Genomic DNA, 56,627 nt, shown 5'->3' with positions numbered 1-56,627 from the left:
CAACAGCGACAGGGGGCGGCTGCTTGCCGGATATTCCTCGGCGGCCTGCCCGAGCAGCTCCTGAAAGGCGCGCTGGTTGTAGAGCGTGGTTAAATTATCCCGGTAGGCCTGGTACTGGTAGCGGTTAAACATCTGGTTCACCTGCGTGAGATGGACAAACATATAAACCGCAATGGCCGTGCCCAAAAGAGAGGCGAAAGAATAAAAAAGAGCCGCAGCTGCCCATTTGTCGAAAGGCAGCAGCTGGGAAAGCAGCAGGGTCATGTACACATTGGTCACAAGCACCATCCAGCCCGCCCGCTGCCAGACGTTTTGAACAAGGGCGTGAATGAGAGCCCCTGAACCAACGCTCAGGCCGAGCAGCAGGATCGCGGGCACGGAAGACATGCTGAAATCCATCAGCAGCCGGCCGAACGCAAGAATACCTCCGGTAATCAGAGTCGGCATCCATCCGCCAAAAACCGCCATCAATGTGACCGGTACAAGGCGTAGATCAATGATGGTCGTTTCGTTCAGTGGAATTGTATATACGAGCAGGACAAGGCCAAGAAAGCCGCTGGCAATGCCGGCGGCCAATTTTTGTTTTACCGGGGAAGACGTGCTTAAAGGCGTCTTATACAATAAACGGTGAAACAAATAGATAAAGGATATGAGAATAGTAATATTTATAAAAAATCCCGATAGCATAAAATCCTCCACGACTTCATGTTTTCCTGCCCGCAGAAAGGAATGCATCTTTCCGCCTGCGTGCCTGTACAGGCTTTCTTCTCAATCATATCATCTTTATTGCACAAAACCGCTTTTATCAAAAGAAATAGCATAAATGAGTAAAAAGGACATTTTATCAAAAGCCTGCCAGCTGATTATTTAGTACTAACGTTTCCTGATAAATCCAGAACCGAAAATAAAAAAGCAGGTGTTATTTAAATGCGTTGACTTTCCAACCGATAAATAGTATAGGTTAATCAAGTCTAAATACCTAAAATATGTGGTGGATCACCAGAGGTGAACGTGATGGATATTACTTATGAATCGTACAGCCCCGGACTGGTTGTATTGTCTTTAATAATTGCCGCACTGGCCTCTTATACTGCTTTTCATGCGGCAGGGAGGCTGAAAACGTCGGGGACGAAGCATAAAGCCCTCTGGGCCATGAGCGGGGGCGTCTGTCTGGGCGGGGGCATCTGGTCGATGCATTTTATCGCCATGCTTGCCATCGACATGGGCATGCCTGTAACATACGACCCGCTTTTGCTCGCGCTGAGTATTGTATTTGCGGTAGCAGCAAGCTGGCTCGCTTTTCTGATTCTTCGATTTTTTCAGCCCCGTCTGCTCGTTCATCTTCTGGGAGCCATTTTAATTGGAAGCGGGATCGTATCGATGCACTATGTCGGCATGGCAGCCATGCAGATGGAAGCCGGGGTGACGTACAATTCATTTTTAGTGGCGCTATCTGTGGTGATTGCATTTCTTGCGTCGTTTACAGCTCTGCGTCTGCTTTCCCTCATCCCCCGGATCCGGAACCGCCTGCGCCAGGAGGCCGGTTTTATTGGCAGCTCACTGCTGATGGGGGCGGCTATTGCGGGCATGCATTACACCGGCATGGCTGCTGCTTCCTTTGAACACAGCAGCGCCGGCATGGCTGTGGCCGGCCCGGAGGCGGTAAATGCCGATCTGCTGTCCATTTTCATCGGCATCGGAATTATGGGCATTTTGATCATTACGACAATTGTTGCGGTTTTTGACCGGCAGATGGAATTTAAAAAAGAGCAGCTGCACTACATTGACAGCCTGTATCAGACTATTATTCATTCGGCGAACGACGCGATTATCACGTCGAATATGGATATGTTTATTATTTCCTGGAACCAGGCCGCCGAGCGGATTTTCGGGCACCGGGCAGCAGATATCGTCGGTCAATCGCTTTCGATTATTGTGCCGGATGCTTACCGTAAACGAGTGGAATACTTTCATGAAAACGGTGAAGAAGTACAAAGCGGTTCACTCGTGGAACTGGAGGGGGTTCACCGGGACGGCTACACGTTTCCGCTTGAGCTCTCTTTTTCCCGGCAGGAGAGCGGCGGCGAAAATATATATATTGGCATTATCCGGGACATTTCGGAGCGTGCCCGGCAGAATGAGCGTATCCAGGAGCTGATCTACCGGGATGATTTAACCCGGCTGCCGAACCGGCGCATGCTGAACGAGCAGCTGGCTGCCACCATTGACCGGCAGCCGGATAAGAAGCTTGCGGTGCTGTTTATTGACCTGGACCGATTTAAAAATGTCAACGACGTTTACGGACACCGCATCGGCGACGAACTGCTGGTTACCGCCTCTGCACGGATGGCTCAACTGCTGCGGGAGACTGATGTTCTTGCCCGCCAGAGCGGTGATGAGTTTGTTGTAGTGATGCCGGATGTAACAGGCTATCAGGCCGGGAACACGGCCCAGGCCATCCTGCAGACGCTGAACCAGGTGCTTTTGATCGAAGAAAACGAGCTGTTTATTTCCGGCTCCATCGGCATCAGTATGTATCCAGATGACGGGGAAACAGCCGAGGAACTGCTGAAGCACGCCGATACAGCCATGTATAAATCGAAAAATAACGGAGCAGGCCAGTACCGCTTTTTCACCTCGGATATGAACGACGAGGTATCCAAAAAGCTGATGCTCGAATCCGGTCTGCGCAAAGGCATGATCAGCGAAGAATTTCTGCTGTATTACCAGCCGCAGGTGGACGTGCTGACGGGGGAAGTGAAGGGATACGAAGCGCTGGTGCGGTGGGAGCACCCGGAGCTCGGCATGGTACCGCCGGCCGAATTCATCCCGCTTGCCGAGGAAACTGGACTGATCGTGCCGCTTGGGCGCTGGATTCTCCAGGAAGCGTGCCGGCAGATGGCGGCATGGAAAGGGGAGGGAAGCACCGTAACCCGGATGTCGGTGAATATTTCTACGCTGCAGTTCCAGCAGCCCGACTTTCTGAAAATGGTAACAGAGATTTTGGAAACCACCGGCCTGCCGCCAGAGTACCTGGAGCTTGAGCTGACCGAAAGCATCGTGCAGGATCTGGAGCATTCTGTTCCTTTAATGAAAAGCATCCGTGCCAAAGGCATTCGTATTTCTCTCGATGATTTTGGCACTGGCTACTCATCGCTCAGCTACCTGAAGGATTTTCCGATTAATACCCTGAAGATTGATAAAACCTTTATGGACAGCATCGAGGACGGCCAGCGCGAAGAAGCCATCGTGGAAAGCATTATCCATATGGCGCAGCGTCTCGGATTCAACGTGATCGCAGAAGGCATCGAAAAATGCTCGCAGCTGCGCCTGCTCTCAGAGAAAGCCTGCCAGGAGTACCAGGGGTACTATTTTAGCCCGCCGCTCCCGGCCGAAGCCATCCGTGTATATAAAGGACAAAAAGACGAAGAACGGACGTCTTAATGGATAAAATGACCTGTGCAGGTGTGATCTGCGCGGGTTTTTTTGGTTGGGAGAAGGAAAAAAGAAGAGATTTAAATGAATGCGGGAAACAGAAAATATATCTCACAGCATATAAATTAATTTTTTCTAATTTTTTTCAATTTATAGTAGGAAAATGTAAATTATTTTTCTATAATAGGTATATAAGACTAAGCTTAAAGGACCAATAAAATGTGGTTGTGAGCATTAAATACTTTTAAGGGGGAATCGTGTTGAGCGATGAAAACAACAAGAATCAGGAGAATGAAGGAACCCGGCGCACATCCGGAACAGAAAACAAGCAAGACGCTAATGTGAAAGCTCCGCCTCTTGAACCAAAGCATAAAGGGATTGGCGGCCTGCACTGGGTTTTTGCAACTACGGGTCTTGTGCTGGGGGCAGTAATTATGTTTTTTATTTCCGCTTCTACAGGTCTGGAAGCAAGCGGTGTTTCGGAAAAGGAAGCAGTGGCAGAGGCTCATGCTCTTTACGAAGATAATTTAATCAGTCCGTCTACGGCGGAGTGGGCCCCGTTGGAAGAAACGGAAACGGAGTATCTGGGAGACGATCGTTACTATACAAAATCATATGTGGACGCCCAGAATGAAAATGCTGTACAGGCACGGGAAGAATTTGAAATTTGGTATGAATACGATAAAGATGAAGAAGAATGGTTTATGGAAGATTGGATTGTAACGAACTAGCAGCATAACAGAGGAGGAACCAGCATGGGTGTTTCTGAAATTATGTTACTGGTCGTGATCGTCGTTGGAGCTATTCTTCTTGGCTTCAGTATGTTTTTATTTGTGAAACGAAAAGGAACAATCGGCGGACCGATGCTTTTAGCCGGGGTACTTGCTTTTGGTCTCGGTTCATTTTTCCTTTTTGCCTCGCAAAGTGACAATCCAGTGACGCCAAGCAGTGCGTCGAGTAAAGAAAAAAATAACGACACTGATTCAAACCAAAGCGCTTCGCAGGAAATGGGAGACATAGAAGCAAATGAAAATGCTGCGGAAAGCGGGAGCGACTCCAACTTAAAATCTTCAAGTGGTAGTGGTGCTTCTGCGAAAGCCTATGAAGAGCAGGCAATCACAGACATTACTGAGCTTCTAGTTCAAACAGAACAGCTATATGAAACGCTCGACACCTATTATTACGATGAAGGTTATAACTATAGTACGTACGAACAGGCACATAAAGAATTATTGGCTTTTGAGGAACTTATTGATGCTATTTACCCTGAGGAAGCAGGCTATGAGAATTATGAAGGATTCGAAGGAGCTTATAAAGCTTTTTTGGACGAATTATTGTTCTTAGCGAGTGATCTGTATCCAGCGATAGAGGATTATTACAATGGAGAAGACTACGAGGGGACTTTAGCTATTTTGGTGTATGAAGAACCTCAATATTTAGAAGAAGCAGCAGACGCTTTGGAAACGAGCGCCGAGGAAGCGTTCAAACACTATGATTTTGTGGAAGAAGTGGGTGGTGAAGGCTGGGAAGATTCTAATTACTATTAAAATCTGAGTTTAAAAATGCTCAAACAAAGGAGGAAATCTCTTGGAATGGATGTCTATATTGCCGCTTGCTGGCATTGTACTTGGAGCAATTTTTTTAGCCTTTAGTATTTTTCTGTTTATCATCAAAAAAGGAGGAGTGGCCGGTCCTATGTTAATGGGCGGTGTACTCGCTGCCGGCCTCGGTTCTTATTATTTTGTTACCGGGGAAGAAGCTGCTTCTGAAATCACTGCTTCACCGGAAGAGGAAACAAAGGGTGAGGGAGAACAGAATGAGGAAGCGAAAGAGGGGGAGACTTCAGAAGAATCTGTGGCGAGTGAAGACAAGCAAGAAGAATCTTCAGAAGAAGAGGCCGGAGAAAATGAAGAATCAGAGACGGAAGCAAGCGATGAAGAAAAGGAAGACTCGGAAGCAAACAGTGAGCAAAGTAAGGAAGAAGAGCCAGTAATAGGCGATGCCGGCGGGGGAGCAGAAGAATATGAATACACAGCTTTATATCATCTTAATGATGTATACGAAGAGCTTGCTTATGTAGCTGTTTCCTCGGAATCCTACTACAACAGCGCGGATATAGATAGTGAATATTATAATAGTGCCACCACCGATATTTATTCCATGGAGGAAGCGATTGAAGAGGCACGGGACCTTCAAAATCCCCCGGAAGGATACGGCAAGTTTCAAATGACCTATCAGGAATTTCTCGATGAAATGCAGGATTACTCTGACAAGCTGTACAACGCAATTGAAGAATATGAGTACAGCTATTATGAGGATGATACCCTGGAAGAGATAATTACAACTACCAACACACCGGTAGTGGATGCAGTCGAAGTCATGAATACTGAATCGGATGAGGTGTTTGAATACCTGGATCTTCGTTATGAAACGCAGAATGCTGATTGGGAAGAGGATTTTTATTACGATTGAAGATGAGAAGCCCGCGCATATAAATTGCACGGGCTCTTTTTGCATGGAATCACGTCAGCCGCTCAATTATTTCCTTATGTTCAGGGTAGGCCGCGGTGAGCTTGTCGCGAGCGGGCAGTTCGAAATCAGCAAACTCGAATCCAGGGACGACGACACAGCTGACCAAAGCGAACTGTTCGGGCTTGCGGACTTCGGCACCGAAAATGATGCCCTTTGGCACGAGGCCCTGAAGCACCTCGTCGTTGGCTGGATTCGGTCCAAGCGTCATTATTTCATGGCGGCCGCTCTCCGGGTGAATCATATGAACGTCGAGCGGAGTACCGGTATGAAAATACCACATTTCATCCGACTCCAGCCGGTGCAGCCGGGACGGTTCGCCGGAGCGGACGAGAAAATGAATGCTTGTGTACTGCGCGCGGGTCCTTCCATCAGCGGTAGTAATATTTTCCTCCGATTTCATCGTTTGCCGGAAAAAGCCGCCCTCCGGGTGCGGCTCCAGCCGCAGCTGCGTGATCCAATCTTCAGCGGTGGACATAAGCTGGCCTCCTTTAGAATATAATTCTTAGTATAATAAAAGGCTGCCGGTTTGAACACGCCGGATATTGGAAACATATAACTATAAATCTGAATTCCAATGGAGGGCGGCAATTATTATGCCAGAATCAAAGCAGATACCGCGTGAAGAAGGCATTGAGCATACGCTGGATTTTTTGAAGGAAGGGTATTTGTTTGTTTCGAACCGCAGCCACGGGTTTCAATCCAACATTTTTGAAACGAGGCTGCTTGGCGAGCCCGTGATCTGCATGCGCGGCGAAGAAGAAGGTCAGCTGTTTTACGATGAAAGCAAGTTCCGCCGTGACGGTGCAGCTCCGAAACGGATATTAAAAACGCTGTTCGGGGAAGGCGGCGTGCAGACGCTTGACGGCGAGACCCATAAACACCGGAAAGCAGCGTTTATGTCCCTGATGAGCGGGGATCGCCTGGAAGAGATGCGCCGGCTGGCCCGGGAGCGCTGGGAAGAAGCGCTCACACGCTGGGAACGGCGTGAGGAGATCGTATTGTATGACGAAGCGTTGAAGCTGCTGTTTAAGGCCGCCTGTGACTGGGCCGGGGTGCCGTTTCGCCAGAATGAGGCCAAGGAAAAGGCACAGATGATCCGGCTGATGATTGAGTCGACGTCCTCGATCGGCCCGAACCATTGGAAAGGACGAAGAGCCCGCACGCAGGCAGAGGAATGGATCAAGGAGCTTATTACGGATGTACGGGAAGGCAAGCTCCATCCGCGAGAGCAGACGGCGCTTTACGTATTTGCCTGGCACCGGGACCTGGACGGGGAGCTGCTGGATACGCATACGGCAGCGGTAGAAGTACTGAACATCGTCCGGCCGATTGTGGCAGTAGCGATCTATGTGGATTTCACCGCCCTTGCCGTACACCAGCACTCCTCCGCGCGGGAAAGGCTGGCTTCTAAGGACGAACAGGAGCTGAAAATGTTTGTGCAGGAGGTGCGTCGCTTTTACCCGTTTTTCCCATTTGTGCCTGCGCGGGTCCGGGACGGTTTTACCTGGAACGATTACACCTTTCCGAAAAACCGGCTCGTGCTGCTGGATTTGTATGGAACCAATCACCATCCGGACCTCTGGGACAATCCGGAGAAATTTGATCCAACCCGTTTTCAGGGCTGGAAGAAGAGCCCGTTCAGCTTTATTCCCCAGGGCGGCGGTGACTATGACTACGGCCACCGCTGTGCCGGGGAGTGGATTACGGTAGAAATTATGAAGGAGGGCCTCGATTACCTGGCCAACCGGATGACGTACGGAATCCCGGAGCAGGACGTAAGCTACAGCTTTAACGACATGCCGGCGCTTCCGCACAGTAAAATGATAATGAAGCACGTGACCCGGAAGTAAAAAGAAAGGGAGGATGCTATGGCCGGCTACGGCAACGATGTTCAGTTTAAAATGTACCATCCGGACACGAAAAAACAGGAGCTGCCCGTATCGTTTGAGGACTGGGAGCAGCAGGCGCGGGAACGACTTGCGGATGGCCCGTATCACTACATTGCCGACGGGGCCGGGAGCGGGAACACCGCCGGCGAAAACCGGCGGGCGCTCGACAACTGGCGGCTGCTGCCGCGGATGATGGTGGATACGGAGAACCGGGATTTGAGTATCCAGTTACTTGGGGAACACCTCCCGTTCCCGGTGCTGATGGCGCCGATTGGCGTACAGACGATAGCGCATGAAGAAGGAGAGCTCGCGGCCGCGCGGGCAGCAAAGCAGACCGGCGTGCCATATGTGGCGAGTACCGCCTCGTCGTTTACGATGGAGCGCATTGCAGAAGAGCTTGACGATGCGCCGAAATGGTTCCAGCTTTACTGGGGCAAGGACAAAGACGTAACGGCAAGCTTTCTGCAGCGGGCCGAGGAGGTCGGCTATACGGCGATTGTCGCAACGCTTGATACCCAGATGCTCAGCTGGCGGGAGAAGGACCTGGAAAACGGCTATCTGCCATTTTTGCAGGCGGAGGGCATTGCCAATTACCTGTCGGATCTGGCCTTCCGTGCGAAACTGGAACGGCCGCCCGAAGAGGATATAGCGGCCGCGGTGCAGCAGTTTGTGGAAATCTTTACGAATGCCGCCCTTTCCTGGGAGGATCTGGCCTTTTTGCGCCGGCAGACGAATCTGCCGATTATTCTAAAAGGTGTGCTGGACCCGGAGGACGTAAAAAAAGCCCTGGAATACGATATTAACGGATTAATCGTGTCCAACCACGGCGGCCGGCAGGTGGACGGGGCGGTAGCTGCGATTGATATGCTGCCCGAAATGGTGGAAGCAGCCGGTGGCCGGGTCCCGGTGCTGATGGATAGCGGCATCCGCCGCGGAGCGGATGTGATCAAAGCGCTGGCGCTCGGTGCCGAAGCGGTGCTGGTCGGCCGTCCATATATTTATGGCCTGGCCGTGGACGGGGAAAATGGTGCCTATGAAGTACTGCGGAACCTACTGGCTGATACCGATTTAACGATGGGACTGACCGGGCGTGCCCGTATGAAGGATATCGACCGGTCACTGGTCCGTCGGCAAAAATAAAAAGACAAACCAAACTCCCGGCAAGAGTTGTTGTCCGGGAGTTTTTTCTGTTTATGAGCCTCTTTTCTCACCGTACGAGGCGGGGAGCGTTCCTTCTTCAATAAATTCCTGCACAAGTTTTTGGAACGTCTTCGGGTCGCGGGCCTCCACCGAAAGCGTGTGCAGATGGGTATAAAAGGAGCGCTGCTCAAATTCATAGGCGAATTTTTCTGCGAACGACTGGGCGACGACCTGGCCGTAATGCCAGCAGATCGACTTTTTATCCTCTGGCAGCGAACGGGCAAGAAGCACAAGTGTCTCAAGCAGCATGTTGGTGAGAACGGGGTCGTTTTTCACATACACACTGATGTGGCCGAACGCGGTGTACAGATAATCGGAAAAATACTCCTGCTTCATGACGACACGCAGCGTATTTTCCCCGTCAGATAGATACGGTGTAAAGGAGGTGATTTTAGCGATGGAAAGAAGCAGGTCAATCAGCTGGTACAGCGTATCCTTGAGCGTGCCGGGCTCGTCGTTTGCGACCGCCTTCACGGCGATGTCCTTCAGCTTCTGCACGCCGAAGCTGAGATCTTGGATTTCGTTCTGGCGGTCGCCGAGAAACAGCATGCGCCGGTATTTCTGCTCATCTACTTGATCCACTGAAGTCTCCTCGGTCGTCCAGTAGGAAAAGAGCGTCAGGTCGGGAAGCAGAAAATCACCGATGTGGCAGTGAAGCTGGAGCACGATGCCATCCTTCTGCGCTTCCTGGATCAGCTTACCAAAATCAATAATCTGCAGGTACCCGGACGTTTCGCAGGCCACCTTGTGCGCTCTATCCTGCTCCTTTTGCGGAAGGTAGGAGAGACGGAGGTGATTCGGGTTGTCGGCCCGGTACTTTTCGAGATCATAATGGAGCGTATTTAAAATCCGCTCTTCGGACTGTTTTTTCATATCCGTCGTAATGCTCGGGGCCTGCATCCATTTGGTGGCGTGGTTAATAAAAAGAATAAAATTCAGCACCGAAAGCGCAGTCATAAGTATACCGGCAATCGGAAAGATCGTATACTGGCTGATCGATGAATCCAAAAAGAAAAATACGATCAGCAGGTAGAAAAAACATAGATTAAAAATGCCGATGGCGTGCTGGGTGCGGCGGTTGGAAATAAAGTTAATCAGCACCCGGGGTGTGAACTGGTTCGACATATTCGTAAGTACCATCAGCATGGAGTTGAATGTGAACGCGTTAAGGGTTAACACCCCGGAAAGCATCGTGCTGTACATCGTCTGCGTAAGCGAATATTCGGTCGTAAACGCTGAAAGCAATGTCCAGCCGGGCCGGAGGCTGAATTCGATCCAGAAGGAAACAATCGACAGAAGGGAAGCAATAATAATATAAATCGCCGGCAGCACCCAAAGGCTGGCGCGCGTTTCATGCCAGCGCTGGCGGGAAGACATGCTGAGCAGTCGCTTGACGGGCGCCGGCATCATGCGAAACAGCATATGCAGCATCGTTTCACCTGCTTTCTTATCAAGGATTTGGAGTGTCTCTGCTACAGTTAAGCATAAACGTTTGCGGCGGGAAATGAAATGAGTGCCAGGCAATCGATGCTGTTTCTCCTGTGCCGCCGGGTGGTATATTGGAACAAACAGGATGCATAAGCGTGAGGAGGAAAACGATGAATATTGCCGTTTATCAAATGGATATTATCGCCGGAGATCCGGAAGCAAACCGGAAAAAAGTACGCCGGTGGCTCGGGGAGCAGGAGATCGGCGAGGTGGATGTAGTGATGCTTCCGGAAATGTGGACAACAGCGTATACGCTGCCGGAGCTCGGGGAGATCGCAGAAGATCCTGGGGACAGTGAAACGATCCGCTTTTTACAGGAGGCGGCGAAGCGCCATCACGTGCACATCATGGGAGGGTCCATCGCGGTCAAAAGAAACGGCCGGGTGTATAACCGGGCGCTTGTCATAGATAACACGGGAGCGCTTGTGTATGAATATGACAAAATGCACCTCGTGCCGATGCTGAACGAGCCTGCGTATTTAAGCGGCGGACGTGAGCCGGTGAAGATCTTTGAACTCGGCGGGATCAAAATGGGAGTCGTGATCTGCTACGACCTCCGTTTTCCGGAGATCATCCGGAGCCTCGCCCTGCAGGGATGCGAGCTGCTGTTTATCCCGGCAGAATGGCCGGACAGTCGCCGGAATCACTGGGACGTGCTGAGTATAGCGCGGGCGGTGGAAAATCAGATGTATGTCGTCACATGCAACCGCCCGGGTGAATATGACAACATCACGTTCGCCGGATCCTCGGCATTTATTGATCCGTGGGGCAACGTGCTGCAGAAGGGAAGCGTGGAGCACGAGGAAACGCTCCGGGAAATCCTGGACTTGTCCAATGTCGCTGACGTTCGTAAAAATGTACCTGTTTTCGACAGCCGGGTACCGGATTTGTACGAATAACGATAGTTATAGAAAGGAGCGGAACGGTCTATGAAAAATCATCTGACGTTACGCGAACAGCCCTCGGGAAAAGAGATCGGCGTGGATGTGAACCGGGTGTTTAATGCCGGGTACGCCGGGAGCGATCAGGAAAAGGTACAGGAGCATATCGATGAACTCGCCAAGCTTGGGGTGCCGACGCCCCAAACGACGCCGACGCTATATCCAATCGCCAACAACAACCCAACCACAGACGGCACGATCCAAGTTCAGCACGAAGAAACAAGTGGGGAAATCGAGTACGTACTAATCTGGGCAGAAGGCGAGCTGTACGTCACCGTAGGGAGTGACCACACGGACCGCAGGCTGGAAACGTTCAGTGTGCCGATGTCCAAGCAGGCGTATCCCAACATTATTGCCAGCGACATCTGGAAGTACTCCGATGTGAAAGATCACTGGGACCAGATTACCTTTGCCTGCTGGGCGTCCTCGGGAGACGAAAAAGAGCTTTATCAGCAGGGGAAGGTGACCGATTTAATGACGCCGGAGGAGTGGGCCCCGCAGTTTGAAGCAATGCAGGTACACACAGAGGGGAATTTCTTTTTTTCAGCGACGATCAACACAGTAGCTAAATCGCTGGCGTTTGCCGATTATTATGAATTTGAACTGCACGACCCGGTCCGGAATCAGACGATTCGCCATGCGTATAGAGTAGAACAGCTGCAGCAGCCGGTCGAATGATAGAAGAAAGGCGGCGGTGAACATGGAGCAGAACCGGAGCGATCTTGTGAACAAAGGTATACAGCGGCGGGTGCTGTGGGGAGCCATTTTCTTAATGGCCACCTCTTCCATCGGCCCGGCATTCCTGACGCAGACGACCCAATTCACTTCCCAGTTTCTGGCGAGCTTTGCCTTTGCCATTTTAGCATCGATTATTATTGATATAGGAGCCCAGTTAAATATCTGGCGGGTGCTGGTGGTCTCGGGCAAGCGGGGGCAGGACGTAGCCAACATGGTGTTTCCGGGACTGGGCTTTCTGGTTGCGGCACTCATCGTACTCGGCGGCATTGCCTTTAACATTGGCAATGTGGCGGGGGCAGGCCTTGGCATTAACGTGCTGTTTGGCATTTCTCCGAAGATGGGGGCGGTAATCACCGGGATCCTGGCGATTATTATTTTTACTGTAAAAAGTGCGGAAAAAGTCATTGATATTCTAATACCGATTTTAGGCGTCGTAATGATTGTCATGGTAGGCTACGTTATGATCACGACGAACCCGCCGGTGGGGGAAGCTGTGGTCCGGAGCGTGTTCCCTGAGGATTATGCGGCACTGGTGCTTCCGGTCGTGACGCTGGTCGGTGGAACCGTGGGCGGCTATATTACCTTTGCCGGTGCACACCGGCTGATCGACCGGGGGTTCGAGGGGAAGGAGGCCCTGCCGCTTGTGACAAAGGCCGCGAACTTCGGAATACTGACGACCGGCGTAATGAGAGTCCTATTATTTCTTGCCGTGCTGGGCGTGGTGTCTGCAGGGTATACGCTTGATGAAGGAAATCCGGCGGCCTCCGTATTCCAGATCGCTCTCGGTAATGTAGGATATAAAATTTTTGGTGTCGTGCTCTGGTCGGCTGCAATCAGCTCGGTGATCGGTTCGGCGTATACGAGCGTTTCATTTATCCGTTCCTTTCACCCGCAGCTTGAAAAATACTATAAATGGCTGATCGTCGGCTTTATTGCTTTTTCCACGATTGTCTTCGCTATTGTCGGCGAACCAGTCACGCTATTGATTGTTGCGGGTGCTTTAAACGGGTTAATCCTTCCACTGACTCTTGGCTCGGTGCTTATTGCATCCAGGAAAAAATCTATCGTTGGAGACTACAGGCACCCGGCCTGGATGCTCATTTTCGGAATTGTCGCAGTGCTAGTGACGCTTGTCGCAGGGTTTCTATCGCTGCAGGGAATTGCGGATCTATGGCAGTAGAATGCTAAAAGGCAGCACGCTGCAGGCTGGGGCCGGAGGAGCTTGAATAGCTTCGCCCGCCTGTAGTATAATTTATCCAACAATAATGGTTTGTGCGCGAACAAGGACCGAAAGCAGCAGTGCTTGACTCTTCAAAGGGGTCGGCCTAGAGGAAAATAAACCACATGAGCCGGGTAAACTCAAAGGTGGTTTATTTTTTATGTTTAAAATCGTCGGCTAATTTGAATAAGGTTTTTTTTCTTTTACACGTTTGTCCTTCTTCTGGGAAAGGAAAGAGCCGGGAAGAGAGAATCCATATTATATAGAAGAAGGATGATATCAATGCCAATATACTGCAAGCGACTTCATAAGAAAGCAGATACGGACGACGGCTACCGGATTTTCGTCGAGAAGGAATGGCCGAACGAAGTGGAAGAAGTGCGCGCCGATATTCATGAATGGGTAGACGGCGTTGCGCCGTCAAAGGAGCTGCAGAAGGCGCTTGATGAGGAGCCGAAAAAGTTCGACAGCTTCAAGGAAGCGTACAAGGCAGAGCTTGAGCAGGATGAGCTCAAACGCGAAGAATTGCAGCGCCTGAAAGAAATTGTGCGGATGCAGGACAAGGACGTGACGCTCGTATTCTCGTCAGAAGACGTGAAACGAAATCACGCCTGGGTGCTGAAGGAGATTCTCGACCAGCAGCCGGCTCACCCGAAAGAATAATATAAAAACCCGCCTATAAGAGGCGGGCCTGAAGCGTGGAAACGACAAGTTCCCACGCTTTTTTTGCGGTGCTTTTTCGGCCAACATGGGTGAATGCATGAATCGTATTCGGAAACATGCGGTACTCCACCGGTACGCCCTCCCGTTTCAGGCGTCCCGCGTACCGGAATGCTTCCTGGGCGAGGGAATCGTGTTCGGGAGTGAACACAAGTGTCGGCGGCAGCCCGGCGAGCGATTCAGCACGAAGCGGGGAAATATACGGATGAGCGGCGCTCTGGCTCGTTTCCAGGTAGCTGGCTGTAAATAAATCCGCCACGAAGATCGGAATGGCTCCGGGAAATACCGGTTTTTCCCGCGGGTCGGTCGCAAGGTCAAGAATCGGGGAGTCCAGAATTTGAGCAGCCGGCATCGGCGCCCCGGTGTCGCGCAAAAGCAGCAGCGTCGCGGCAGCGATGTTGCCGCCGGCACTGTGCCCGCCAAGCGCAAAGCGTTCCATATTCAGTCCGAGCCAATCTTCGTGAACGTGCAGCCAGGCGAGCACATCCCGTACTTCAAAAATCGAAAACGGAAATCGGCTGCGCGGAGCCAGGTGATAATCAATATTTACCACCACGCAGGGCGTAAGCTCGGCGACGTGCCGGCCCCAGCCTTCGTCATCAGCGTAGCTGCCCATGAAAAAGCCGCCGCCGTGCAGGTTCACAAATACTGGAAGGGCTGTCCCGCCGGCCTTTTCGGGGTAATAAATGTGTACGGGCGTCGCGCCGGCAGCCGTTTCTACGATATAAGAATCCGTGCGCACCGTATTCGCGGACGGCGGTGTAATGTGGGTCGGTGAATAGCGGCGCAGCCGTATTTGAAACGCGCGCAACAGGGACGTATACAGATAGGTTTTCCATACAGGCATAGGCGCCACTCCTTTCTTCCTTCTACGTCCCTATTCCTGCCAATGCCTGTTGTTAAGCTGAAAATTGCTCAGTTGAAAAAATCAGCCGGTGTTCTTCTGAAGAGTGCCGGCTGATGCCTTGTTATTTTCGTTTGATTCCAATCGAGCGGCCGGCTTTGTCCGGCCAGTTTTCCGGAGAAAGAACCGGAACACGGGCAAAGCCCCGCTGAAGCGCTTCGGAAAATGGGGCGGGGCGTCCGGCGGCCTGATCCATTCCCATAACCATCTGTTCGCTTGTAGCGATGGTCTCGTTCTGGTCGTTCAGCATTTCGAACCACAGGTGCAGCCGCTTGGCATCCTGGTCGAGGATCACCGCTGACACGGCGAGCAGCTGGTCCTGGCGGGCTTCTGCCAGATACATTAGGTGCGTTTCGAGGGTGAATACAGTGTACTGCTCCTGCTCGATAAAGCGGGCGGTCAGCCCTGCCTCTTCAAGCATGGCATCCAGCGCACGGCTAAAAGCAAGAGCGTAAGCCGCATCATTCATGTGCCCGTTGTAGTCCACCCATTCCTGTTCCACGTGCCCGTTCCATACGGTATGATTATTTGTCATGGTTCTCTACCTTTTCTGCCGGCCAGTAGCTGCCTTCGTGCAGCAGATTCATCAGCTTTAAAAGAAACTCATCGCGGCGCTCTTCAAGCTCAGCAACGCTTTTGTCCCCAGACTGCTCCTTTGTTCCTTCGATAACTTTTTCGCTCAGCCCGGGGGTGAGCTCCGGTGCTTCAAGCTTGGTCCACGGCGCTTTCAGAGCCGGGCCGAACTGCTCGAGCATGTGGGCCATTCCCTTGTCGCCGCCGGCCAGGTGGAAGGTCAAAAAAGGTCCCATGAGCGCCCAGCGGAGACCGGCGCCGTAGACGATCGCTTTGTCGACTTCTTCGGTGGTAGCGTGGCCGTCGTTCACAATATGAAGGGCTTCCCGCCAGAGGGCTTCCATTAGGCGGTCGGCAATATGGCCGTCCACTTCGCCCTTCATAACGAGAGGCTTCATGCCGGCAAGTTCATATATCGCCTGCGCGCGCTCCATTTCGGCACTCGTTGTCTGCTCGCCACCGGAGAGCTCCACAAGCGGAAGCAGGTAAACGGGGTGAAACGGGTGGGCCACGATAACGCGCTCCGGATGGCGGATGCAATCAGACTGAAGCGTCGTCGGCTTATAGCCCGACGTGCTCGAAGCGATAATGCTTTCGGCCGGCGCGTGTTCATCAATCTGGGCGAGCACGTTTCGTTTGATGTCTTCACGCTCCGGCACGTTTTCCTGCACAAGGGCAGCATCCGAGACAGCATCTTTGATGTCTGTCGTAAAGGCAAGCTTATCGATGGAAGCATCGCTATGCATGCCGTTTTCCTTCAGCTTTGGCCATAGCGACGCGACGGTGCTTCGGGTTTTTTCTTCGGCGCCGTCCGCCGGGTCACAGGCGGTAACGTGAAAGCCATGCGCGAGGAAACGGGCGATCCAGCCATTTCCGATCACGCCGGTTCCGATGACGGCAATAGTAGTTGTTGTGGGATTCATGAGGTCCTCCTAAAAATTTAAGATTGTTTCGTCAGGCCGAGCGTCTCGCGTGCTTCCTGCGGTGTCATTGGTTCAACGTTCAGCGTCTGCAGCAGCTGCACGGCTTTGTCGACGAGCTGGGCGTTCGTGCCGAGAACGCCTTTTTCAAGATACAAATTGTCCTCGAGGCCAACGCGGACGTTGCCGCCAAGAAGGGCTGCCTGGGCGACCATCGGAATCTGCATGCGGCCGATGCCAAACGCTGACCAGTTGGCGCCCTCCGGCAGGTGATGCCTCATGTGAAGCATCGTTTCCGCATCTGCTTCTGCGCCCCATGGAATGCCGAGGCAGAACTGATAGAGCGGATCGCCGTCCACGAGGCCTTCGCGGACGAGCTGGTTGGCAAAGCGCACGTGGCCGGTATCAAAGCACTCCATTTCCGCCTTCACACCGCTCTGCTGAATCAGCGATGCCTGCTCACGCAGCCAGCCGGCCGGGCCGAGATACACCTGGTCGCCAAAGTTCAGGCTGCCGCAGTCGAGCGTACATATTTCCGGAAGGAGTTTTCCCACCGGGAGATGGCGCTCCTCCGGCGTCTGCACGAACGTGCCTTCGCCGCCGGCAGCCGGGTGCTTCTGGTCAGGAACAAAGTCGCCGCCGCCTCCGGCTGTGAGATTCAGCACCACGTCGGTTTCGCTTTCACGGACGCGTTCCACGACCTCCTGGAAGAGGGCGGGGTCAAAGCTGTACGCGCCTGTTTTTGGGTCGCGCACGTGAATGTGGGCGACTGCGGCTCCCGCTTTGGCCGCTTCGATGGCGTCACGGGCGATAGCTTCCGGCGTGACCGGAACGTGCTGGCTTTTATCTGTCGTTTCTCCGGCGCCGGTGACGGCGCTTGTAACAATTGTTTTCTGACCCATTAGGTATCTTCTCCTTTATCGCTTCTCTCTATTGGAACAGCGCTAAAAATATCTCCGCTTTCGAAAAATTCCACGAGGCGGCTGATCCAGTTATAGTAAGCAACCCATTCGTCGAGCTCTTTGCGGAGCTCGGCAATTTTCTGGTCCACCTCAACTGACCCATCGCTCGCAGCAGCGACTTCGTCGATTTCGCGCTGCAGCTTGTTGGCAAACTGGCGGTTTTTGCTGATCACTTCCCGCCAGTTTGTCGTAAACAGGGACACAAACGTCTGCACATAATCGTTTTCCACATTGTAATGCTCTTTACGGCTGCCTTTAACATGTTCTTTTTCCGCAATGTTCAATGAAATCATCTGGCGCATCACCTGGCTCATCCGGGTCTTGCTCATTCCGGTGGCCTCGGCCAGATCATCCAGCGTCATCGGCTCACGGTTCATGTAAATAATGCCGAGCAGCCGGCCGACTGTCGATGACACGCCGAATGTATTCATATTGTCGGAAATACGGTCGGCAATCTGCCGTTCGGTTTCATTCAATTGTTCAAGCAGCTGTTTTTTATCCCGTGAGGCACTCATGGCGCTCCCCCTTTATCAAGCGTTCTCTGTTTTCCATGCGTCTAACTGTATCATGTTTCAAAATAAAGACAAAAAAGCAGGTTGGGGTCACTGAGAGCGAAAAAGAAAGGAAACATAAGATAATGAATCATAAACTCTGTGCAATAAAAATTGCATAGATTTTAAGTTGATTTTTGCGGGCTTACGCGTTTTTTCTTTTCAGAAGGCTTTCTCTATAATGAAGAACGTTGTGAACGAGTGCAGCGGCAAGACTATGGAGGAGGTTCATACATAATGAAAAAAATGACAACTGTTTTAAAAGTGTCGATTGTTCTTATCTTATTATTCTTAGCATTTGGCGTATTTTTTACATCGCAGCTTGAAGCAGCAATGACTGCTGCCCAGGCATTTGTATTTGCGCATTTTGGCTGGTATTTTCAGATTTTAGTGACGCTTCTGTTAATTTTTGCGGTCTATCTCGGATTCAGTAAATATGGAAACGTGAGGCTGGGGAAGCCGGACGAAAAGCCGGAATTTAACCGGCTCACCTGGTTTACGATGCTGTTTTCCGCAGGTATTGGGATTGGGCTTTTGTTTTACGGCGTGTCCGAGCCGATCGGGCACTTTTCGAGTCCGCCAAACGGCGAGGGCGGTGCGGAAAGTGATGCCATTCGCGGCGTTTCCTCGACCTGGCTTCACTGGGGACTGCACGCCTGGGCTATCTATGCGCTGGTGGCACTGGCGCTTGCCCTTCAGCAGTTCCGCTATCAGGCGCCGGGGCTGATGAGCACCACGCTCCGGCCGGTGCTCGGGAAATATGCGTACGGACCGGTTGCCAATGTCGTTGACACTATTGCCGTATTCGCTACATTGTTCGGGGTCGCCGCTTCGCTTGGGCTCGGGTCCCAGCAGATTAACGCCGGCCTGCAGTTTATTTTCGGCGTGCCGTACAATCTCGGCGTGCAGTTCATTATTATGACGATTGTGACGATTATTTTCGTGACGTCAGCAAGCACAGGAATTCAGCGAGGCATCAAGTATTTAAGTAACATCAACCTGAGCCTGACCGGCATCCTGCTGTTGTTTATGCTGATCGCCGGACCAACACTCTTTTTAATTAATATGTTTGCTTCCGGCCTGTCGGATTACGTGCAGAACTTCCTCGGATGGGGACTGCGCATGGATCCAATTGATGAGCAGGAAGCATCCTGGACCCAGAACTGGACCGTCTTCTACTGGGCCTGGTGGATTTCATGGACACCGTTTGTCGGAATGTTTGTGGCCCGGATCTCGAGAGGCCGGACAATTCGTGAATTTATGGCGGGCGTGCTGCTCGTCCCGTCGATCGTTTCGTTTTTCTGGTTCAGCACACTCGGCGGAAGCGCAATTTTTCTCGAGCTGTTCGAAGGACGCGAGGTATCATCACAGTCGCTTGAGACGGCACTGTTTTACGTGCTTGAAACGTATCCGCTCGGGGGCGTTATGTCCGTGTTTGCCATTATAGTGGTGACGATTTTCTTTGTGACGACCGCGGACTCTGCGACATTTGTACTCGGAATGCAGACAACCGGGGGCAGCCTGAACCCGCCAGTGTCGATCAAAATTATGTGGGGCATTTTCTTCGTTTCGGTAACTGCAATTCTGTTGGTAGTTGGAGGCTTGAGCGCTTTCCAGACTGCGATTGTGGTCAGCGCGCTGCCGCTGTCAGTCATTGTTATTTTAATGTGCATTGGCATTGTCAAGACGTTAAACCTCGACCAGAAACGCGGAAAATAAGCGCGGGCAGGAACGCAGGCTGCGTTCCTGCTCTTTTTTGCGTTATAATATAGTTTTGTCTGAAAATATATATGTGGGGGGAAAAGAACGTATGAAAAATATAATGTACATTATTATCGGCACGCTGCTGTTTGCGCTCGCAGTGACACAGCTTGCGATGCCAAACTCTATTGCCGAAGGCGGCATTGTCGGGATGTCTCTGTTGATCTATTACGGGATCGGCATTTCACCCAGTATTTCTACACCGATCATTTTTATTCTGCTGCTCGGCGTCGGAATTCGTTATCTGCCGCGCCATATGGTGTATAAAACCATTTTTAACGTGGCGTTATTTTCGGTGTTCATCTGGGTTTTTGAAGGGGCGTACGCGCGTCCAATGGAGGATCCGCTGCTTGCTGCTATTTTCGCCGGGGCGATTACCGGTGTCGGCTTTGGTTTTATCTATCAGGCCGGGAGCTCCGTCGGAGGGACGTCCATCATCGCCCGCGCCTTTAACCAGCAGCTCGGCTGGGACCTCACCGGCATGACGCTCGTGCTTGATGCGCTCGTTGTTATCGCGGGCATTTTTATTATCGGGCCGGTGTCCACCATGTATACCTTGATCACTCTTTATATTGGAAAGGTCGTGACCGACTTTGTGCTCGGCGGCTTTGATTCCAAAAAAGCGCTTAACGTAGTATCACCGTACTCCGAGCAGATATCAGAGCGTATTACAAAGGAACTGGCTTCAAGTGCGACCGTTTTTGACGGCCGGGGGGAATATATGAAGGAGCAGCGCCGAGTGCTGTATATTGTTATTCACTCGCACCGCCTGCTGCGTTTGAAACGGGTTATTAAAGAAGTGGATCCGAATGCGTTTATTGTTGTCCACAACGTCAAAGACGTCTCAGGCGGCACGTTCTCGATTGGCCATGAGGAAGTGCGCTCGTAAAGGAGGAAGGCTATGCGGATCGAAGAACAGGTGGAAAGCCGGATGCGTGACGGTACCGTGCTGCGAACGGATGTGTACCGTCCTGATAAAACCGGGAGCTGGCCGGCACTGCTGCTCCGGCTGCCGTACGATAAGTCGAGCCGGCATTGCCGGGAAACGTTTGTTGATGTCTGGCGCCTGACCGCCGCTGGTTATGTCGTTGTGATCCAGGACGTGCGCGGCCGGTTTGCCTCTGGCGGGGTATTTTATCCATTTATATATGAAGCTGCAGACGGCTATGACGCTGTAGAATGGGCGGCTCGTCTTCCGGAAGTGAACGGGAAAGTCGGCATGATTGGCATGTCGTATCACGGCTTTACCCAGGTGGCTGCAGCCGCTGAACAGCCGCCATCGCTGCAGGCAATTGCGCCGATGATGGCGTTTGCGGACGGGCTGGATCACCATGCGGGGCGGTCGGGGCGTGTTTGAGCTCGGCAAATGGCAGACGTGGGTCGCTGAATCAATGCTTCCGGATCACCTGGAGCGGGCGCAAGGAACTGAGGGTCTGGCACGCATCAGCCACTATCTTGAGCATTTGCCGTATTGGCTTGGAAAAGGGGATCCGCTTGTGTGGCCTCCAATCACCACTGCTGGCATGCCGGCGTACTACTCGGATTTTCTGCTTGGCAGTGTTTCTGAAGCCACCAGACAGCGGATGCAGATAAAACCGGAGCGGATTAAAGTGCCGGCGCTGTTTCTGGCTGGGTGGTACGACTGCTTCCTGGAGGAAACGATCGATTTATATCAAAGCACGGCCGGCCCGGCAGAACTCTGGATCGGTCCCTGGACGCATGAGGATCAGAGCGGCCGGGCGGGGGACGTGTTTTTCCCGGATGCCCGGATCGACCGGACCGCGTTATTTCTTCAGTGGTTTGACCGCTGGCTGAAGGGGAAAAAGGCCGCACCCGACACTCCCGTGCACTACTATGTGATGCACGCCGGCGAATGGCGGGGCAGCTGGGAAATACCCCGCGGACAGACAGAGGCAGTGTTTTACCTGTGCCAGGACGACCGGTTGGCTGTGGAAGCGCCGGGGCAGGCTTATGGGCACCGATTGGAACATGATCCGAAGCATCCCGTGCCGACACACGGCGGAAGTATTTTAATGAGCGGGTTTCCAGCGGGAAGCTTTGACCAGCAGCATCTACAAAAGCGAAGCGACGTGCTGGTTTATACGAGCGGTCCGCTGGCTGAAAACTGGAAAGTGTCCGGTAACGTGCAGGCGTGCCTGCAGGTGAATGCGAGCCGCCCACGGCTCCCGGTTGGCCTTCGGGTGAGCGAGGTAAAACCTGACGGGACCTCCTGGAATGTAGTGGACACCGTGCAGGCCCAGCCGCATGCAGACGGGGAGCTGTCCATTAATATTGGCAGAACAGCGTATCGTTTTTCAGCGGGAAACCGCCTGCGCCTGGAAATATATTTAAGCAGTTTTCCGCGTATTCAAAGTGGTGCCACCCCTGCGTGGACAGAGGTGCGCAGTGCTTCGCAGTTAAGAATAACTGCTGAGAATTCTCCCCGTTTTTACAATTAATGCATAGATTTACGGGTGGATGGGAATAAGCATAACACGCATTCCATATACTTAATAAGGAGGCGTGTAAATAATGGAACTATACAAAAACATTCTAATCGGCGTACATCCAACGGCAGGCGTGCCGGAGCATGTAGTGCACAGAGGCTGTGCTTTAGCTGAGCTCCACGGGGCAGATCTACACCTGGCTGCGATGGTGGAGGAAAAAGGCTACGGCCCGTTTGCCCGCTATGAACCAGACGTGTTGAAAAAAGCAGAGGATGAAGCAACCGAAACGCTGCAGGAAGTTAAACGGAAAGCAGAATCCCAGACGCACGGGAAACTCAATGCAAAGCTGATTGTCGAGCACGGGGCACCGACGCAGACCCTCATGCAGAAGGTGGTGCCGGACTACCAGATTGATCTGGTGCTGCTTCCGCAGACGAGCAAAAACAAGATGGACCGCACGCTGATGGGAAGCTTCTCGGAGGCCGTCATCCGTTCGGCTAACTGCGATATATTGATCGTAGACAGCAAAGGAGAATAGCCTGGGCCGGAAGCAAAGTGCTTCCGGTTTTTTTACAGGTTAATTTATACCTACTTGCATACTGCTTTCTTGAAAAAAGCAGAATTGCCGTAACAGAAACAAAAAGCTTTTGTAATAGAAGAAAAGCATGTCGCTGTTCATGATGACAAAGAAGATTTACGGGATTCATTTGTAAGGCGCGAGTCACAGGGTATAAATATATTAAGTAAAAAACAGAGGAATTGTTACGGGAATTTATCAGCCATTAGTAATAATTACATAGAAATTACAATGTAATTACAATTAACTAATAAGCTTGAAGTCCCCCTCCCCCGTCCGTTATAGTTCTTGCTGTGAGAGAAATTCAAACAGTTGGGGGTATTCACATATGTTTTCTGTACGTCAATCGATGAAATGGGCCGGCGGACTTGCACTTGGAACAGGCTTGCTTACAGCAGCGCCGGCCGTGTCGGACGCAGCAGACTTATTAAATAAAGGGGACCGCGGGGACGATGTATCCGAAGCCCAGGCCGTGCTTGAGGATGAAGGCTATTACGATTACGCGGTAGACGGCATTTACGGTCCGATTACGGACAGCGCCGTACGCAGCTTCCAGAGCGACCACGGTCTTGTTGTGGACGGCATTATCGGGCCAAACACCCGCGCAGCACTTGACGACGTGGACAGCGGGGAAGCGGTGGAAGGAGCTTCCACATCCGAATCGTCTGACAGCAGCTCTTCGGAAGAATCCACAAGCAGCAGTGCAGACAGTGGCGGCGAAACCATGACTATGGAAGCTACTGCTTACACAGCTGAATGTGCTGGATGCAGCGGTATTACTGCCACAGGCGTTAACCTGAATAAAGACCGCGGGGCTGACGTTATTGCTGTAGACCCGGACGTAATCCCGCTTGGATCTACCGTAAAGGTTGAAGGCATGGGCACATATGAAGCGGCGGACACCGGCGGCGCCATCAACAACGACCGCATCGACATTCACGTACCGACAAAATCTGATGCTTATGCATTTGGACGCCAGGATGTAGAAGTAACAGTGCTGGACTAATCAATAAACGACCGAACCCGTCTTTCCAAACAGGAAGGCGGGTTTTTTTATCTGTTGAAAGCCGTAAAAAGAGCAGCGGCCACCGGCCCTGCTCCTGTCACCCGACTTTCGTATACGGATAAACGTCACGTATGCGCCGGTAGTGGTATTCGCCGGCAGAATCCGAAGCCATTAAGCCGCGGAAAATATGCTCGGGCACGCCGCGGTAGTCATAGACGTTGCCATCGGTAAACTCAACACGAAGAAGCTCGCTGAATGGATCATAGCCGGCCTGTGCTAAATGACTCGATTGAATGCGGTACATATCCATCAATCTATGCTCCCTTCAGGTAAGAATCAAGGAACTTCTGCTGGAGATTGTACTTACAGAGTTTTTATATCGGAGGATTCAAAGTCGTTTAGGCGGAACATACAGTAGGCAAGCGTGAGAAATTCGGGAGTAGTCACGCACGAATCCTGGTTTTTTTTGACGGCGGCGGAAACTTTCCAGCCGGAATTCTTAAACGTTATCGTGGCCACAGTCGTTTTTTCACACCTTACGATCAACTGCTCGTGGCGGTTCTGGAAAATTTCGAGCTGTTCATCGTCAATACGCCCTTTAGCGTGAAAGCGAAAATATGGAAAAAATATTTGATCCCGCAGCTCAATTTCTGCTGCTCCGCTGCAAGGCTGAAACATGTAATGATAGCGGAGGCGGCGGTGCATCTTGCCTTTTTTTACGCCCATGGCCATTCTCGTGCGGCCATGGGTATCCTTAAACCGGTACGCGTCCCCGGTACGCATATGATCGGTATTAACATCAATGGATTTGGCGTCGGCCCGCTCGAGCAGACCGACTGCTTCCCCGCCATGGTTATAGACTGGAACTGAATTGTGGGAGGAAAAGAAAAGTATATCGTTAAAGACCCATTCCTGATTCTGCATAGATGCTGCCCCCCTTTATGGTTTGCGCGGTATGCGCCCAAACCACCCCGCTGGTTATCTATGTATATATACGCATCCAAAAAGGGCATAGTTTCACTTGTCGTTGTCATTATTTCCCGTTTTTGCTTTTAGACAAACCTTCAAGGGAAGAAGGGACGACTGGAAAGCACATAAAAAATTATGCGATACTAAAGGTAAAGGAGGCAAAATAATGACCACGGTAATCGAATTATGGAGACAGGCGCTGCTGGAACGGGAGGAGGATGCAGCCATTCTCACGGATCCGGCTAACATATACTATGCGAGCGGTTTTTACTCGGACCCGCACGAGCGGCTTTTAATGCTTATGATTTTTCAGGAAGGAGAGCCGGTGCTTGTGTGCCCGGAAATGGAAAAGAGCCTGGTAATAAACAGCGGATGGCAGGGAGGCATAGTCACCTACAGGGACAGCGAAGATCCGTGGGACAGCGTTAAAAAGATGTTTCATAAACAACTGCCCAATCCTTTCCGGATCACGGTGGAAAAAGCTCATTTATCCGTGACCCGGTTTGAAAAGCTGCAGCTTATCTATCCTGGCGTGCGTTATACCGATTTTGAACGTGTGGTGGTGGAGAGCCGCCAGGTTAAATCACGAGAGGAGCTGACACACATTCAGCAGGCAGTGGATATTGCCGAACAGGCTCTCAAAGCTGTCGCAGCCGGACTTCAGGAAGGAGTAACAGAACGGCAGGTAGTCCATCAGCTCGAAGATGCGATGAAGCGGGCAGGCGCAGACGGAGCGGCATTCGATACGATTGTTTTGTTTGGAGAAAAAAGTGCCTATCCGCACGGTGTGCCATCAGAAAATCCGCTTCAAAAGGGCGATTTGATTTTAGTCGATCTTGGCGCCCGGTACGGACGCTTCTGCTCCGATATCACGCGCACCTGGGTGTTTGGAGGAGCGGATGAAACATCGCAGCAGCGCCTTAACCTTGTATCTCAAGCAAAAGCGGCGGCAATTGAGGCGTGCCGTCACGGCGGACGAATAGGGGACGTGGATAAAGCGGCTCGGGACGTGCTCACCAAAGCAGGGCATGGGGATCATTTTATTACCCGCGTTGGTCACGGCATGGGCATGGACGTGCATGAGGCGCCCTCAATTCATGGGAATAACGATGATCTGCTTGAAGCCGGAATGGTGCTTACGATCGAGCCGGGTGTCTATATCGAAGGGTGGGGCGGCATCCGGCTGGAAGATGACGTGGTTGTTGGTGAACACGGTGGGAAGATTATGAACCGGCTGGAGACACTTTTGGATATGTAATAAGCACATGGGAAAAGGGCCTGCGCACGTTTAAAATGCGCAAGCCCTTTTTGTTTTTTACGCACGGCTGTACGTATCAATAAAAGCGGTCAGGGAACGGAACGTCTGCCGGGCGGCAGGCTTATCCATCATAAATTGGTATTCGTGCTCCACCGGTAATTCATCTTTGTCGTAGAAAATGTCCCGGACGGGCACACGGCGGCTTAGCAGGGCAGCAAGCTTTCTCCCCTGGGCGTCAAACGAGTTTTTGTTGCCGTCAGTAATAAACGTTGGCGCAAACTTTTCCGGCGGGCGCTGCAGCATGGATATTTCTGTAAGGGCCGGAGCCTCCTCCCAGTTATAGGTGCCGATGTAGGCCCAGCCAATACGCTTAAATAGGAAGCGGTTGAACCAGCCGAGCGGAGCTCCCGCAATCTGGCGAAGATCATACGGCCCGCAGAACAGCAGCACTCCTTTAATATAAAGCGGGTCAATATGCCGCCTTACCGGCACCCACGGAGAATATCCCTCGTTCAGCTGGATGGCTGCATACTGAGAAGCAATCTGGGCTCCCGCAGAGTCGCCGGCGAAAAAAATATTGGTTAAGTCGATGCCGTAGTCTTCGGCGTGCTTTTTGATGTAACGATACGCCTCATCAAGCTGAATTAATGGAGCAGGATAAGCGGCAGTCGGGGCGAGAGCGTAGTTAATATTAATCACATTGTAGCCGGAGGCCGCCAGGTAAGTAACGTACTTGGAAGCGTCCTGCTTGTCGCCCCCCACGTAAGCCCCGCCGTGCATCCAAAAAATGACTGGCGTTTTTTCTTCTTTTTTTGTGGTCAGGATAATATCGAGCCGGCCGTTGCGGTATTGGGATTCATAATCAATATCCTGATACTGTACCGTTTGCTCTGCTGCTTCAGCAAAATCGGGGGCTTCGGTTTCAAGCCCTCCTTTAAAAGCCCGCTTGACGTACCAGGCAGCAGGCCGCGGCGAAAAGAATGCATAGGCAGCTGCTGCAGCGATCAGCCCGCAGGCGCTGAGTCCTGCTTGTTTGGCGAGTTTATGCATAAACATCTTCTCCTTGTATAGGTTTTGTAAACGTTAACTTCTACGTACATTAACATATTCCCTTCAAAGGAAAAATTTAGACATTATTTTATTCAAAAGAAAGTTTGAATGAAAAGGGAGAAGTGGTATAATATACTCAAAGGAATATTTGAATATGAAAGATAAAGAAACAGGAGGAGACAATATGGCACATGGAGGGCACAGCCACGACCATGGAACAACAAACCAGACCGCCCTGAAATGGTCGTTTATTTTAATTACTGTATTTATGGTTGTTGAAGTGATCGGCGGCCTGTGGACAAACAGCCTGGCGCTGTTATCCGATGCGGGGCATATGCTGAGTGACTCGGCGGCTCTTGGGCTCAGCTTTGCGGCAATATGGTACGGCAGCCGCAGCGCAACTTCGTCGAAAACTTACGGCTACCGCCGGTTTGAAGTGCTTGCCGCATTTATCAACGGCCTCGCGCTTCTAGTTATTGCGGTATATATTACGTACGAAGGCATTCAGCGCCTAATGGACCCACCGTCAGTTATCAGCACAGGGATGCTTATCGTGGCCGCCATCGGCCTGAGCGTCAACATCATCGTTGCCCGCATTCTTCACAGCGGGGATAATCATGAAAATTTAAACGTGCGGAGTGCTTTTTTGCACGTGCTGGGAGACCTGCTCGGCTCGGTCGGTGCCATTACAGCGGCGATTTTAATCATGCTGTTTGGATGGAGTCTTGCTGACCCGATTGCAAGCATGCTCGTGGCAGTGCTTGTTTTTATTAGCGGCCTTCGGGTGCTGCGGGACTCAGTGCACGTATTAATGGAAGGCACGCCGGAAGACATCAATACGAAGCAGGTGAAAGAGGACCTGCTGACTATCGAGCATGTCAAGGATATTCACGATCTGCACGTTTGGTCGATTACGTCGGATTTCCCTGCGCTCAGCTGCCACCTGGTCGTGAAGGAAGGGACGAGCCAGCAGGAGGCACTAAAAAATGCCAATGAGCTGCTGCACCGGAAATACGGCATTCATCATACGACAATTCAAATCGACATGGAAAACCGCGATATTTGCGAAGATACGATCTGTAATTAAAAAAAGCCGCCCTGGAAAAGGGCGGCAAATGAACCGTCCGTTATTCCACGGGCGGTTCATTTTATTTAAAGGCGCGTTTTAACGCGTGAATGATCGTGGTCCATGCTTCGAGCGCGGTTTCTTCATTTCCCATATGCGTAAATCCGTGACTGGTCGCAGAAAATGGGTAATGCTGCACAGCAACGCCGGCTTTTTCCAGGCGGCTCACATATTGCGTCGCCTCTCTGGCGAGCGAATCGTATTCAGCGGTAATAACGAGTGCCGGAGGCAGGCCTTCGAGCTCTTCAGCATACAAGGGGGATGCGTAGGGATGACGGGCATCCTGCGGCGTCTGCAGGTAGCTGTCGTTAAAGATTTGGGCGATATACGGCGGGATGGCGGTCGAATAGGCCGGCTTCTCATAGGGATCGATCTGCAGGTCGAGTACGGGGTAGTCGAGAACCTGGAGCTTTGGAAGCTTATGACCGGTATCGCGCAGCATTAAGCTTGCCGTAGCTGCAAGGTTGCCACCCGCACTGTGTCCGCCGAGCACATAGTTATTCATCTGCAGCGAAAGGCGGCCGGCATGGGCCATAAGCCATTCAATTATCTCAAACACTTCAAGTACGGTTGCCGGGAAGCGGGTCTTCGGAGCCAGATGGTAATCTACGTTCACTACCACACACGGAGTCTCAGCGGCAATGTGTTTGCACCAGCCCTCGTCTTCATAAGCGCTGCCCATCACAAACCCGCCGCCGTGCAGATTAATGTATACCGGATGTTTTTTGGAAACATCTGCCATCGGGTAATAAATATGTACCGGGGTTACGCCGGGAGTTGTTTCGACCAGGTAAGAGGTAGTGCTGACCGTGTCCGCTGCCGGCGGGGTGATGTATGACTGGGACTGCTGGCTGACCCGTTTTTGAAAAGAACGCAGCATCGCTGCCTGTGTAGCCGTTTTCCATTTGGTCATAGGTACCTGCTTCCTTTCCTGAAGGGGTTAAAAATCGTATTCCTGTTTTTATGTAAAAATAAACAGGACACGCCTGCGTAAGGCGCGTCCTGCTTTAAATTTCTTTTTCATTCTGCTGGCTGAAGGCTTCTACAATCAGCCAGATGCCGGTGAGGATGTGCATAAACATACCCACAACCGGGATATAGCCGACGACGGAGGTGATAATGCCAAGAATGTTGCCGCTTTTCTTTTGTTTGTCATAAATCGATGCGATAAGAGCGATGATATGGACTACTAGCATAATCTGCAGTGGCAGATAGCCTGTGCCGAAAATAATAAGCCCGCCGATGATCGGAATGCCAAGAAATAGTTCGATCCCGCCGGTGACCCATTTGAGTATCCGGGACGTCTCCATGGACGGATGCCTCCTTATTAATATGCGTATACCACTATACGTCTTTTCCCCGGGAAAGGTTTCATTACGCATGCAGACGACGGAGGGCCGATTACTATGGAGAATAAAAAATCAATGTTAAAATAAAAAGAGTATATTATTATGTACCAATTTTCCCCGTTTCACGCAGGAAGTAAACTGCGTTCTTCTGTACCAATTCCAGACAAGCATTTTGGCGCGGCCGCCGTTTTCCTGCTTTGGCCGTGTAATTTTTCCTTACCAGGATACCGGATAACTATAAAACATAACGTATGAAGTGTATGCGTCATGAAAGGAACGAAACATATTGGATTTTTTAGAAGCAAATAATGGGGTGGTGCTGCTTGTCGGTTTGCTGCTGGTAGCCGGCATTATTGTTGCTAAATTCTCGAACCGGCTTGGGCTGCCCGCTCTGGTACTGTTTATTCTGATCGGTATGCTTATCGGCAGCGATGGTTTGGAAATCATTTATTTTGATAACGCGGAAGTAGCCCAGTTGGTTGGTATATTTGCCCTTGTCATCATCCTCTTTGAAGGGGGGCTGCAGACAAAATGGGCGACGGTGCGACGGGTGGCGGCGCCTTCAATTTCACTTGCCACTGCGGGTGTATTGATTACATCCGTATGTATTGGAGGAGTGGCGTATCTGCTGCTCGACTTTACCTGGTACGAAGCACTGCTTCTCGGGTCGATTGTCGGCTCCACTGATGCGGCTGCCGTTTTTGCTGCTTTAAAAGAAAGAAATATTAAAGCCAAGCTTGGGGCCACGCTGGAAGCAGAATCGGGCACAAACGATCCAATGGCTGTTTTTTTAACTATTTCTTTTATTGAACTGCTGACCAATGCGGATGCCAACATATGGATGCTCATTCCTTCATTTTTCTGGCAGATCGGTGCGGGGATCATTTTCGGGCTGTTGGTCGGACGCTTCGCGTCGTTTGCGATTAACCATATCGGCCTTGAATCGAGTGGCCTGTACCCGATTTTTTCAGTGGCATTTGCGCTTCTGGCCTACAGTGTGACAGCAGCCATTGGTGCAAGCGGCTTTTTGGCAGTATACGTAGCCGCGCTTGTGATTGGCAATTCCGAGCTTACATTCCGCTACTCGATCTTTCAATTCAATGAAGGGTTCGCCTGGATGAGTCAGATACTTATGTTTATTATTCTTGGCCTGCTCGCCTTTCCAGGACAGGTGTTTACGGCAGACATCATGCTTGCCGGTATTGCGCTGTCCTTTATCCTGATGTTTATTGCAAGGCCGCTCGCTGTCTTTATATCTACGGCATTTCTCGGCTATACGCTGAAAGAAAGAACATTCTTATCATGGGCAGGGCTGCGCGGAGCAGTGCCGATCGTTCTCGCGACGTTTCCCGTGGTCGCCGGACTCGACAATGCCCAGCTGATTTTTAACCTCGTATTCTTTATCGTATTGACCTCAGCGCTGATTCAGGGGTCAAGCATCTCCTATGTGGCAAAGCTTCTGCATCTGGTAGGGCCGAAAAAAGAAATTCCCTACCATTCTATCGAGCTTGTAAGCATGGGCTCAGCGAATGCGGAAATGGTACAGTTTGAAGCGAGCGAAGAATCAGCGATTGTCGGTAAACAGCTGTATGAAATTAATTTTCCCAATGATGCCACTGTGAGCGCGATGGTGCGAAACGATGAACTTGTGACGCCCGGAGGCAATACAGAGATCCAGGAGGGAGACTTTCTGTACATTCTCGTTTCCAGACAGCAAAAAGATGACCTGCGGCGGCTGCTGAACCGAAAGAAGCATCCTGAGCCAAAAACGACGCCATAACGGCCCGCTGTTCTCCTGCAGGAGAACAGCTTTTTTCATGCAGGGGAAGCGTTTGCATAAAATTTATTGATGCCTCAAGCTTTCATTTGTTTTCAATCAGCTGTGATTTATATTAAGATGAAGGACGTGTACTACCAGGGAAAATAATGTAAGAACCGAGGCGAGAAAAATGTCCATTATTGATATAATTACACCGGTGTTTATGATGACTGTGTTGATCGCAATCGGTGTGATCACCTCTAAAACGATTGATGTATCGGTGGAAACGCGCCGTTTTATTTCCTTTACAGCTATTAATTTTGCGCTGCCAGCCGTGATTATGTACAGCATCTTTCAGCTCGACTTCAACAGCTCCACCTGGTCGTCGTTTGCCATGATCTACTTATGTGCACTCGGGCTCACGTGGACAGGCATGGCTGTTGGCTACGGGGTTGGCCGTTCCTTTCATTATACAGACATAGAAGCACGTCAGCTGGCAATTGTTGCAGGCTGCAGCAATTCGGGATTTATCGGCATTCCGCTCATTACCATTTTGTTTGGTCCCGAAGCGGGGTCTTATGCGGCCGTCTATGATGCCGGCACGACGACAAGCGTATTTACGATTGGTATTCTGCTTTTGAAGCCGGGGCGGTTTTCGTTCAAGCAGCTTACATCAATTCTGAACACGCCGTTCTTAACACTTGTATGCTCTGTACTGCTTGCATCTGCAGGACTCGTTATTCCAATGTTTTTCCTCGAAACAGTAAATACAATATCCGGGCTCGCGGCTCCGCTTGCGATGATTTTGATCGGTCTGCTTATACCTACCATTACCTCCGCTAATTGGAAGATGGTGAAAACAGGGTACAAGCGTTTCATTGGCTCTGCCGTAGTCGTAAAGGTGCTTGCCGTGCCAGCTATTGCCTGTCTGTTAGTATGGCTGCTTCCGATTCCGGAGCTTCTAGGTAAAATTATTATTGTCCAATCCTCCATGCCGACCATCACGCTGGCGGCGGTATTATTTGAACGCTACGTGCACGGAAGGTCTAACCAGCTCGGAATTGTTGCGTTGATCGCAACGACCGTATTTAGCCTGCTTATGCTGCCTTTGACCGTCTTTGTAGCGCAGCATATTGCCGGTTAAACCGAAGCGCCCGGGGCTTCGGTTTTTTGAAAGGAAATTAGTTAAACTTTTAGTTAATATATTTTATATTTTTAAACTCACCAGCGATTTATTTCTAAGAGAAAAGAAAAAATGATTGTAAGCGGTTAATAATTTTGATAAAGTAAAGTAAATAAAAATATGAAGTAAATTTTTACTGAAAGGAAAGGGTTGTGATGGCTACTATTAAAGATATTGCTGCCAGGGCTCAAGTGTCTGCGGCGACGGTGTCCCGGGTGCTGAACCACGACGAAACACTCTCGGTTTCCAGGGACACGAAGGAAAGAATTCGCCAGATTGCCCAGGAGCTTGCCTACGTACCAGTGAAGGCCCGAAAGAAAAATGACAGGAAAAGAAAAATGAGAATCGGGATCGTTCTAAACCAGCCAAGCGATCTGGAAAAAGATGACCCGTACTTTTATCCAATCCGTCAGGAAATTGAAGAGGAATGTATGCGCCAGGGGGTGGAGCAGGCACGAATTTTTTATTTGCCGACCATTCAAAATGACCCAGCTGTGCAGGAAGTCGATGCCTTCATTTTGATTGGGCGCATTCATGAGGAAGTGGCAGATTTTCTACAGCGTAATCAAAAACAGGTCGTATTTATCAGCCATTCGCCAAACGATGAATATTTTTCATCAGTAAGCATTGATTTTTCTCAGGCAGCCGGGAAAGTGATGCGCCACCTGATTAATCAAGGCTATAAAAAAATCGGTTATATTGGAGGACAGGAGAGAGAGAATGGTTTCCGGAAGAGAGTGGCGATTGAAGATAAGCGAGAGACCGTATTTAAAGAGCTGATGGATGCTGCCGGCTATTCCTACAAAAATAATATACACATTGCCGATTTTACAATGGACGACGGCTACCGGATGGGAAAAAAAGCAATTGATCAGGGCAGCCTGCCGGAGGCATTTTTTATTGCCAGTGACCGGATGGCCATGGGGGCGCTCCGGGCTTTCCAGGAGCATGGCATCCGCGTGCCGGAAGACGTGGCAATCGGAAGCTTTGACGGCACGGAGCTTGCCCAGTATGCGAGTACTCCGCTCACAACGGTTAGCATCCCAACAAAAGAGATGGGCCGGATGGGAGTGCGCAAGCTGTTGACGACAGAAGAGGGCGATCTCCCGATGAGATGGGTACTGCCGTCCAGGCTTATTGTACGAGAAAGCTGTGGGAGCCGAATAAACAAGCTTCTGGAGTCATAGGAAAAGGGATAAGCCCTTTTTCTACTTATATTTGAATGCGCTTACAAAAATTAAAGGAGGAAGACAAATGTCAAAGTTAACGTTTATTGGAGCCGGGAGTACTGTTTTTGCTAAAAATATCCTTGGAGACTGTATCGTTTCCCCGAAGCTGCAGCATCTCGAGGTTGCCCTCTATGATATTGATGCAGAGCGGCTGAGTGACTCCGAGCAGATGCTGAACCATTTGATTAATACTTATGAAAGCAGCATCCGGGTTACAGCACATAATGACAGAAGAGAAGCCCTGCGCGGAGCTTCCTACGTCGTTAATGCCATTCAGGTGGGAGGCTATGAGCCCTCTACTGTTATTGATTTTGAGGTGCCAAGAAAATACGGACTTGAACAGACAATTGGCGATACAAACGGAATTGGCGGTCTTTTCAGAAATCTGAGAACTATTCCTGTCATGCTCGGAATTGCTGAAGATATGCGGGATGTGTGTCCGGATGCGCTGTTTATGAACTATACGAATCCGATGTCAGCACTGACAAAGGCTATGACAGAACATGGAGGCATCCGCACTGTCGGTCTCTGTCACAGTGTGCAGGTGTGCGTGCCGGAGCTGTTTGAACTGCTCGGCATGGATGATGAAGGCGTCAGTGCTAAAATTGCTGGCATTAACCATATGGCCTGGCTGCTTGAAGTGAAAAAAAATAGAACTGACCTTTATCCTGAAATTAAGCGGCGCGCCAGGGAAAAACAAAAGGAAACGCACGGGGATATGGTGCGCCTCGACATGATGGAGAAGTTCGGCTACTATATTACCGAATCTTCGGAGCATAATGCAGAGTATTATCCATATTATATCAAGAGGAACTATCCCGAACTGATTAACAAATTTAATATTCCGCTCGATGAATATCCGCGCCGTTGTGTGCAGCAAATCGAAGAATGGAAGCAGCAGCGCGATCAATTTGTCGAAAACGAGCAGCTGACGCACGAGCGCTCGAAGGAGTACGCCTCGTATATGATCGAGGCAATAGAATACAACGAACCGATTGTGATTGGCGGTAACGTCATGAACACGGGTGGATTGATTTCCAACCTGCCTGAGGAAGCGTGTGTGGAGGTGCCGTGTGTTGTAGATGCAAACGGAGTTACTCCAACTTACGTAGGCAAGCTGCCGGAACAGCTCGCAGCGCTGAACCGCAATGTCATCAACACGCAGATCATGAGCGTGGAAGCAGCTGTTTCCGGTAAAAAAGAGCACGTCTACCAGGCTGCGCTGCTTGATCCTCATACAGCTGCAGAGCTTTCGCCGGATGACATTATCGCTATGTGCGATGAACTGCTTGAGCGTCACGGAAACTGGGTGCCGGTCCTGCAGTAACAAATATATGTAAAAAAGCACCGGAGCGCTCCGATGCTTTTTGTATGGGACTATTCGTCTTTTTTGATGGCCCGGCCCTGCAGATCGTATTCGCGGTAACCGGTATTGGCTTTGAATAGTACTTTGTCGTAGCGTCCGGACTGCGCTTCTTTGGAAACAAGCGTCCCAATCCAGCCGCCGAGAAAGCCAAGCGGCACGGATACGATGGCCGGGTTCGTGAGCGGAAAAATTGCCTGGGCGGCGATAAATGCGCTGCCGTCCGGGTTCATAACGTTCGGGCTGATAATTACCAGGCCGACCGAGCTGACCAGGCCGACCGCAATCGCGGTGATGGCGCCGTTTGTATTAAAGCGTCTCCAGTAAATCGTATACACAATTACCGGCAGGTTCGCACTGGCGGCTACACAGAAGGCGAGTGCTACGAGAAAGGCTACGTTTAAATTCTGGGCAAAAATTGCCAGCGCAATGGAAAGAACAGCAACTGTCAGGGAAGCGGTACGGGCTGCGACTACCTGCTCGCGCTCGGTCACTTTCCCTTTTTTAATAATTTGTCCGTACAGATCGTGGGCGAAGGCGCTGGCTCCGGAAAGCACGAGCCCTGCCACAACGGCGAGAATCGTTGCGAAGGCTACAGCACAGACAAAGGAGAACAACAGATCACCGCCAAGGGCCTGGGCGAGAAGCGGTGCGGCCATGTTGCCGGCCGGGTTGGCAGCGATAATGTCCGAACGGCCAACAAAAATTGCAGCGCCAAAGCCTAAGCAGACTGTAAGGATGTAAAAGATACCAACAATCCATGTAGCAGTAACAACTGAGCTGCGGGCTGTTTTCGCGTCTTTAACAGTAAAGAAGCGCATCAGAATATGTGGAAGGCCGGCTGTACCGAGGACAAGCGCCACCATCAGGGATAGCGAATCCAGCGGCAGTTTATCCTGCTGGCCCGGATTCAGGAAGTTCGTGCCGGCCGGTGTCGCCTGGCCTGCTTCCCGGAACATGGCAATGACGTTAAAGTTAAACTGCCACAGCACCATGATGGAAATAATCAATGTACCAATCATGAGTAGTACAGCTTTCGTAATCTGGACCCAGCTGGTAGCAGTCATGCCGCCAAACAGTACATAGGTAGTCATCATCACACCTACTAAAATAACGGCCCAAAGGTATGGGATGCCAAACAGCAGCTGAATTAATGCACCAGCCCCTACAAGCTGGGCAATCATGTAAAAAATGACGATGGTGATCGTACTGAAAGCCGCCGCGCCGCGTATTTTTTTCGCATCAAAGCGCGCATTCAGCATGTCCGCAAGCGTGTACTGGCCAAGGTTACGGAGCGGTTCAGCGACCACAAACATAACGACGAGGTAGGCTACCAGATAGCCGATACTGAAAAGGAAGCCGTCAAAGCCGTATAGCGCAATGGCACCGGCAATCCCAAGAAAGGAAGCGGCTGATAAGTAGTCCCCGGAAATCGCGAGGCCGTTCTGCCAGCCGGTCAGTCCGCCGCCGGCTGTATAAAAATCACTGGCCGAGCTCGTTTTTTTCGCTGAATAGTATGTTATTACGAGGGTAAGGCTGACTATTGCAAGAAATAGAATAATGACCGTGGCATTCATGAATGATCCCCCTTAGCTTTGCGTTCTTCTTCCTCGATGATAGCTTCGGCATCTTTATCAAATTTTGCAGATTTGCGTACGTAGAGAATACAGAGCGTCCAGGTCATGGCAAACTGGGCAAACGCAAGTATCCAGGCCCAGGTAATCGGTCCGATCGCCGAATTATTGAGTACGTCTGAGGTGATTATTAAAACAGGAAGAGATAAGTAAAATAGCAGAAAGAACACCGTTAAGGGAGCAATGAATTTTCTCTTTTTCGACATGAGTTTTTTGAACGCAGGGTTTTCGACGGCTTCAGAGTATTTCACTCCGCCTCCGGAAGTAAAGGTTTCGTCGGTTGCTCCAGACTCTTTTTTAACAGCCATATTTTTTCCTCCTTTTTCAAATAAAATGCAGTTAGCGTAAATGGGATCAAAGAATCGACAGCAACGAAATACAACAGAAAGGAAGGAGACAAATTAAACTTATAATATGAAAGCGCTTCCGTCAATCAAAAATGTCAGAAAAAATCCAAAATTGTTGCATAACAGTAGGTGCAGGACATAAAATAGTTCAAAACTACTAGACATTAACTCGTTTGTTAAAAAATTTTTCATGAAAATAGGCTGGAAACACATGATCCGTTATAATTAAGCGTGAGTGAAAGGAAGGGTTAAACGTGTGGGAAAAGCAGTTTGAAAGTGAAAAATGGATAAAACAGCAAATTGCTCAGTTGTACAACAGGGTGAACCAGGAGATGTACGAGGTTGGAGTAAAAACGTTAAAGGTGGAACTGTTACAAAACAAGTGTATTATTTTCGCGGAACACAAGCGTGTGCCCGCCCTTCGTGCGCTCGAACAGGGCAACAGGGCACTGGCAGAACAGGTGGACGCAGCGCTCGTGGACGAATTCAAAAAACGGCTGCACCATCTGCTGGTAAAGGAGCTGGAGCTGCCGGTACGCACTGTATTAAAGGATTTTGACCCAGCTTCAGGCGCCGCATCGACAGTGATCTATCTAAATGAAAAAGAGCGTTAGATTATATGACATCTTTCCTTACAGACGGTCGGGATAGAAGTAGAATAAATACAAACAGTTAAGAAGAAGGCCTGCTGTAGACCGGCGGTTCTTCTCTTTCTATCCAGACGGAAGCTTGATTCCTGTTAGACGGGGATGAAGAGGCCGGAGAAACACAGGAACAGCCGCCTGTGCCTTTCTCCGGCTTTTTTTATAAAAGGAGTGAAAGATATGGACCACTTGCATGATATTATTCCGGAGCTCTCTGCAGAAGAAAAGCAAGTGCTGGCCACGATCAGGAATGTGGAGGGGTCGGCATACCGGAAAGAAGGCACGACTATGTTGTTAAAGGCAGATGGCAGCTCTGTCGGCATGCTGAGTTCGGGTTGCCTTGAAGGGGATTTGCAATGCCGCATCGAAGACGTGCATGCCAAGGGCCCCCAGGCGGTTTCATATGATATGCGGGGATACAGGGAGCTGTCCTGGGGAGAGGGCACTGGATGCAACGGAGTGATTGAAGTGCTGCTTGAACCGGTAACGAAAGCACTTGCTACTTCGATGCGCCGTATGCACGCTGCCGTGAATCAGGGAAAAACGGTGCTTAGGTGGACTGCGGCCGCCGGCGGCGGCTGGTTCGTTTGCGGGGAAGAGCCGGACGAGCAGGCAAAACAGCTGGCTGCACAGGCCGCCGGTATGAAACGCGGGAGTGGCCGAAGCTCTATTTCAGATGGGCAAGGCGAAAAAATATATGTCCAGACGATCCGCCCGAAGCCAAGGCTGTTTATTTTCGGAAGCGGCCCGGATGCACGTCCGCTTGTACAAATGGCTATGCGGTGCGGGTACGAGGTTACGGTGCTTGACTGGCGTCCGGCCTATCTGGACGCTGTGAAAAACGAAGTGCCGGAGGCCCGGCAGATACCTGGTTTCCCCGATGAATGGTGGAGGAGCACAGCGTTCCGCAATGGGGACATGGCAGTAGTCATGACCCATCACTTTGAAAGGGACAGAGAAGCACTGGTCCATCTTTTGCAGGAGCCGATGGTCTATATTGGGGTGCTCGGTTCAAAGACGAGAACGAAACGCTTGCTGCAGACAGAGGTGCTGCCGGAGATTATTACAACTCCCATCGGTTTATCTATCGGGGCGGAAGGACCTGAAGAAATTGCGGTGAGCGTGGTCGGACAGCTGATTGCCCTTCAGAATAGCGCAACAGCTAACGAGGTGATGGCATGAAAACAGCAGTCATTTATTTAGCTGCGGGGAAGAGCTCCCGCATGGGACATAATAAACTGGAAAAGCCGTGGAAGGGCACAACGCTTGGAAGCAGTGCGCTGCAGCAGGTGTTAACAAGCAGCGTGGACGAAGTGATTGTCGTAACAAATCAGTCTTTATGGATAGATGACAGAATATTCGGACGATGCAAAAGTCCTGTGCGTATAGCAGCCAGCCCGCAGGCAAGGAAAGGACAGGCGTATTCTCTTCGTGCTGGCATGAATGAAGCGGTGCGCCTCGGAGCAGAGGCGGTTCTGGTGGTGCTTGCTGATCAGCCCGGTTTGAAAGCTGAAACGATCGACCGGTTGATCGCGCAGGCCCAGACGCACAGTTGCGATTTTACAGGCATGTGGACCGGCCGGCATTACCAGCCGCCTATGCTGTTCAAACAACAGATGTTTGCTGCACTGCAGAGTGTGGAGGGCGACCGCGGGGCTGCTTCAATTCTACGGGAAGCGTATGTATGGAAGGGGCATCCGTATGGGGGCTTTCGTTACCTGGAACAGTTCGACGTCGACACTGAGGAGGAATACAGATGGCTGCTGCAAATCAATCAGTAATGCCGGTTGTATGGATGCCGGCAACAGTGCAGGAAGCTTTTGCATTGTACGAGGAATATTTTCCTGACGTGGAATGGATCGCCGGAGGCACGTGGCGGCAGATCGAGCGGGAAAAAGGGACGGCATTTGCTGGAAATATAATTGCACTTGAACAGGTTTCGGAGCTAACGTCTGTGCACGAGGAAGAAAACTACATGCGGATCGGCGCCTGTATGACGCTCGAAGAGTTAATACAGGAACCTTACATTTCCCGGGAAATACTCGGAGAAGCGCTGCGGCAGATCGCTGCTCCGGCTGTACGCACGCGTGGCACCATAGGCGGCAATATTATGTATGGTCATGGAGATGCGCTGCCGGCACTAATGGCGCTGCAGGCAGAGCTCGAAGTTTGGAATGGCAGGTCGTATGCCCGCCTTCCAGTGGAAGAAGCGGCTTCCTATGAAGGGACATTCCTATTAACGGCTGTTCTGCTGCCAAAAACGCCAGAAGCCAGTGCGGGCGATGTTCATTTTTTTGAAAAAATCGGCCGCCGGGAAGCATTTACCGCTTCGCTTCTTGCTGTAAGCGGCTGCGCCCGCAGGCAGGCAGGCGGAAGCTGGAAAGCAAGGCTGGCGCTAGTGGGTGGAAAAGACGCTCCGGTGAGGCTTCGCCGTGCAGAAGCATGTGTGGCCGAGTCCGGGTGGACGCCGGAAGCGTTTTTTAAGGCGCTTGAAGCTGATTATCAACCGGGGGATGAACCATTTTCTTCAGGGAGCTACCGCCTGCAGGCAGCTGCCCATTTATTTTTATCCCGCCTGTGGCTCGAAGATAATGCAGAAAAAGGAGGGGTGCATAACGTATGAAGCAGCCAGAATACCAGCGCCGGCCGGACGCTGAGCCCAAAGTAACCGGCTCGTTGAAATATTTAACCGACCGCTTTGAAGACCATATGCTGATTGGCAAGGTGATGAGAAGCAAGCACCCGCACGCCCGTATTAAAAATATTGATACGTCAGCGGCCGAAGCAATCCCGGGGGTTTATGCAGTGCTGACTCATAAAGACGTGCCGGGGTTAAACCGCTTTGGTATCGTTATGCCGGACCAGCCCGTTTTTTGTGAAGACAGAGTGCGCTATACGGGCGATGCGGTAGCCGCTGCAGCAGCAGAGTCAGCCGAAGCAGCAGAGAAAGCTCTGGCGGCTGTCGTAGTGGAATACGAGCCGCTGCCTGTACTTGATTCTGTCGAAAAAGCCCTGAGTCCCGGAGCGGAACAGCTGCACGAAATGGGAAACATTCTGCATGAAGCTTTCTATACACGCGGCGATCTGCAGCAGGGCTTTGCCGACTGTACCTGTATTGTTGAAGAAACGTATCAGCTGCCCCGCCAGATGCACGGCTATATGGAAACGGAAGGCGGAGTGGTAGTCCCAGGACAGGACGGCGGCATTTCCGTGTACATGGCTACTCAGCACGGATTCAAAGATCGTTTTCAGCTGTCAAGAATTCTGGACACTCCGGAAGAGAAAATACGCATCATTTCGAGTCCGATCGGAGGCTCGTTCGGCGGCAAGGATGAGCTGAACCTGCAGCCGTACGGAGCACTGCTGGCCCTGAAAACCGGCCGGCCGGTCCAAGTGCATAACACCCGGAAAGAATCGGTACGGGCGGGACTAAAGCGCCACCCAATGGCGATTACGATGCGGACTGGGGCAGATGAAAGCGGACGCGTACTCGCGCACGAAACGACAATTTATGCTGATACCGGGGCGTATGCCACGCTCGGTCCGGCCATTCTGGAATTTGCTGTCGAACATGCCAGCGGGCTGTATCCAATCCCAAATATTAAGACGACCGGCGTTTCCGTGTTTACGAATAACGGCGTAGCTGGAGAGTTCCGGGGATTTGGCGGCAACCAGGTGACGTTTGCGCTTGAGGGACAGATGGACCGGCTGGCCGAAAAACTTGGAATGGAAGGCGGACAGCTGCGTTTTATAAATATGAGGAAACCTTCAGATGCCGGGCCGCTTGGGCAGGAAATCGCCCCGACGGATGGCGGAAAGATGGTGCTTGATGACGTTGCCGCCTGGCAGCAGCTGCCGCTGAGTAATACGGGAGAACCCCCGTGGTTAAAAAACGGCCGGGGAGGCGCTGTTTCCATGCATGGAGGCGGTCTTGGCTACGGACGGCTGGACCCTTCTGGTGGACGGCTCGCGCTTACGAAGGAGGGCAAGCTCGAGGCTGCTTTTGGTTTTGAGGAATGCGGACAGGGCATTGTAGCCGTGATTGAAACGGTGATGAAAGAGGCTTTTTCCTGTAATGACGAAGATATTGAAATCACGATCGGTGATACAAGCAAAGTACCGGTTTCCGGTTCAACGACTGCTTCACGAGGCACGGGGATGATCTGGACAGCGGTGGAAAACATGAAGGCCTTATTTAGCAGGCAGCTGCTGACTGAAGCATCCAGGGTAACCGGGACCGCAGCGGCGGATTTGTACCTGGGTGCAGGGGGCATCCATAAAAGCGGCACAGAGTCTTCGCTCTTTTTAAGCTACAAAGCGCTGGCGGAGTATGTACAGGCCGGAGATATTGAGACGCATACCTCGTTTGATTTTCCAGTGACGCCGGATGAAATTGACTCCGGTCATTATTTGTATTCCTTCGGCGGCGTGAGTGCAGAGGTAGAAGTGAACCTTTTGACCGGCGCCGTACGGGTACTTGACCTGAAACAGTCGGTGTCCGCCGGGCCGGTTGTGTATCCGCAGGGGTACAGGGGACAGATTGAAGGCGGCGGCATCATGGCGCTGGGGTACACGCTGATGGAGGACGCCGTGATGGAAGAAGGACGCTATCAGACAGAAAATTTCGATACGTATTTAATGCCGGGAGTAAAGGATCTGCCGGATAACGTGACAGTAAAGCCGCGTGAAGAAGTAATGGAAGGGGACACATACGGACCTAGAGGCGTAGGAGAAATAGGAACAATTGCCGTGGCGCCGGCCATCGCTGAAGCTATTTACCAGGCAATTGGCGCCCGGCCAAAAAAGCTTCCCGTCTCAAGAGAGTGGATACTACATCAGATTCAGCAAAGGGGGCTTCTGCCTTGGAACAAACCAGAAAAGATGCCCGGGGGATAGAACACCGGCAGGGAGTAAATGTGTGTACTTTTTACCTTAACGGGATGCAGGCGAGTGTTAATGCTTCTCCTCTGGCCCGGGTCGTTGATATGTTAAGGGATCAGCTGCACGAAACAGGTACGAAAATTTCCTGTGGTATCGGAAGGTGCGGTGCGTGTTCAATCTGGGTGAACGGCCAGCTCACCAGTTCATGTCTGCTGCTTGCCTATCAGGTGGAAGGAAAGGAAGTAACAACTATTGAAGGTATAGGCACAGAGGAGCGCTGTAGTATCGTGCAGGAGGCATTTATTAACGAAGGAGGCTTTCAGTGCGGCTACTGTACACCGGGAATGATCATGGCCACAGAGGCCCTGCTGAAACAAACCCCGGACCCGAGCGATGAAGAGATACGGGACGGCCTGTCGGGAAACATCTGCAGGTGTACGGGCTACAGCGGCATCATCCGGGCAGTAAAAGCAGCCGCAGCCAGACTTGCATAATAACAAGGGCCAAACGTTTCAACCCTGCAAGTACGGATTTGCTAAAACAGATAAACAAAAGCCGGCATCCCCAAGTATGCCGGCTTCCCCCTGTTATATCTCTATTTATGTTACTTTACGGAGCGGTATGACGGTTTTGTACCTGCGCGATACTTTGTCATAAGCCTGCAGAAGTCTTCGCATCACTTCCACTTTTTTCTCCGAATCGACGCCCTGATCGAGGATCGTACGGGACAGATCCATGAAGCTCTGATGCGGATCATCAGAAGATTCAAGCAATTCCACATAAAGCGTCTCATTTTTTACCGGCACTGCCATTCGCCTCCCTTAACACTTTTTACACCATTGTCGAAAGGAAAAGTTTGTTACGTATACCGTACCACGATCCAAAAACGGAAGAAATGCTAAATAAGTAACAATTCTAATTACAGATGACTGGACGCAAGAAATCTCTGGTCCAGTAAAAAAACAACAAATGTGAAGAAAGTTTGTAATATTGTTCTAAAATAAGGGCTGCAAATGCTTTAATATCAACCCTTCACTGTTTTGGAATAAAAAGAAAGACGCTAGCCATAAAATGTGTGACCGGGAAGGATGTCCTTTTTTCAAGAATAAAGGCCTATCTTTTTAGCTGAATATACAGAGGCTTTCTAGTGCATAAACAAAAAAGAAAAATACTGCCATATAAGTGATATTAAGCCATAGGAATAGTGAGAACATTAGAAAAGTATTGAATATGCATGTGAAAGGACTATTTACCTGTTTTTACTTCTTTTTCCTTGAAAAATCGTTAAAAAATAGACAATCAAAACGTTTTTTCACAAGCGATTAATCGAAAAAAGCTCTGCTGGCTAAAGTGTGTAATAAAATTACAAGTAGTTGTATATAGTAAAAGGCTTTGCAATTTTTCCGGTATCTCAAGTTATAGTTAGTTAAAAGCACATATAATGACATACAAAGAGTTAAATTGTTCTTGATAGGTTTTTTCGCTTCCCAACCGAAATAACGCGTGCTAAAATAATTTTTGTGTGAAATTTCGGTAAGGAAGGGGGAGAAATAATGGAATATATTTTGATGGCTTCATTGGCTTGGTTTATGGGGTTTTTTCCACTTTTTGAAATTTATATTGCCGTACCTGTAGCAATGGGGGCAGGCTTTGACCCGGTATCAGCTGTCCTGTGGGCGGCCGTAGGAAACTTCATGGCGGTGCCGACTGTGACGTTTTTTTACAGCCAGTTGAAACGAATCAGATTCTTTTCCAATTGGATGGAGAAGTTAGCTGCCAATCGATTCCGGGGAAATATTGAGCAGTACGGAGGATGGGTTATCCTGCTGCTGGCGCCTATTGCAGGCGTCTGGGCCATTTCCGTTATTGCCAAAGCCATCGGCATGTCAAAGCGGACATTGTTTCTCTCCACCGGTACGAGTATTGTAATCTACGGGGTTGCTATTGCGGGTTCAATGCAGCTTGGACTCGGCTGGTTTTAAAAATTACGGCGCAAAAAGCCGGCAGTTCGCAAAATAATGCGGCTGCCGGCTTTTTCAGTTAAATCATTTCTTCGCCGCGATGCTTTTTTCCGCGCCGATTTATTTTCCAAATCCAGTACAGGTTTGTTACGACCACTTTTAGGAGAGCATAAGCGGGGATGGCCAAAATTAATCCGAGAAGTCCGAACATGCTGCTTGCGAACAGCAGGACAAAAATGACGGTAACCGGATGGACTTTTAAGGCTCGGCCCATCACCTGCGGCGATATCAGGTTAGACTCAAGTTGCTGGACCACTATGACACCAAGAATAACGATAAGAGCTGTAAGAGGCGACTGGAAAAAACCAACGACCACGGCTGGTATAGTGCCGATGAAAGGACCGACGAACGGAACCAGGTTGGTCAGCATGCAGATGATACCCAGGATAAGCACGTAATCGAGGCCGATAATCCAGAAAAGAATCATGGAGAGGATCCCGACAATGAAACTGACAGTAATCTGTCCCTGAATATAGTTGGCAAGCGCCCGGTCCATGTCCTGCATAATTTTGTGAATTTCCGGACGGTGGTCGCGATCCACAAATTTCAGCATAAAGCCCGGGAGCTTGTGCCCTTCGCGCAAAATATAGAAAAGCACAAACGGAATAACAAATAGTACGACAAAAAAGCTGACAATAGCGCTTCCTACCGTCACAATGGTAGAAACTAGGGAATCGGTAATAGTGCTGGCTGAATTCTGAAGCTGAGAGCTGATTGAATCCATAGAAATATTATTTCCTTGCATAATAGGCTGGACAGCCGGATGGTTCTGGTTGTTCATAATAAAGGATTGCACTTGCTGGAAATAAACAGGGATCTGATTAATCAGCTGGTTAAACTGGCTGGCAATAATCGGTCCGATTAAATTAACTACCAGCACAATCAGGCCGATAAGCACAGCATACAAGAGCAGTATAGAGAGAGAACGGGGTATGTACTTGGAAAGAAGCACGACAAATGGACGGAACAAGTAGCTCAAAATACCAGAAATAATGACAGGAGCTGCCAGCGTTCCAATCAAAACAAACAGCGGATGAAAAATATACTCTACCTGCCGGGCCATAAAAGCAATAGCTAAAACGACTAATATTCCTAAACAGACACGAAACCATTTGTATTGGTACATGTTTTACGATCACCACTCTTTTCTTAATAAGGAATAAACGAAAATCAAGACGTTTGTACAGGTTCCCTTCATTATACAGCCGGAAACATAAAACTGGAGCCTGAATTTAAAAAAAGTATAAAAACATAAAAAAACACCTGCCCCAAATAGGACAGGTGCTGAATTTTGCTTTACTGAGTAGCAGATAGTTCTTTTAGTTCTGGCGTCAGCACTTCTTCAGTATCCGGATTAAAGAAGTGGCAGCGGTCCATGTTGAAGAAAAGGTCGAGTTTATCACCGGCCTGAATACTGCTGTTGGCGTCCACGCGGGCAATAACCTGCTTACCATTAACGCTTGTATAAAGAATCGATTCAGCCCCGTTCATTTCAGACACTTCGATATCAAGGTTCAGTTTATTTTTCGACGATGTCGTTCCGCCCATCACGTGGTGGATATCTTCCGGGCGAATCCCGAAAGTCACATTTTCATTTTCGAAGCCCTGGTCCCGCAGAATCTGCATTTTGCTTTCTGGAATTTCGAGCTTGTGTTCTCCAAGCTCAAGAATGGTGCCGTTAATTTTTCCTTCCAGGAAATTCATTGCCGGTGAGCCAATGAAACCGCCTACAAAAACGTTCGCAGGATGGTCGTATACTTCTTTAGGAGAGCCGACCTGCTGCACGACGCCGTCTTTCATAATAACGATACGGGTTGCCATGGTCATGGCCTCTGTCTGGTCGTGTGTTACATAAATTGTCGTACTGTTTAAGCGGCGGTGAAGTTTAATGATTTCTGTACGCATCTGCACACGCAGCTTTGCATCGAGGTTGGAAAGCGGCTCATCCATCAGGAATACTTTAGGGTCACGGACAATGGCACGACCAAGAGCTACACGCTGACGCTGCCCGCCGGAGAGTGCTTTTGGCTTACGGTCAAGATAATCTGTCAGCCCAAGAATATCGGCTGCATTTTTCACACGCTGATCAATGTCATCTTTTTTGAATTTACGGAGCTTCAAGCCAAAGGCCATATTGTTGTATACGTTCATGTGCGGATACAGGGCGTAGTTCTGGAATACCATTGCAATGTCGCGGTCTTTAGGAGAAACGTCGTTCACGCGTTCATCCCCGATGTATAAATCGCCATCCGTAATATCCTCGAGTCCAGCGATCATACGGAGGGTCGTGGATTTCCCGCACCCGGAAGGACCGACAAAAACGATAAATTCCTTGTCCTCGACATCAAGATTAAAATCGTCTACTGCTGTAACGTCACCATCGTATTTTTTAGTAATGTGATTCATGCGGATACCAGCCATAATATGTTCGCTCCTTTTGAAGAAGTTTATGTTATCTGGTGTTTATATTAAAGAAAACGCTTTCAGATTAATATAGACAAACTGAACAAAGTTAACGAACGAAACATTGTGCAAGGTGAATAGAAAAGCGTAGGGTGTTTGGTCACCATCTCCGACGGCTCGTCGGTTTCAGGCGGATTGAGACGAAGTCGCAAACGCTCTGAAATCACGAACGGACGGAGATGGTAACACCCGGAGCTGGACAGAAAGAAAAGCGTAGGAGCCTTGCTCAACCGCGAAAGGTACTTCCCGGACTTGCAGGGTAGCCTGCTGCCCGAAACCGGCTGGAAAGTAACCCCGAGCGGTTAGGATCCGGAGCTAGACAGAAAGAAAAATGCAGGGTGTTTATTTAGATGATGTTCGATTAAGATCGCTGCATCCTGTAGCAACATCGAACTGACCCTCGTCGTGAGGGCCCGATGTTCGATTAAAATCGCTGCATTCTGCAGGCAACACCGAGCCTCCTCTCTCGTGCGGCTCCTAGCTGCGCAGGAAGCCGCCTTCAGAATGAATGACCTGGCCGACGATCCAGTCCGCTTCGTCTGACAGCAGAAAGGCAATTGCTTTGGCTGCGTCCTCCGGCTGTCCGATTCGTCCTTTGCTGAATTTTTTCGACAGCTCTTTTTCCATGGCGGGGTCCATCCATCCGGTATTGGTCGGGCCCGGGTTAACGGCATTCACATTAATCTCATGCGGGGCAAGTTCGGCAGCCAGCGATTCGGTAAAGGCCCGCACTGCGGCTTTTGTAGAGACGTAGGCAATTTCGTTTACCATCGGGCCAAGATCCTGGCCGGAGGTCAGGTTTACAACTTTTCCGCTGATGCCAAAATCAATCCACCGCTGGGCGATTTTTGTAGTAAGCAGAAATGGCGTACGCATATTGACGTAATAATGCTGATCAAGCGACTCCCCGTCCAGGCGTTCGTAGTTGTCATTAGCAGAATAGGCGGCATTATTCACAAGCGCCGTCGGAAATAGCGGCAGTTCGTTCAGCTGGTCGATGAGCTCGTCCGGCGCTTCCGGGTTGGAGAAATCGGCTTCAATATAATAAATTTCGATGCCGAGCGTTTCGAGAGAAAGCTTGAATTCCGCCGCCCAGTCGATGTCTGAGCCCCAGGTCGTGAAAATAATATTTTCCCCGCGTTCAGCAAGCAGGCGGCAGACGGCAGCGCCGATCCCCCGGTCATGGCTTACTCCGGTTACTAGTGTTGTCATGGTATCGTCCTCCTTGAGCTTCTGTTTTTAATATGAAGGACAAGCGCGGTGAAAGTAAACCAAAAACTAGTTTGCAGAAAATGATTTTTCTGCTAGAATTATAAAAAATGTTTGTGATCACAGATCACAAAGGAGCGATTGCCGTGAATTTATCGTCCTTGCACGTGTCTACATTACGTACAGAAGTATATAAGCTGTTAAAGCAGCAGATTATTCAGGGTGAGCGAAAACCCGGACAAAAGGTAACCATCCGCCAGATCGCCCAGGATTTCGGAGTGAGTACAATGCCAGTGCGCGAGGCAATTACGACGCTGAAAACAGAGGGCTTTCTGTTTGAAGAAAAACGAAGCTTTTATGTAAGTCGTCTGTCTGCCAATGAAGTCCGGGAGCTGTTTGCTATCCGTAACAAACTCGAGGAACTGGCCGTCGGCTGGGCCTTTGAGCAGGCAGATGAAGCCGTCCTGCACAGCCTGCAGGAACGAATTGATGAAATGGACCGGTATGCCCTGGAGCCGGTGAAGTGGCGGAAGCAGAATCGTTTGTTTCATCAGGTATGGTACGAAGCGTCCCGCTCCGAGCCGCTGATGAAATCTCTCGAATACGTATGGAGCCGGATTGAGGCATATATGAACATCTATACAAACATCGAGTCGGACGTGCGTTCCATTCATACATCTCAAAAGGAACACAAGCAGATGCTGACCCTGCTGCAGGAAAATAAACGTGAAGAGCTCTTGGAGCTAAACGGGAAGCACGCTGAAAAAACAGCTGAAGCCATCATTCAGGCTATCTCCGAGGAGGATGCGGCAAATGAATAACAAGGAAGCATTTATGAATAAGGAGCTTCGGCTCGAGCCCGCCATGGGCGGAACTCTTTCTGGATATACATTTGCAGTTAAAGACGTATTCGCGATTTACGGACAGAAAACATCCGCGGGCCACCCAGAATGGCTTCAGAGCCACCCGGAGAATCCTTTTACTGCACCGGCAATTGAACGCCTGCTGCGTAGCGGGGCGGCTCTTATCGGCACAACGATCAGCGACGAATTAATGTACAGTCTGCATGGTGACAATGTCCATTACGGCATGCCGGTCAATCCGGCAGACCCGGAGGCAATTCCAGGCGGTTCCTCGAGCGGATCAGCCTCAGCGGCAGCATCCGGCAGCGTTAATTTTGCGGTTGGAACTGATACAGGAGGATCAGTGCGTGTCCCCTCGGCCTACTGTGGCCTTTACGGCATCCGTCCGACACATGGATCCGTATCGATGGAGGGCGTCGTGCCGCTCGCTCCAAGCTTTGATACGATCGGCTGGATGAGCAGGGACGCTGATGCTTTACAGCAGATTGGAAACGCGCTGCTGCCATCAGGGGACACAGAAACGCCGTACCGGACTGTCTGGTGGGAGGAAGAAGCGTGGGCAGAATACGCTGATGAATACAAGCAGGCGCTTGGAAAAGTATTTTCCGCAGTGCAGGCCCAGGCAGAAACGTTGAATGAAAACAAGCTGGCTGAAGATTCGCTCGCCGAATGGGCTGAGGTATTCCGGCTGCAGCAGGCAGTAGAGGTTGGGGAAACGCACCGGGAGTGGATCCATAAGCACCAGCCGGCCTTTGGGCCCGGTGTGCGGGAGCGTTTCGCGTTTGCCGCCGGCACCCGGCGGGAGGACTATCTCCATATATTTGCAAAACGGCAGGAAATGCAGAACGAAGTACAGCAGCGGCTCGGGCAGGACACTGTGATGGTCATCCCGACTGTCCCCGGGCCGGCACCGAAAATTCAGGCCGGGGAGAACGAGATCCAGGAAGTGCGGAAGCGCACAATGCAGCTGACTTGTATTGCCGGTATTGGCGGGCTTCCGCAGGTTACGATTCCAGTGGAACGGCCGGGAAAAGCCCCCATCTCCATTTCGATTGTAGCCAATCAGCACGATGACCGCCGGCTGCTGTCATTTGTCCAGCGAGTTGCCCGTCATCTTCAAAACATTGATTCATAAAAGGGAGCGATTACTATGATTTCATTTGATCCGCACCATCATCCTTACGCATCCTATCGCACACCAACGTACGGCAAAAAAGGCATGATTGCCACCTCGCAGCCGCTCGCTTCCCAGGTGGGGCTCGACATTCTAAAAAAAGGAGGCAATGCTGTGGATGCGGCCGTTGCTGTGGCAGCTAGCCTGACCGTGCTCGAGCCGACATCTAATGGCATCGGCGGCGACGCTTTCGCGCTTGTCTGGATGGATGGTGAGCTTCACGGCCTGAATGCCAGCGGCTATGCGCCGGAGGCACTTTCCATCGACGGAATGTATAAAGACGGCTACGATGAAATGCCAAAACGGGGCCCGGTACCTATTACCGTGCCAGGGGCGCCGGCCGCATGGGCGGAGCTGTCACGGGCATTTGGCAGGCTTCCCTTTTCTGAGTTAATCGCCCCGGCTGTTGCTTACGCTGAGGAAGGCTACCCGGTGGCTTCTACACTCGCCACGCTGTGGAATTCTGCCTTTCAAACGCTGGAAGAGGAGCTTGATCCAACTGTATTTGCCGACTGGAGCCGGATATTCGCCCCGGAAGGACGCACTCCAAAGGCAGGGGAGCTGTGGAGCTCCAGTGAGCATGCATCCACGTTAAAGGAAATTGCTGACACAAAGGCAGAATCTTTTTACCGCGGGGACCTGGCGAAAAAAATGGACGCTTACCTGAAAGAACAGGGCGGCTATCTGCGCTCCAAGGACCTGGCGTTGTACAAGCCGGAATGGGTGGAGCCGATTTCGGTTCATTACAAAGGCTATGACGTTTGGGAAATGCCGCCGAACGGCCAGGGCATTGTTGCTTTAATGGCCTTGAACATCTTAAAAGGATATAACTTTCAGGAGCGCGACAGCATCAATACTTTTCACCATCAGATGGAGGCGATGAAGCTTGCGTTTGTGGATGGGAAGAAATACGTTGCCCAGCCGGAGGCCATGTCCCGGACTACTGAAGAGCTGCTTGCAGATACTTACGGAGATGCCCGGCGAAGTGAAATTGGAGACGAAGCGAAGGTTCCTGAAGCAGGGGACCCATACAGCGGCGGGACGGTGTACCTCGCGACCGCAGATGGGGAAGGCAATATGGTATCGTTTATCCAAAGCAATTACATGGGGTTCGGCTCGGGGATGGTCGTGCCGGGGACCGGTATCGCTCTGCACAACCGGGCGCATAATTTTTCCATGGATGAAAAGCATGCCAATGGGCTGATGCCCGGCAAGCGGCCGTATCATACCATCATTCCCGGCTTTTTGACGAAAGGAAGCGAAGCTGTTGGCCCGTTTGGAGTCATGGGGGAATTCATGCAGCCCCAGGGCCACATGCAAATGATCATGAATACCATTGATTTCGGTCTTCATCCGCAGGCTGCCCTGGACGCTCCGCGGTGGCAGTGGAAGCGGGAAACCCTGATCACCGTGGAGCCTGAGTTTTCTGCGGCGACCGCCCAGGCGCTGAGCCGGAAAGGCCATACGGTAAAAATAGAAACAGAGTCTTCAAGCTTTGGCCGCGGCCAGATTATTTGGAGAGACCCGGAAACCGGAGTCCTCTGTGGGGGCAGTGAATCACGCACAGACGGCAGCATAGCTGCCTGGTAATAAAGAGAGAAGAGGTGGAAAGAGATGCAGTGGAAAATTTTTCTGGCCTTTTTCCGGGTCGGTATTTTTGGCTACGGAGGGGGACCGGCGTCGATTCCGCTTGTACAAAAAGAAGTGGTGGAGCACTACGGATGGATGAGTGCTGAAGAATTCGGCGATACGCTTGCGATTGCCAATACGCTCCCGGGGCCGATCGTCACCAAGCTTGCCGGTTATATCGGCTACAGCCGGGGCGGCGTTCTCGGGGCGCTGAACGGAGCGACAGCAATCGTTGCTCCCACCGCGCTGTTAATGATTTTGTTTTTCAGCATTTTGTCGCAGTACCGCGATTCCTCGTGGGTAAACGGACTCGCCAACGGAGTGCTCCCGGTGGTGACGGTGCTGATGGGAGTACTGACGTGGGGATTTATTAAAAAATCCGGAAGTGACCTGGGCTGGGGAAAAACGATTCTTTTTATTATCGGAGCCGCTGTAGTACTGGGAGTCTTCGGTGTGCATCCGGCGATCATCATCGCCGTGCTTCTGATTGCCGCGCTCATGCAGAAGGATGCTGCTAAACGAGAGGAGGATGCCTCCGCATGATTTACTTAGAGGTTTTTATGGCATTTTTTATTCCAGGCATTCTTGGCTACGGGGGCGGACCGGCGTCTATTCCACTTATTCAGCACGAGGTGGTGAATCGGTACGAATGGATGAGTGTGAGTGAATTCAGTGAAGTACTGGCTATCAGTAACGCCCTGCCCGGGCCGATTGCCACAAAAATGGCCGGCTACATCGGGTATGAAGTCGCGGGGTGGCCGGGGCTCGCTGCCGGCCTGTTCGCCACTGTCGCTCCCTCGCTAATTTTAATGGTGGTGCTTATGGGCTTTTTGTACAAATACCGGAACTCGCCAAAGGTAAAACGGCTCACTGCCTATGTCCGCCCGGTCATCGGTGTGCTGCTGGGTATTTTAACGCTGCAGTTTTTCACCAGCGCCTGGAATGGTGCTGGCGGCTGGCAGACAGCCGGGATGCTTGTGGCAAGCTACCTGCTGCTTGAAAAAACGAAGCTGCACCCCGCATTGGTTATTGTTTTTGCTATCATATACGGCATGTTGTTTTTAGGATGACGGTCCTGAAGGGAGGCCGGCCTGCATGGAAAGCAGGAACCCTTGCAAATAAGCATCCGTGTGGGTAATGCTCCATCCAGCCTGCTCAATATACGAACGCGTGGGACGATCAAGATGGCAGCCGTCGCAAAAATGCTTCCATACCGGTGTTATACTGCGCTGCAGCCGGGCTACAGCAGGATGGGCCATCTGGACGTGCTCAAGAAAGTAGGCTGTGGCGCCAGGTTTACATACTCGCTTCAATTCCTGCAGCACCCGGACCGGATCTTCCACAGAGCAGAGCACGAGCGTACAGACGACGCTGTCAAAGGAGTTGTCCTCGAAAGGCAGTCGTTCAGCCGAAGCGCCGAGCGTGCGAATCGAGACGTGTGCGTGTAGCTGCGCAGGGAGAGACAGCAGGCGCATCCGGTCATTTGGCTCAATGGCTGTTACTTTGGTGGCTGCCCGGTAGTAAGGAAAACTTGCGCCGGGGCCGGATCCGATTTCGAGGACGTGGCCGTTCAGGGACGGAAGATGCTTCTGCCGGAGCGCATGGAGGAAATGCTTTTCCACCGGCTGCATGATCGGAGTATACAGTAGAGGGAATACGTTCATGGTATCGCCGCCAATCTTTGTTTTTTCCATTATAACAAAACCACCTTCCGGCACGCAGAAGGTGGTTTTTTGTACTTATCAGGATTGAAGCGAAGCATTCGGATGGGAGACGATGCAGGTTACATTGCCGTCAATCGTAAAGTCGGTCACGTGATTCGGGACGAGAAAATGATCACCTTTTTGGATGGGCGCGTTGTCGACCAGGTTATCGACTGTACCACTGCCCTCAATGACGCTGCAGAGCAGAAATGGTGCTTCGCACGTGAAGGAAGCTGTACCGTGTACATCCCATTTGTAAACGGAAAAGTAGTCTTCTTCCACAAATGTGGTGACTTCTGCCTCACCGTCAGATTCCATGGAAGGCTCCACCTTGGCATCTTCGTGAGGAAACTGCGTAACGTCGAGCGCCTGCTGCAGATGAAGATCCCGCTTGTTTCCTTCACTGTCGGTCCGGTCATAGTCATAGACGCGGTAAGTGACATCTGAGTTCTGCTGGGTTTCCAGAATTAGCACGCTTTCGCCAATGGCATGCATCGTGCCACTTGGTACATAAACAAAATCACCGGGTTTTACCGGGACCTTCCGTAAAAAAGCTTCCCATTCGCCGGCGGCGATGAGTTCGGTGGCCTCCGAGCGGCTGTCGGCATTGTGGCCGAGTATAAGCTCGGCATCTTCATTGCAGTCAATCACGTACCAACACTCGGTCTTTCCGTATTCGCCGTTTTCGTTAGCGGCGGCGTACTGGTTATCAGGATGCACCTGCACCGAGAGATCCGTAGCCGCATCAAGGATTTTTGTTAGCAACGGGAAACGGTCGCCTTTAAGTGAACCGAACCACTCCCTTTTGTCCTGCCAGAGATCCATGAGTGTTTTACCCGCATAGGAGCCGTTTGCTACGACACTTGAACCATTTTGATGGGCGGCAAATACCCAGGCTTCGCCGGTCGAAGATGAGGGGATATCGTAGTGAAACTGGGTATGTAATTTATCTCCGCCCCAGATACGTTCCTGAAAAATTGGTTGAAAAAAGATAAATTGATCCATAGTCAGCCTCCGTTTGTAGTTATGTCTCTCTTGTTTAATATGACAAAGAGACGGGTGCTTTGCAATTCCTGCGTAATTGTTTCATGAAAATTCCTGTGTAAACTTTTGCCGGCTTCAGCGGAAATGCCTGCGGCAGCCTATTTTATTATAGGATATAGTGAAGATACAGAAAACGGGAGGATGCCTGGTTTGGGTTGGCACTAAGGCAGAAAGCAGGAACAAAGCCGTAGGAACGTTTTTGGAAAAACATCCATGACAAAAAAATGCGAACATATGTTTTTATAGCAATCGAAAAGAAGTCCGGGCAGGGGGGCAGTGCTATGATAATAAGAAAGGAGAGAGCCTGCAGATAACAAATAAGGAGGAGACAGTAATGGATAATAAAGCCGGTGAGCTCCGAATGGCTGTAGTAGTCAAAGGCTTGGTGAAAACGTTTGGAACCACGCGGGCATTAGACGGTGTCGATTTGAAGGTGCCGGCTGGAACAGTGTACGGCGTACTCGGCCCGAACGGGGCAGGGAAAACGACAGTCATCCGGGTGCTTGCAACGCTTCTTCAGCCAAGCGGGGGCCGGGCAGAGGTATTCGGTTACGACGTAGTGGGAGGGGCAGCGCACATTCGCAAGCGAATCAGTATGACCGGACAGTTTGCTTCCGTGGATAAGGATTTATCCGGTATGGAAAACCTTCATTTAATCGGGCGGCTGATGGGTTTTACACGAGCGCAGGCAAAAGCAAGGGCGTACGAGCTGCTCCGGGCTTTCGGGCTTGAAGAAGCAGCGAAAAAGCAGGTAAAGCAATATTCCGGCGGGATGCAGCGCCGCATAGACATTGCTGCAAGTATTGTCGTAACGCCGGATCTGCTATTTTTAGACGAGCCAACGACAGGCCTTGATCCAAGAAGCCGCAATCAGGTTTGGGATATTATACGGATGCTTGTGGACACAGGCACCACGGTACTTTTAACGACCCAGTATTTAGATGAAGCAGACCAGCTGGCAGACCGGATCGCAGTAGTTGATCAGGGGAAGGTAATTGCAGAGGGCACAAGCGGCGAACTAAAGGCGTCAGTAGGGGTGGGTAAGCTGCATGTCCGTCTTCAGGATCCCGGGCAGCGGTCGCTCGCTGCTCAACTGTTGCAGCAGAAGCTTGGGACAGCTGTGGATTATTCCTTTAACGGATCGGGATTGACGGCCCAGGTTGCAGAGAACAGCCTGGCAGTACAAATACTCGATGAATTAAATAAAGCCGGTGTCGCTGTTTCGGATTTTTCCGTAGGCAAACCGAGCCTGGATGAAGTATTTCTTACGCTGACTGGACGCTCAGCCGAAGAGGAAGAAGTGGAGGCGGAAGGATGAATAAAAAACAGGTTCCTTTTAACCAGCAGGATGCTCTCCGTGCCGCAGTTTCGACCAGTGAACGTCCAAAAAACGCAGGCCCGGTCTCGGCGTCACTGACCTTTGGCGGCAGAATGCTTCTGAAAATCAAATATGTGCCCGAGCAGCTGTTTGATATTACTGCTTTTCCAATTATCTTCCTGCTTATGTTCACCTATTTATTTGGCGGGGCCCTTGCCGGATCGACGGAAGCCTATCTGCAGTTTGTGCTGCCGGGAGTGCTGGTATTGACCGTCGTTAGCATTACGATGTACACAGGCATCGAATTAAACAACGATATTACCAAAGGTATATTCGACCGTTTCCGGACCCTGCCGGTCTGGAGGCCATCCGTTCTTGTCGGGGCGCTGCTCGTGGATCTTGTGAGGTATTCGATTGCGTCTGCGATTATGCTTACGCTCGGCTTTATCCTTGGCTTCCGGCCGGAGGGCGGGCTGGTCGGTGTTCTGCTGGGCGTAGGCATACTGCTCGTATTTGCTTTCAGCATTTCCTGGATTTGGACGACGCTT

At 50.9% G+C, this 56,627-nt stretch carries 57 protein-coding genes (2 of these 57 cut by a window edge); 36 read left to right on the top strand and 21 right to left on the bottom strand.

Annotated elements, in window-relative coordinates:
• A protein-coding gene (locus ACTTK6_RS00845) for a GGDEF domain-containing protein (protein WP_179124030.1) crosses the window boundary here: on the bottom strand, positions 1 to 687 show its 5' portion. 399 nt of this gene lie to the left of the window's left edge; the window shows 687 of its 1,086 coding nt (coding positions 1-687); it begins with the start codon at positions 685 to 687; the stop codon falls past the left edge of the window.
• A gap of 327 nt (positions 688 to 1,014) precedes the next feature.
• Here ACTTK6_RS00845 and ACTTK6_RS00840 point away from each other — a divergent pair, with 327 nt between their 5' ends.
• The 4 genes from ACTTK6_RS00840 to ACTTK6_RS00825 all read left to right on the top strand — a co-directional run bounded on the left by ACTTK6_RS00840 (position 1,015) and on the right by ACTTK6_RS00825 (position 5,907).
• The gene (locus ACTTK6_RS00840) at positions 1,015 to 3,444 is read left to right on the top strand and encodes an EAL domain-containing protein (protein ID WP_462832353.1); all 2,430 of its coding nucleotides are present in this window, start codon (positions 1,015 to 1,017) and stop codon (positions 3,442 to 3,444) included.
• A 251-nt stretch (positions 3,445 to 3,695) separates the two neighbouring features.
• Complete coding sequence (locus tag ACTTK6_RS00835) at positions 3,696 to 4,166, top strand: hypothetical protein (protein WP_079474828.1); 471 nt, start codon at positions 3,696 to 3,698, stop codon at positions 4,164 to 4,166.
• A 24-nt stretch (positions 4,167 to 4,190) separates the two neighbouring features.
• Entirely contained in the window at positions 4,191 to 4,982 is a 792-nt protein-coding gene (locus ACTTK6_RS00830) for a hypothetical protein (RefSeq protein ID WP_079474829.1), read from the top strand.
• A gap of 40 nt (positions 4,983 to 5,022) precedes the next feature.
• Entirely contained in the window at positions 5,023 to 5,907 is an 885-nt protein-coding gene (locus ACTTK6_RS00825) for a hypothetical protein (RefSeq protein WP_079474830.1), read from the top strand.
• Between the two features lie 49 nt (positions 5,908 to 5,956).
• Here ACTTK6_RS00825 and ACTTK6_RS00820 read toward each other — a convergent pair whose 3' ends face one another.
• Positions 5,957 to 6,442 carry a cupin domain-containing protein gene (locus ACTTK6_RS00820; RefSeq protein WP_462832352.1) on the bottom strand — a complete coding sequence of 162 codons (486 nt, stop codon included), beginning with the start codon at positions 6,440 to 6,442 and terminating at the stop codon, positions 5,957 to 5,959.
• Positions 6,443 to 6,560: 118 nt separating this feature from the next.
• Between ACTTK6_RS00820 and ACTTK6_RS00815 the strand changes: the two genes are divergently transcribed.
• Together ACTTK6_RS00815 and ACTTK6_RS00810 are read left to right on the top strand one after the other, a co-directional pair.
• Complete coding sequence (locus ACTTK6_RS00815) at positions 6,561 to 7,817, top strand: cytochrome P450 (protein ID WP_462832351.1); 1,257 nt, start codon at positions 6,561 to 6,563, stop codon at positions 7,815 to 7,817.
• An 18-nt stretch (positions 7,818 to 7,835) separates the two neighbouring features.
• Positions 7,836 to 8,996: an alpha-hydroxy-acid oxidizing protein gene (locus ACTTK6_RS00810; protein ID WP_462832350.1), complete on the top strand. Its 1,161-nt coding sequence runs from the start codon at positions 7,836 to 7,838 to the stop codon at positions 8,994 to 8,996.
• A 51-nt stretch (positions 8,997 to 9,047) separates the two neighbouring features.
• On the opposite strand, the gene ACTTK6_RS00805 is transcribed toward ACTTK6_RS00810, so the two are convergent.
• A complete protein-coding gene (locus ACTTK6_RS00805) occupies positions 9,048 to 10,580 on the bottom strand; it encodes a DUF2254 domain-containing protein (protein WP_462832349.1) in 1,533 nt (510 codons plus the stop codon).
• A 74-nt stretch (positions 10,581 to 10,654) separates the two neighbouring features.
• Here ACTTK6_RS00805 and ACTTK6_RS00800 point away from each other — a divergent pair, with 74 nt between their 5' ends.
• The 4 genes from ACTTK6_RS00800 to ACTTK6_RS00785 all read left to right on the top strand — a co-directional run bounded on the left by ACTTK6_RS00800 (position 10,655) and on the right by ACTTK6_RS00785 (position 14,105).
• Positions 10,655 to 11,443 (top strand): carbon-nitrogen family hydrolase, encoded by a 789-nt coding sequence (locus tag ACTTK6_RS00800; RefSeq protein ID WP_462832348.1) that lies wholly within the window; start codon positions 10,655 to 10,657, stop codon positions 11,441 to 11,443.
• Between the two features lie 30 nt (positions 11,444 to 11,473).
• Complete coding sequence (locus ACTTK6_RS00795; protein ID WP_462832347.1) at positions 11,474 to 12,163, top strand: DUF2848 family protein; 690 nt, start codon at positions 11,474 to 11,476, stop codon at positions 12,161 to 12,163.
• 22 nt (positions 12,164 to 12,185) lie between these two features.
• The gene (locus ACTTK6_RS00790) at positions 12,186 to 13,403 is read left to right on the top strand and encodes an NRAMP family divalent metal transporter (protein ID WP_462832346.1); all 1,218 of its coding nucleotides are present in this window, start codon (positions 12,186 to 12,188) and stop codon (positions 13,401 to 13,403) included.
• Positions 13,404 to 13,724: 321 nt separating this feature from the next.
• Positions 13,725 to 14,105, top strand: a complete 381-nt coding sequence (locus tag ACTTK6_RS00785; RefSeq protein ID WP_158219023.1) for a DUF488 domain-containing protein — start codon at positions 13,725 to 13,727, stop codon at positions 14,103 to 14,105.
• A 13-nt stretch (positions 14,106 to 14,118) separates the two neighbouring features.
• Here the strand turns inward: ACTTK6_RS00785 and ACTTK6_RS00780 are convergent, their stop codons facing one another.
• The 5 genes from ACTTK6_RS00780 to ACTTK6_RS00760 all read right to left on the bottom strand — a co-directional run bounded on the left by ACTTK6_RS00780 (position 14,119) and on the right by ACTTK6_RS00760 (position 18,036).
• Complete coding sequence (locus ACTTK6_RS00780) at positions 14,119 to 15,009, bottom strand: alpha/beta hydrolase (protein WP_462832345.1); 891 nt, start codon at positions 15,007 to 15,009, stop codon at positions 14,119 to 14,121.
• Between the two features lie 121 nt (positions 15,010 to 15,130).
• Positions 15,131 to 15,601 carry a thioesterase family protein gene (locus tag ACTTK6_RS00775; protein WP_462832344.1) on the bottom strand — a complete coding sequence of 157 codons (471 nt, stop codon included), beginning with the start codon at positions 15,599 to 15,601 and terminating at the stop codon, positions 15,131 to 15,133.
• The gene (locus ACTTK6_RS00770; protein WP_462832343.1) at positions 15,591 to 16,562 is read right to left on the bottom strand and encodes a 3-hydroxyacyl-CoA dehydrogenase NAD-binding domain-containing protein; all 972 of its coding nucleotides are present in this window, start codon (positions 16,560 to 16,562) and stop codon (positions 15,591 to 15,593) included. The genes ACTTK6_RS00775 and ACTTK6_RS00770 overlap by 11 nt, the downstream gene beginning before the upstream one ends.
• 17 nt (positions 16,563 to 16,579) lie before the next feature.
• Positions 16,580 to 17,461: a beta-keto acid cleavage family enzyme gene (locus ACTTK6_RS00765; protein ID WP_079474841.1), complete on the bottom strand. Its 882-nt coding sequence runs from the start codon at positions 17,459 to 17,461 to the stop codon at positions 16,580 to 16,582.
• The gene (locus ACTTK6_RS00760) at positions 17,461 to 18,036 is read right to left on the bottom strand and encodes a GbsR/MarR family transcriptional regulator (RefSeq protein WP_233133179.1); all 576 of its coding nucleotides are present in this window, start codon (positions 18,034 to 18,036) and stop codon (positions 17,461 to 17,463) included. The genes ACTTK6_RS00765 and ACTTK6_RS00760 overlap by 1 nt, the downstream gene beginning before the upstream one ends.
• Before the next feature lie 273 nt (positions 18,037 to 18,309).
• On the opposite strand from ACTTK6_RS00760, the gene ACTTK6_RS00755 reads away from it, so the two are divergent.
• From ACTTK6_RS00755 to ACTTK6_RS00730, 6 genes are all read left to right on the top strand, one after another.
• Positions 18,310 to 19,791: a BCCT family transporter gene (locus ACTTK6_RS00755; protein ID WP_094907585.1), complete on the top strand. Its 1,482-nt coding sequence runs from the start codon at positions 18,310 to 18,312 to the stop codon at positions 19,789 to 19,791.
• Positions 19,792 to 19,882: 91 nt separating this feature from the next.
• Positions 19,883 to 20,722 (top strand): YitT family protein, encoded by an 840-nt coding sequence (locus ACTTK6_RS00750; RefSeq protein WP_462832342.1) that lies wholly within the window; start codon positions 19,883 to 19,885, stop codon positions 20,720 to 20,722.
• A 12-nt stretch (positions 20,723 to 20,734) separates the two neighbouring features.
• A complete protein-coding gene (locus ACTTK6_RS00745) occupies positions 20,735 to 21,190 on the top strand; it encodes a CocE/NonD family hydrolase (protein ID WP_462832341.1) in 456 nt (151 codons plus the stop codon).
• Positions 21,183 to 22,292, top strand: a complete 1,110-nt coding sequence (locus tag ACTTK6_RS00740) for a CocE/NonD family hydrolase (protein WP_462832340.1) — start codon at positions 21,183 to 21,185, stop codon at positions 22,290 to 22,292. Before ACTTK6_RS00745 ends, ACTTK6_RS00740 begins: the two co-directional genes overlap by 8 nt.
• 73 nt (positions 22,293 to 22,365) lie before the next feature.
• Entirely contained in the window at positions 22,366 to 22,818 is a 453-nt protein-coding gene (locus ACTTK6_RS00735; RefSeq protein WP_079474846.1) for a universal stress protein, read from the top strand.
• Positions 22,819 to 23,185: 367 nt separating this feature from the next.
• Positions 23,186 to 23,863, top strand: coding sequence for a peptidoglycan-binding protein (locus ACTTK6_RS00730; protein ID WP_462832339.1), 678 nt, complete (start codon positions 23,186 to 23,188; stop codon positions 23,861 to 23,863).
• 97 nt (positions 23,864 to 23,960) lie between these two features.
• Here the strand turns inward: ACTTK6_RS00730 and ACTTK6_RS00725 are convergent, their stop codons facing one another.
• Entirely contained in the window at positions 23,961 to 24,173 is a 213-nt protein-coding gene (locus ACTTK6_RS00725; RefSeq protein ID WP_079474848.1) for a KTSC domain-containing protein, read from the bottom strand.
• A 53-nt stretch (positions 24,174 to 24,226) separates the two neighbouring features.
• The gene (locus ACTTK6_RS00720; RefSeq protein ID WP_079474849.1) at positions 24,227 to 24,787 is read right to left on the bottom strand and encodes a hypothetical protein; all 561 of its coding nucleotides are present in this window, start codon (positions 24,785 to 24,787) and stop codon (positions 24,227 to 24,229) included.
• 211 nt (positions 24,788 to 24,998) lie between these two features.
• On the opposite strand from ACTTK6_RS00720, the gene ACTTK6_RS00715 reads away from it, so the two are divergent.
• Entirely contained in the window at positions 24,999 to 26,090 is a 1,092-nt protein-coding gene (locus ACTTK6_RS00715; RefSeq protein WP_462832338.1) for a M24 family metallopeptidase, read from the top strand.
• 57 nt (positions 26,091 to 26,147) lie between these two features.
• Here ACTTK6_RS00715 and ACTTK6_RS00710 read toward each other — a convergent pair whose 3' ends face one another.
• On the bottom strand, positions 26,148 to 27,140 hold the full coding sequence (locus ACTTK6_RS00710) for an alpha/beta hydrolase (protein ID WP_462832337.1): 993 nt from the start codon (positions 27,138 to 27,140) through the stop codon (positions 26,148 to 26,150).
• 184 nt (positions 27,141 to 27,324) lie between these two features.
• Between ACTTK6_RS00710 and ACTTK6_RS00705 the strand changes: the two genes are divergently transcribed.
• On the top strand, positions 27,325 to 28,227 hold the full coding sequence (locus ACTTK6_RS00705; protein WP_462832336.1) for a cation diffusion facilitator family transporter: 903 nt from the start codon (positions 27,325 to 27,327) through the stop codon (positions 28,225 to 28,227).
• A 61-nt stretch (positions 28,228 to 28,288) separates the two neighbouring features.
• Here the strand turns inward: ACTTK6_RS00705 and ACTTK6_RS00700 are convergent, their stop codons facing one another.
• Both ACTTK6_RS00700 and ACTTK6_RS00695 read right to left on the bottom strand, forming a co-directional pair.
• Complete coding sequence (locus tag ACTTK6_RS00700) at positions 28,289 to 29,179, bottom strand: alpha/beta hydrolase (RefSeq protein WP_462832335.1); 891 nt, start codon at positions 29,177 to 29,179, stop codon at positions 28,289 to 28,291.
• Between the two features lie 94 nt (positions 29,180 to 29,273).
• A complete protein-coding gene (locus ACTTK6_RS00695; RefSeq protein WP_079474854.1) occupies positions 29,274 to 29,576 on the bottom strand; it encodes a hypothetical protein in 303 nt (100 codons plus the stop codon).
• Between the two features lie 322 nt (positions 29,577 to 29,898).
• Here ACTTK6_RS00695 and ACTTK6_RS00690 point away from each other — a divergent pair, with 322 nt between their 5' ends.
• The 4 genes from ACTTK6_RS00690 to melA all read left to right on the top strand — a co-directional run bounded on the left by ACTTK6_RS00690 (position 29,899) and on the right by melA (position 35,113).
• Positions 29,899 to 31,395: a potassium/proton antiporter gene (locus ACTTK6_RS00690; protein ID WP_094907578.1), complete on the top strand. Its 1,497-nt coding sequence runs from the start codon at positions 29,899 to 29,901 to the stop codon at positions 31,393 to 31,395.
• A gap of 169 nt (positions 31,396 to 31,564) precedes the next feature.
• Complete coding sequence (locus ACTTK6_RS00685; protein ID WP_079474856.1) at positions 31,565 to 32,518, top strand: AEC family transporter; 954 nt, start codon at positions 31,565 to 31,567, stop codon at positions 32,516 to 32,518.
• A 194-nt stretch (positions 32,519 to 32,712) separates the two neighbouring features.
• Complete coding sequence (locus tag ACTTK6_RS00680) at positions 32,713 to 33,744, top strand: LacI family DNA-binding transcriptional regulator (RefSeq protein WP_094907577.1); 1,032 nt, start codon at positions 32,713 to 32,715, stop codon at positions 33,742 to 33,744.
• Between the two features lie 67 nt (positions 33,745 to 33,811).
• The gene (gene melA / locus ACTTK6_RS00675) at positions 33,812 to 35,113 is read left to right on the top strand and encodes an alpha-glucosidase/alpha-galactosidase (protein ID WP_094907576.1); all 1,302 of its coding nucleotides are present in this window, start codon (positions 33,812 to 33,814) and stop codon (positions 35,111 to 35,113) included.
• A 50-nt stretch (positions 35,114 to 35,163) separates the two neighbouring features.
• On the opposite strand, the gene ACTTK6_RS00670 is transcribed toward melA, so the two are convergent.
• Both ACTTK6_RS00670 and ACTTK6_RS00665 read right to left on the bottom strand, forming a co-directional pair.
• The gene (locus ACTTK6_RS00670) at positions 35,164 to 36,726 is read right to left on the bottom strand and encodes a solute symporter family protein (RefSeq protein WP_079474859.1); all 1,563 of its coding nucleotides are present in this window, start codon (positions 36,724 to 36,726) and stop codon (positions 35,164 to 35,166) included.
• Positions 36,723 to 37,091, bottom strand: coding sequence for a DUF485 domain-containing protein (locus tag ACTTK6_RS00665; RefSeq protein WP_079474860.1), 369 nt, complete (start codon positions 37,089 to 37,091; stop codon positions 36,723 to 36,725). Before ACTTK6_RS00665 ends, ACTTK6_RS00670 begins: the two co-directional genes overlap by 4 nt.
• 293 nt (positions 37,092 to 37,384) lie before the next feature.
• On the opposite strand from ACTTK6_RS00665, the gene ACTTK6_RS00660 reads away from it, so the two are divergent.
• From ACTTK6_RS00660 to ACTTK6_RS00635, 6 genes are all read left to right on the top strand, one after another.
• Positions 37,385 to 37,744, top strand: a complete 360-nt coding sequence (locus ACTTK6_RS00660) for a Na-translocating system protein MpsC family protein (protein WP_094907575.1) — start codon at positions 37,385 to 37,387, stop codon at positions 37,742 to 37,744.
• A gap of 210 nt (positions 37,745 to 37,954) precedes the next feature.
• The gene (locus ACTTK6_RS00655; protein WP_462832334.1) at positions 37,955 to 38,956 is read left to right on the top strand and encodes an XdhC family protein; all 1,002 of its coding nucleotides are present in this window, start codon (positions 37,955 to 37,957) and stop codon (positions 38,954 to 38,956) included.
• Complete coding sequence (locus ACTTK6_RS00650) at positions 38,953 to 39,555, top strand: nucleotidyltransferase family protein (RefSeq protein ID WP_079474863.1); 603 nt, start codon at positions 38,953 to 38,955, stop codon at positions 39,553 to 39,555. Before ACTTK6_RS00655 ends, ACTTK6_RS00650 begins: the two co-directional genes overlap by 4 nt.
• Positions 39,531 to 40,397: an FAD binding domain-containing protein gene (locus ACTTK6_RS00645; protein ID WP_094907573.1), complete on the top strand. Its 867-nt coding sequence runs from the start codon at positions 39,531 to 39,533 to the stop codon at positions 40,395 to 40,397. Before ACTTK6_RS00650 ends, ACTTK6_RS00645 begins: the two co-directional genes overlap by 25 nt.
• Positions 40,394 to 42,670: a xanthine dehydrogenase subunit D gene (pucD, locus tag ACTTK6_RS00640; RefSeq protein ID WP_462832333.1), complete on the top strand. Its 2,277-nt coding sequence runs from the start codon at positions 40,394 to 40,396 to the stop codon at positions 42,668 to 42,670. The genes ACTTK6_RS00645 and pucD overlap by 4 nt, the downstream gene beginning before the upstream one ends.
• Positions 42,671 to 42,714: 44 nt before the next feature.
• Positions 42,715 to 43,149 (top strand): (2Fe-2S)-binding protein, encoded by a 435-nt coding sequence (locus ACTTK6_RS00635; RefSeq protein ID WP_094907716.1) that lies wholly within the window; start codon positions 42,715 to 42,717, stop codon positions 43,147 to 43,149.
• Positions 43,150 to 43,254: 105 nt separating this feature from the next.
• Here ACTTK6_RS00635 and ACTTK6_RS00630 read toward each other — a convergent pair whose 3' ends face one another.
• On the bottom strand, positions 43,255 to 43,461 hold the full coding sequence (locus ACTTK6_RS00630; RefSeq protein WP_143747429.1) for a hypothetical protein: 207 nt from the start codon (positions 43,459 to 43,461) through the stop codon (positions 43,255 to 43,257).
• A gap of 747 nt (positions 43,462 to 44,208) precedes the next feature.
• Here ACTTK6_RS00630 and ACTTK6_RS00625 point away from each other — a divergent pair.
• Positions 44,209 to 44,637 carry a small multi-drug export protein gene (locus ACTTK6_RS00625; protein ID WP_079474867.1) on the top strand — a complete coding sequence of 143 codons (429 nt, stop codon included), beginning with the start codon at positions 44,209 to 44,211 and terminating at the stop codon, positions 44,635 to 44,637.
• A gap of 58 nt (positions 44,638 to 44,695) precedes the next feature.
• Here the strand turns inward: ACTTK6_RS00625 and ACTTK6_RS00620 are convergent, their stop codons facing one another.
• The 3 genes from ACTTK6_RS00620 to ACTTK6_RS00610 all read right to left on the bottom strand — a co-directional run bounded on the left by ACTTK6_RS00620 (position 44,696) and on the right by ACTTK6_RS00610 (position 48,351).
• Positions 44,696 to 45,802 (bottom strand): AI-2E family transporter, encoded by a 1,107-nt coding sequence (locus ACTTK6_RS00620; RefSeq protein WP_079474868.1) that lies wholly within the window; start codon positions 45,800 to 45,802, stop codon positions 44,696 to 44,698.
• Between the two features lie 170 nt (positions 45,803 to 45,972).
• The gene (locus tag ACTTK6_RS00615; protein WP_462832332.1) at positions 45,973 to 47,097 is read right to left on the bottom strand and encodes an ABC transporter ATP-binding protein; all 1,125 of its coding nucleotides are present in this window, start codon (positions 47,095 to 47,097) and stop codon (positions 45,973 to 45,975) included.
• Between the two features lie 519 nt (positions 47,098 to 47,616).
• Entirely contained in the window at positions 47,617 to 48,351 is a 735-nt protein-coding gene (locus ACTTK6_RS00610) for an SDR family oxidoreductase (protein WP_079474870.1), read from the bottom strand.
• A 143-nt stretch (positions 48,352 to 48,494) separates the two neighbouring features.
• On the opposite strand from ACTTK6_RS00610, the gene ACTTK6_RS00605 reads away from it, so the two are divergent.
• The 5 genes from ACTTK6_RS00605 to ACTTK6_RS00585 are packed head-to-tail and all read left to right on the top strand — an operon-like array spanning position 48,495 to position 53,084.
• Entirely contained in the window at positions 48,495 to 49,169 is a 675-nt protein-coding gene (locus ACTTK6_RS00605; RefSeq protein ID WP_462832331.1) for a GntR family transcriptional regulator, read from the top strand.
• The gene (locus ACTTK6_RS00600) at positions 49,162 to 50,346 is read left to right on the top strand and encodes an amidase (RefSeq protein WP_462832330.1); all 1,185 of its coding nucleotides are present in this window, start codon (positions 49,162 to 49,164) and stop codon (positions 50,344 to 50,346) included. The genes ACTTK6_RS00605 and ACTTK6_RS00600 overlap by 8 nt, the downstream gene beginning before the upstream one ends.
• A 15-nt stretch (positions 50,347 to 50,361) precedes the next feature.
• Complete coding sequence (gene ggt / locus ACTTK6_RS00595) at positions 50,362 to 51,975, top strand: gamma-glutamyltransferase (RefSeq protein WP_462832329.1); 1,614 nt, start codon at positions 50,362 to 50,364, stop codon at positions 51,973 to 51,975.
• A gap of 24 nt (positions 51,976 to 51,999) precedes the next feature.
• Positions 52,000 to 52,557, top strand: coding sequence for a chromate transporter (locus tag ACTTK6_RS00590; RefSeq protein WP_094907568.1), 558 nt, complete (start codon positions 52,000 to 52,002; stop codon positions 52,555 to 52,557).
• The gene (locus ACTTK6_RS00585) at positions 52,554 to 53,084 is read left to right on the top strand and encodes a chromate transporter (RefSeq protein ID WP_462832328.1); all 531 of its coding nucleotides are present in this window, start codon (positions 52,554 to 52,556) and stop codon (positions 53,082 to 53,084) included. The genes ACTTK6_RS00590 and ACTTK6_RS00585 overlap by 4 nt, the downstream gene beginning before the upstream one ends.
• Here ACTTK6_RS00585 and ACTTK6_RS00580 read toward each other — a convergent pair.
• Entirely contained in the window at positions 53,076 to 53,708 is a 633-nt protein-coding gene (locus ACTTK6_RS00580) for a class I SAM-dependent methyltransferase (protein ID WP_462832327.1), read from the bottom strand. The genes ACTTK6_RS00585 and ACTTK6_RS00580 overlap by 9 nt on opposite strands.
• 48 nt (positions 53,709 to 53,756) lie before the next feature.
• Positions 53,757 to 54,722, bottom strand: coding sequence for a mannose-6-phosphate isomerase, class I (manA, locus tag ACTTK6_RS00575; RefSeq protein WP_462832326.1), 966 nt, complete (start codon positions 54,720 to 54,722; stop codon positions 53,757 to 53,759).
• Between the two features lie 373 nt (positions 54,723 to 55,095).
• Here manA and ACTTK6_RS00570 point away from each other — a divergent pair, with 373 nt between their 5' ends.
• Entirely contained in the window at positions 55,096 to 56,079 is a 984-nt protein-coding gene (locus tag ACTTK6_RS00570; RefSeq protein ID WP_462832325.1) for an ATP-binding cassette domain-containing protein, read from the top strand.
• Positions 56,076 to 56,627, top strand: the 5' portion of a protein-coding gene (locus ACTTK6_RS00565) for an ABC transporter permease (protein WP_094907566.1). Its footprint extends 279 nt past the window's final position; the window shows 552 of its 831 coding nt (coding positions 1-552); it begins with the start codon at positions 56,076 to 56,078; its stop codon lies off the right edge, out of view. The genes ACTTK6_RS00570 and ACTTK6_RS00565 overlap by 4 nt, the downstream gene beginning before the upstream one ends.

The organism is Marinococcus salis (assembly GCF_054971365.1).
This window is presented reverse-complemented; position numbering and strand designations above follow the sequence as displayed.

Coding starts and splice junctions, on each gene's coding strand:
- ACTTK6_RS00820 (WP_462832352.1), bottom strand. CDS start 6,442: ATGTCCACCGCTGAAGATTGGATCACGCAGCTGCGGCTGGAGCCGCAC.
- ACTTK6_RS00655 (WP_462832334.1), top strand. CDS start 37,955: ATGGACCACTTGCATGATATTATTCCGGAGCTCTCTGCAGAAGAAAAG.
- ACTTK6_RS00715 (WP_462832338.1), top strand. CDS start 24,999: ATGACCACGGTAATCGAATTATGGAGACAGGCGCTGCTGGAACGGGAG.
- ACTTK6_RS00730 (WP_462832339.1), top strand. CDS start 23,186: ATGTTTTCTGTACGTCAATCGATGAAATGGGCCGGCGGACTTGCACTT.
- ACTTK6_RS00625 (WP_079474867.1), top strand. CDS start 44,209: ATGGAATATATTTTGATGGCTTCATTGGCTTGGTTTATGGGGTTTTTT.
- ACTTK6_RS00810 (WP_462832350.1), top strand. CDS start 7,836: ATGGCCGGCTACGGCAACGATGTTCAGTTTAAAATGTACCATCCGGAC.
- ACTTK6_RS00670 (WP_079474859.1), bottom strand. CDS start 36,726: ATGAATGCCACGGTCATTATTCTATTTCTTGCAATAGTCAGCCTTACC.
- ACTTK6_RS00600 (WP_462832330.1), top strand. CDS start 49,162: ATGAATAACAAGGAAGCATTTATGAATAAGGAGCTTCGGCTCGAGCCC.
- ACTTK6_RS00815 (WP_462832351.1), top strand. CDS start 6,561: ATGCCAGAATCAAAGCAGATACCGCGTGAAGAAGGCATTGAGCATACG.
- ACTTK6_RS00790 (WP_462832346.1), top strand. CDS start 12,186: ATGGAGCAGAACCGGAGCGATCTTGTGAACAAAGGTATACAGCGGCGG.
- ACTTK6_RS00635 (WP_094907716.1), top strand. CDS start 42,715: ATGCAGGCGAGTGTTAATGCTTCTCCTCTGGCCCGGGTCGTTGATATG.
- ACTTK6_RS00650 (WP_079474863.1), top strand. CDS start 38,953: ATGAAAACAGCAGTCATTTATTTAGCTGCGGGGAAGAGCTCCCGCATG.
- ACTTK6_RS00685 (WP_079474856.1), top strand. CDS start 31,565: ATGTCCATTATTGATATAATTACACCGGTGTTTATGATGACTGTGTTG.
- ACTTK6_RS00785 (WP_158219023.1), top strand. CDS start 13,725: ATGCCAATATACTGCAAGCGACTTCATAAGAAAGCAGATACGGACGAC.
- ACTTK6_RS00645 (WP_094907573.1), top strand. CDS start 39,531: ATGGCTGCTGCAAATCAATCAGTAATGCCGGTTGTATGGATGCCGGCA.
- ACTTK6_RS00720 (WP_079474849.1), bottom strand. CDS start 24,787: ATGCAGAATCAGGAATGGGTCTTTAACGATATACTTTTCTTTTCCTCC.
- ACTTK6_RS00735 (WP_079474846.1), top strand. CDS start 22,366: ATGGAACTATACAAAAACATTCTAATCGGCGTACATCCAACGGCAGGC.
- ACTTK6_RS00585 (WP_462832328.1), top strand. CDS start 52,554: ATGATTTACTTAGAGGTTTTTATGGCATTTTTTATTCCAGGCATTCTT.
- ACTTK6_RS00795 (WP_462832347.1), top strand. CDS start 11,474: ATGAAAAATCATCTGACGTTACGCGAACAGCCCTCGGGAAAAGAGATC.
- ggt (WP_462832329.1), top strand. CDS start 50,362: ATGATTTCATTTGATCCGCACCATCATCCTTACGCATCCTATCGCACA.
- ACTTK6_RS00750 (WP_462832342.1), top strand. CDS start 19,883: ATGAAAAATATAATGTACATTATTATCGGCACGCTGCTGTTTGCGCTC.
- ACTTK6_RS00745 (WP_462832341.1), top strand. CDS start 20,735: ATGCGGATCGAAGAACAGGTGGAAAGCCGGATGCGTGACGGTACCGTG.
- ACTTK6_RS00710 (WP_462832337.1), bottom strand. CDS start 27,140: ATGCATAAACTCGCCAAACAAGCAGGACTCAGCGCCTGCGGGCTGATC.
- ACTTK6_RS00705 (WP_462832336.1), top strand. CDS start 27,325: ATGGCACATGGAGGGCACAGCCACGACCATGGAACAACAAACCAGACC.
- melA (WP_094907576.1), top strand. CDS start 33,812: ATGTCAAAGTTAACGTTTATTGGAGCCGGGAGTACTGTTTTTGCTAAA.
- ACTTK6_RS00830 (WP_079474829.1), top strand. CDS start 4,191: ATGGGTGTTTCTGAAATTATGTTACTGGTCGTGATCGTCGTTGGAGCT.
- ACTTK6_RS00570 (WP_462832325.1), top strand. CDS start 55,096: ATGGATAATAAAGCCGGTGAGCTCCGAATGGCTGTAGTAGTCAAAGGC.
- ACTTK6_RS00770 (WP_462832343.1), bottom strand. CDS start 16,562: ATGAATCCCACAACAACTACTATTGCCGTCATCGGAACCGGCGTGATC.
- ACTTK6_RS00665 (WP_079474860.1), bottom strand. CDS start 37,091: ATGGCTGTTAAAAAAGAGTCTGGAGCAACCGACGAAACCTTTACTTCC.
- ACTTK6_RS00725 (WP_079474848.1), bottom strand. CDS start 24,173: ATGGATATGTACCGCATTCAATCGAGTCATTTAGCACAGGCCGGCTAT.
- ACTTK6_RS00840 (WP_462832353.1), top strand. CDS start 1,015: ATGGATATTACTTATGAATCGTACAGCCCCGGACTGGTTGTATTGTCT.
- ACTTK6_RS00755 (WP_094907585.1), top strand. CDS start 18,310: ATGAAAAAAATGACAACTGTTTTAAAAGTGTCGATTGTTCTTATCTTA.
- ACTTK6_RS00775 (WP_462832344.1), bottom strand. CDS start 15,601: ATGACAAATAATCATACCGTATGGAACGGGCACGTGGAACAGGAATGG.
- ACTTK6_RS00580 (WP_462832327.1), bottom strand. CDS start 53,708: ATGGAAAAAACAAAGATTGGCGGCGATACCATGAACGTATTCCCTCTA.
- pucD (WP_462832333.1), top strand. CDS start 40,394: ATGAAGCAGCCAGAATACCAGCGCCGGCCGGACGCTGAGCCCAAAGTA.
- ACTTK6_RS00695 (WP_079474854.1), bottom strand. CDS start 29,576: ATGGAGACGTCCCGGATACTCAAATGGGTCACCGGCGGGATCGAACTA.
- ACTTK6_RS00590 (WP_094907568.1), top strand. CDS start 52,000: ATGCAGTGGAAAATTTTTCTGGCCTTTTTCCGGGTCGGTATTTTTGGC.
- ACTTK6_RS00620 (WP_079474868.1), bottom strand. CDS start 45,802: ATGTACCAATACAAATGGTTTCGTGTCTGTTTAGGAATATTAGTCGTT.
- ACTTK6_RS00765 (WP_079474841.1), bottom strand. CDS start 17,461: ATGGGTCAGAAAACAATTGTTACAAGCGCCGTCACCGGCGCCGGAGAA.
- ACTTK6_RS00615 (WP_462832332.1), bottom strand. CDS start 47,097: ATGGCTGGTATCCGCATGAATCACATTACTAAAAAATACGATGGTGAC.
- ACTTK6_RS00610 (WP_079474870.1), bottom strand. CDS start 48,351: ATGACAACACTAGTAACCGGAGTAAGCCATGACCGGGGGATCGGCGCT.
- ACTTK6_RS00780 (WP_462832345.1), bottom strand. CDS start 15,009: ATGCCTGTATGGAAAACCTATCTGTATACGTCCCTGTTGCGCGCGTTT.
- ACTTK6_RS00700 (WP_462832335.1), bottom strand. CDS start 29,179: ATGACCAAATGGAAAACGGCTACACAGGCAGCGATGCTGCGTTCTTTT.
- ACTTK6_RS00680 (WP_094907577.1), top strand. CDS start 32,713: ATGGCTACTATTAAAGATATTGCTGCCAGGGCTCAAGTGTCTGCGGCG.
- manA (WP_462832326.1), bottom strand. CDS start 54,722: ATGGATCAATTTATCTTTTTTCAACCAATTTTTCAGGAACGTATCTGG.
- ACTTK6_RS00760 (WP_233133179.1), bottom strand. CDS start 18,036: ATGAGTGCCTCACGGGATAAAAAACAGCTGCTTGAACAATTGAATGAA.
- ACTTK6_RS00800 (WP_462832348.1), top strand. CDS start 10,655: ATGAATATTGCCGTTTATCAAATGGATATTATCGCCGGAGATCCGGAA.